The 54,872-nt window shown below is 70.9% G+C and carries 54 protein-coding genes, 1 pseudogene and 1 riboswitch (2 of these 56 running past the window's edge); of the genes and pseudogenes, 26 read left to right on the top strand and 29 right to left on the bottom strand.

What is annotated here, in order from left to right; genetic code table 11:
* Both GFH48_RS03410 and GFH48_RS03405 read left to right on the top strand, forming a co-directional pair.
* Nucleotides 1–1,118, top strand: partial view of a cytochrome ubiquinol oxidase subunit I gene (locus GFH48_RS03410; RefSeq protein ID WP_153286811.1) — the 3' portion only. Its footprint begins 310 nt before the window's first position; 1,118 of the gene's 1,428 nt are visible here — the last part of the coding sequence; the start codon falls outside the window, past its left edge; the stop codon is at nt 1,116–1,118.
* Nucleotides 1,115–2,119: a cytochrome d ubiquinol oxidase subunit II gene (locus GFH48_RS03405; protein WP_153286810.1), complete on the top strand. Its 1,005-nt coding sequence runs from the start codon at nt 1,115–1,117 to the stop codon at nt 2,117–2,119. The genes GFH48_RS03410 and GFH48_RS03405 overlap by 4 nt, the downstream gene beginning before the upstream one ends.
* 132 nt (nt 2,120–2,251) lie before the next feature.
* Here GFH48_RS03405 and GFH48_RS03400 read toward each other — a convergent pair whose 3' ends face one another.
* Nucleotides 2,252–2,722 carry a nuclear transport factor 2 family protein gene (locus tag GFH48_RS03400; protein WP_153286809.1) on the bottom strand — a complete coding sequence of 157 codons (471 nt, stop codon included), beginning with the start codon at nt 2,720–2,722 and terminating at the stop codon, nt 2,252–2,254.
* Nucleotides 2,723–2,906: 184 nt separating this feature from the next.
* Here GFH48_RS03400 and GFH48_RS03395 point away from each other — a divergent pair, with 184 nt between their 5' ends.
* Entirely contained in the window at nt 2,907–3,335 is a 429-nt protein-coding gene (locus GFH48_RS03395; protein ID WP_228120327.1) for a MerR family transcriptional regulator, read from the top strand.
* 13 nt (nt 3,336–3,348) lie between these two features.
* Nucleotides 3,349–4,419, top strand: coding sequence for an NAD-dependent epimerase/dehydratase family protein (locus tag GFH48_RS03390; RefSeq protein WP_153286808.1), 1,071 nt, complete (start codon nt 3,349–3,351; stop codon nt 4,417–4,419).
* 64 nt (nt 4,420–4,483) lie between these two features.
* Here the strand turns inward: GFH48_RS03390 and GFH48_RS03385 are convergent, their stop codons facing one another.
* Nucleotides 4,484–5,401, bottom strand: coding sequence for an AraC family transcriptional regulator (locus tag GFH48_RS03385; protein WP_153286807.1), 918 nt, complete (start codon nt 5,399–5,401; stop codon nt 4,484–4,486).
* A gap of 113 nt (nt 5,402–5,514) precedes the next feature.
* On the opposite strand from GFH48_RS03385, the gene GFH48_RS03380 reads away from it, so the two are divergent.
* Nucleotides 5,515–6,489 carry an SDR family NAD(P)-dependent oxidoreductase gene (locus GFH48_RS03380; protein WP_153286806.1) on the top strand — a complete coding sequence of 325 codons (975 nt, stop codon included), beginning with the start codon at nt 5,515–5,517 and terminating at the stop codon, nt 6,487–6,489.
* 45 nt (nt 6,490–6,534) lie between these two features.
* Here the strand turns inward: GFH48_RS03380 and GFH48_RS03375 are convergent, their stop codons facing one another.
* Genes GFH48_RS03375 through GFH48_RS03355 form a run of 5 tightly spaced genes read right to left on the bottom strand, consistent with a single transcriptional unit; the run spans nt 6,535 to nt 11,831 of the window.
* Nucleotides 6,535–7,437: an STM4011 family radical SAM protein gene (locus tag GFH48_RS03375; protein ID WP_153286805.1), complete on the bottom strand. Its 903-nt coding sequence runs from the start codon at nt 7,435–7,437 to the stop codon at nt 6,535–6,537.
* 8 nt (nt 7,438–7,445) lie between these two features.
* Nucleotides 7,446–8,801: an STM4012 family radical SAM protein gene (locus GFH48_RS03370; protein WP_153286804.1), complete on the bottom strand. Its 1,356-nt coding sequence runs from the start codon at nt 8,799–8,801 to the stop codon at nt 7,446–7,448.
* Complete coding sequence (locus GFH48_RS03365; protein ID WP_153292699.1) at nt 8,798–9,604, bottom strand: STM4013/SEN3800 family hydrolase; 807 nt, start codon at nt 9,602–9,604, stop codon at nt 8,798–8,800. The genes GFH48_RS03370 and GFH48_RS03365 overlap by 4 nt, the downstream gene beginning before the upstream one ends.
* Nucleotides 9,605–9,659: 55 nt before the next feature.
* Nucleotides 9,660–10,829, bottom strand: a complete 1,170-nt coding sequence (locus GFH48_RS03360) for an STM4014 family protein (protein ID WP_194280482.1) — start codon at nt 10,827–10,829, stop codon at nt 9,660–9,662.
* Nucleotides 10,830–10,862: 33 nt separating this feature from the next.
* Complete coding sequence (locus GFH48_RS03355) at nt 10,863–11,831, bottom strand: STM4015 family protein (RefSeq protein WP_153286803.1); 969 nt, start codon at nt 11,829–11,831, stop codon at nt 10,863–10,865.
* Nucleotides 11,832–12,022: 191 nt separating this feature from the next.
* Between GFH48_RS03355 and GFH48_RS03350 the strand changes: the two genes are divergently transcribed.
* A complete protein-coding gene (locus tag GFH48_RS03350; protein ID WP_153286802.1) occupies nt 12,023–12,349 on the top strand; it encodes a hypothetical protein in 327 nt (108 codons plus the stop codon).
* Between the two features lie 174 nt (nt 12,350–12,523).
* Nucleotides 12,524–13,558 (top strand): DUF6745 domain-containing protein, encoded by a 1,035-nt coding sequence (locus GFH48_RS03345; protein WP_153286801.1) that lies wholly within the window; start codon nt 12,524–12,526, stop codon nt 13,556–13,558.
* 80 nt (nt 13,559–13,638) lie between these two features.
* On the opposite strand, the gene GFH48_RS03340 is transcribed toward GFH48_RS03345, so the two are convergent.
* The 4 genes from GFH48_RS03340 to GFH48_RS03325 all read right to left on the bottom strand — a co-directional run bounded on the left by GFH48_RS03340 (nt 13,639) and on the right by GFH48_RS03325 (nt 16,178).
* Nucleotides 13,639–14,598, bottom strand: a complete 960-nt coding sequence (locus GFH48_RS03340) for a GlxA family transcriptional regulator (protein WP_153286800.1) — start codon at nt 14,596–14,598, stop codon at nt 13,639–13,641.
* Nucleotides 14,595–15,146, bottom strand: a complete 552-nt coding sequence (locus GFH48_RS03335; protein WP_153286799.1) for a cysteine hydrolase family protein — start codon at nt 15,144–15,146, stop codon at nt 14,595–14,597. The genes GFH48_RS03340 and GFH48_RS03335 overlap by 4 nt, the downstream gene beginning before the upstream one ends.
* Before the next feature lie 196 nt (nt 15,147–15,342).
* The gene (locus GFH48_RS03330; protein ID WP_153286798.1) at nt 15,343–15,567 is read right to left on the bottom strand and encodes a hypothetical protein; all 225 of its coding nucleotides are present in this window, start codon (nt 15,565–15,567) and stop codon (nt 15,343–15,345) included.
* Nucleotides 15,564–16,178, bottom strand: coding sequence for a ParA family protein (locus GFH48_RS03325; protein WP_153292698.1), 615 nt, complete (start codon nt 16,176–16,178; stop codon nt 15,564–15,566). Before GFH48_RS03325 ends, GFH48_RS03330 begins: the two co-directional genes overlap by 4 nt.
* Nucleotides 16,179–16,595: 417 nt before the next feature.
* Between GFH48_RS03325 and GFH48_RS03320 the strand changes: the two genes are divergently transcribed.
* On the top strand, nt 16,596–17,774 hold the full coding sequence (locus GFH48_RS03320; RefSeq protein ID WP_153286797.1) for an amidase domain-containing protein: 1,179 nt from the start codon (nt 16,596–16,598) through the stop codon (nt 17,772–17,774).
* Between the two features lie 99 nt (nt 17,775–17,873).
* Here GFH48_RS03320 and GFH48_RS03315 read toward each other — a convergent pair whose 3' ends face one another.
* Nucleotides 17,874–18,728 (bottom strand): virginiamycin B lyase family protein, encoded by an 855-nt coding sequence (locus GFH48_RS03315; protein WP_194280481.1) that lies wholly within the window; start codon nt 18,726–18,728, stop codon nt 17,874–17,876.
* A gap of 437 nt (nt 18,729–19,165) precedes the next feature.
* Between GFH48_RS03315 and GFH48_RS03310 the strand changes: the two genes are divergently transcribed.
* Complete coding sequence (locus GFH48_RS03310) at nt 19,166–19,624, top strand: MarR family winged helix-turn-helix transcriptional regulator (protein WP_153286795.1); 459 nt, start codon at nt 19,166–19,168, stop codon at nt 19,622–19,624.
* A gap of 82 nt (nt 19,625–19,706) precedes the next feature.
* Here the strand turns inward: GFH48_RS03310 and GFH48_RS03305 are convergent, their stop codons facing one another.
* The 4 genes from GFH48_RS03305 to GFH48_RS03290 form a co-directional block, all read right to left on the bottom strand.
* Nucleotides 19,707–20,324: an FMN reductase gene (locus GFH48_RS03305; RefSeq protein ID WP_153286794.1), complete on the bottom strand. Its 618-nt coding sequence runs from the start codon at nt 20,322–20,324 to the stop codon at nt 19,707–19,709.
* On the bottom strand, nt 20,321–21,403 hold the full coding sequence (locus tag GFH48_RS03300; protein WP_153286793.1) for a CE1758 family FMN-dependent luciferase-like monooxygenase: 1,083 nt from the start codon (nt 21,401–21,403) through the stop codon (nt 20,321–20,323). The genes GFH48_RS03305 and GFH48_RS03300 overlap by 4 nt, the downstream gene beginning before the upstream one ends.
* 195 nt (nt 21,404–21,598) lie before the next feature.
* On the bottom strand, nt 21,599–22,153 hold the full coding sequence (locus GFH48_RS03295; RefSeq protein ID WP_153286792.1) for an NADPH-dependent FMN reductase: 555 nt from the start codon (nt 22,151–22,153) through the stop codon (nt 21,599–21,601).
* A gap of 189 nt (nt 22,154–22,342) precedes the next feature.
* A complete protein-coding gene (locus tag GFH48_RS03290) occupies nt 22,343–24,142 on the bottom strand; it encodes an FUSC family protein (protein ID WP_153286791.1) in 1,800 nt (599 codons plus the stop codon).
* 185 nt (nt 24,143–24,327) lie between these two features.
* Here GFH48_RS03290 and GFH48_RS03285 point away from each other — a divergent pair, with 185 nt between their 5' ends.
* Both GFH48_RS03285 and GFH48_RS03280 read left to right on the top strand, forming a co-directional pair.
* Complete coding sequence (locus GFH48_RS03285; protein WP_153286790.1) at nt 24,328–25,317, top strand: Dyp-type peroxidase; 990 nt, start codon at nt 24,328–24,330, stop codon at nt 25,315–25,317.
* A complete protein-coding gene (locus GFH48_RS03280; RefSeq protein WP_153286789.1) occupies nt 25,314–26,156 on the top strand; it encodes a family 1 encapsulin nanocompartment shell protein in 843 nt (280 codons plus the stop codon). The genes GFH48_RS03285 and GFH48_RS03280 overlap by 4 nt, the downstream gene beginning before the upstream one ends.
* A 15-nt stretch (nt 26,157–26,171) precedes the next feature.
* Here the strand turns inward: GFH48_RS03280 and GFH48_RS03275 are convergent, their stop codons facing one another.
* A complete protein-coding gene (locus GFH48_RS03275) occupies nt 26,172–26,633 on the bottom strand; it encodes an Hsp20/alpha crystallin family protein (protein ID WP_153286788.1) in 462 nt (153 codons plus the stop codon).
* A gap of 597 nt (nt 26,634–27,230) precedes the next feature.
* On the opposite strand from GFH48_RS03275, the gene GFH48_RS03270 reads away from it, so the two are divergent.
* A complete protein-coding gene (locus tag GFH48_RS03270; RefSeq protein ID WP_153286787.1) occupies nt 27,231–27,512 on the top strand; it encodes a hypothetical protein in 282 nt (93 codons plus the stop codon).
* Nucleotides 27,513–27,545: 33 nt separating this feature from the next.
* Here GFH48_RS03270 and GFH48_RS03265 read toward each other — a convergent pair whose 3' ends face one another.
* Nucleotides 27,546–28,025, bottom strand: a complete 480-nt coding sequence (locus tag GFH48_RS03265) for a GreA/GreB family elongation factor (RefSeq protein WP_153286786.1) — start codon at nt 28,023–28,025, stop codon at nt 27,546–27,548.
* Nucleotides 28,026–28,202: 177 nt separating this feature from the next.
* Nucleotides 28,203–28,868: a hypothetical protein gene (locus GFH48_RS03260; RefSeq protein ID WP_153286785.1), complete on the bottom strand. Its 666-nt coding sequence runs from the start codon at nt 28,866–28,868 to the stop codon at nt 28,203–28,205.
* Between the two features lie 393 nt (nt 28,869–29,261).
* Between GFH48_RS03260 and GFH48_RS03255 the strand changes: the two genes are divergently transcribed.
* On the top strand, nt 29,262–29,888 hold the full coding sequence (locus tag GFH48_RS03255; protein WP_153286784.1) for a DUF1345 domain-containing protein: 627 nt from the start codon (nt 29,262–29,264) through the stop codon (nt 29,886–29,888).
* A gap of 252 nt (nt 29,889–30,140) precedes the next feature.
* Here the strand turns inward: GFH48_RS03255 and GFH48_RS03250 are convergent, their stop codons facing one another.
* The gene (locus GFH48_RS03250; protein ID WP_407698606.1) at nt 30,141–31,373 is read right to left on the bottom strand and encodes a PP2C family protein-serine/threonine phosphatase; all 1,233 of its coding nucleotides are present in this window, start codon (nt 31,371–31,373) and stop codon (nt 30,141–30,143) included.
* Between the two features lie 260 nt (nt 31,374–31,633).
* Between GFH48_RS03250 and GFH48_RS03245 the strand changes: the two genes are divergently transcribed.
* A complete protein-coding gene (locus GFH48_RS03245; protein WP_194280480.1) occupies nt 31,634–34,006 on the top strand; it encodes a galactose-binding domain-containing protein in 2,373 nt (790 codons plus the stop codon).
* 112 nt (nt 34,007–34,118) lie between these two features.
* Here GFH48_RS03245 and GFH48_RS03240 read toward each other — a convergent pair whose 3' ends face one another.
* Nucleotides 34,119–34,916 carry a polyamine aminopropyltransferase gene (locus tag GFH48_RS03240; protein ID WP_153286782.1) on the bottom strand — a complete coding sequence of 266 codons (798 nt, stop codon included), beginning with the start codon at nt 34,914–34,916 and terminating at the stop codon, nt 34,119–34,121.
* Between the two features lie 287 nt (nt 34,917–35,203).
* Between GFH48_RS03240 and GFH48_RS03235 the strand changes: the two genes are divergently transcribed.
* Nucleotides 35,204–35,671, top strand: coding sequence for a MarR family winged helix-turn-helix transcriptional regulator (locus tag GFH48_RS03235; RefSeq protein WP_153286781.1), 468 nt, complete (start codon nt 35,204–35,206; stop codon nt 35,669–35,671).
* A gap of 147 nt (nt 35,672–35,818) precedes the next feature.
* Here GFH48_RS03235 and GFH48_RS03230 read toward each other — a convergent pair whose 3' ends face one another.
* Together GFH48_RS03230 and GFH48_RS03225 are read right to left on the bottom strand one after the other, a co-directional pair.
* Nucleotides 35,819–36,979 (bottom strand): glycosyltransferase, encoded by a 1,161-nt coding sequence (locus GFH48_RS03230; RefSeq protein ID WP_153286780.1) that lies wholly within the window; start codon nt 36,977–36,979, stop codon nt 35,819–35,821.
* Between the two features lie 340 nt (nt 36,980–37,319).
* Complete coding sequence (locus tag GFH48_RS03225; RefSeq protein ID WP_153286779.1) at nt 37,320–37,661, bottom strand: hypothetical protein; 342 nt, start codon at nt 37,659–37,661, stop codon at nt 37,320–37,322.
* A 1,276-nt stretch (nt 37,662–38,937) separates the two neighbouring features.
* Here GFH48_RS03225 and GFH48_RS03220 point away from each other — a divergent pair.
* From GFH48_RS03220 to chvE, 9 genes and pseudogenes are all read left to right on the top strand, one after another.
* Entirely contained in the window at nt 38,938–40,908 is a 1,971-nt protein-coding gene (locus tag GFH48_RS03220; protein WP_228120325.1) for a multicopper oxidase family protein, read from the top strand.
* Between the two features lie 180 nt (nt 40,909–41,088).
* Nucleotides 41,089–41,229 (top strand): hypothetical protein, encoded by a 141-nt coding sequence (locus GFH48_RS38965; RefSeq protein ID WP_228121471.1) that lies wholly within the window; start codon nt 41,089–41,091, stop codon nt 41,227–41,229.
* Nucleotides 41,160–41,418 (top strand): annotated as a pseudogene (locus tag GFH48_RS38960) (acyl-CoA dehydrogenase family protein); the annotation flags it as partial. The gene GFH48_RS38965 and the pseudogene GFH48_RS38960, both read left to right, overlap by 70 nt.
* Nucleotides 41,415–42,518, top strand: coding sequence for an enoyl-CoA hydratase/isomerase family protein (locus GFH48_RS03210; protein ID WP_153286778.1), 1,104 nt, complete (start codon nt 41,415–41,417; stop codon nt 42,516–42,518). The pseudogene GFH48_RS38960 and the gene GFH48_RS03210, both read left to right, overlap by 4 nt.
* 29 nt (nt 42,519–42,547) lie before the next feature.
* Complete coding sequence (locus tag GFH48_RS03205; RefSeq protein WP_153286777.1) at nt 42,548–42,760, top strand: hypothetical protein; 213 nt, start codon at nt 42,548–42,550, stop codon at nt 42,758–42,760.
* A gap of 73 nt (nt 42,761–42,833) precedes the next feature.
* Nucleotides 42,834–42,978, top strand: a riboswitch (cobalamin riboswitch).
* Between the two features lie 35 nt (nt 42,979–43,013).
* On the top strand, nt 43,014–43,229 hold the full coding sequence (locus tag GFH48_RS03200) for a CbtB domain-containing protein (RefSeq protein WP_148014965.1): 216 nt from the start codon (nt 43,014–43,016) through the stop codon (nt 43,227–43,229).
* 19 nt (nt 43,230–43,248) lie between these two features.
* Nucleotides 43,249–44,007: a CbtA family protein gene (locus tag GFH48_RS03195; RefSeq protein ID WP_153286776.1), complete on the top strand. Its 759-nt coding sequence runs from the start codon at nt 43,249–43,251 to the stop codon at nt 44,005–44,007.
* 1,246 nt (nt 44,008–45,253) lie between these two features.
* Complete coding sequence (locus GFH48_RS03190) at nt 45,254–45,490, top strand: hypothetical protein (protein WP_153286775.1); 237 nt, start codon at nt 45,254–45,256, stop codon at nt 45,488–45,490.
* A 677-nt stretch (nt 45,491–46,167) separates the two neighbouring features.
* Nucleotides 46,168–47,253 (top strand): multiple monosaccharide ABC transporter substrate-binding protein, encoded by a 1,086-nt coding sequence (gene chvE, locus GFH48_RS03185; RefSeq protein WP_153286774.1) that lies wholly within the window; start codon nt 46,168–46,170, stop codon nt 47,251–47,253.
* Nucleotides 47,254–47,583: 330 nt separating this feature from the next.
* On the opposite strand, the gene GFH48_RS03180 is transcribed toward chvE, so the two are convergent.
* The 6 genes from GFH48_RS03180 to GFH48_RS03155 form a co-directional block, all read right to left on the bottom strand.
* On the bottom strand, nt 47,584–48,648 hold the full coding sequence (locus GFH48_RS03180; RefSeq protein ID WP_153292695.1) for an LLM class flavin-dependent oxidoreductase: 1,065 nt from the start codon (nt 48,646–48,648) through the stop codon (nt 47,584–47,586).
* On the bottom strand, nt 48,648–49,172 hold the full coding sequence (locus tag GFH48_RS03175) for an SRPBCC family protein (RefSeq protein ID WP_153286773.1): 525 nt from the start codon (nt 49,170–49,172) through the stop codon (nt 48,648–48,650). The genes GFH48_RS03180 and GFH48_RS03175 overlap by 1 nt, the downstream gene beginning before the upstream one ends.
* 165 nt (nt 49,173–49,337) lie before the next feature.
* Nucleotides 49,338–49,835, bottom strand: coding sequence for a winged helix-turn-helix transcriptional regulator (locus GFH48_RS03170; RefSeq protein ID WP_153286772.1), 498 nt, complete (start codon nt 49,833–49,835; stop codon nt 49,338–49,340).
* Nucleotides 49,836–50,062: 227 nt separating this feature from the next.
* The gene (locus tag GFH48_RS03165; protein WP_153286771.1) at nt 50,063–50,404 is read right to left on the bottom strand and encodes a zf-HC2 domain-containing protein; all 342 of its coding nucleotides are present in this window, start codon (nt 50,402–50,404) and stop codon (nt 50,063–50,065) included.
* Nucleotides 50,405–50,839: 435 nt separating this feature from the next.
* On the bottom strand, nt 50,840–51,520 hold the full coding sequence (locus GFH48_RS03160; RefSeq protein ID WP_153286770.1) for a response regulator transcription factor: 681 nt from the start codon (nt 51,518–51,520) through the stop codon (nt 50,840–50,842).
* Entirely contained in the window at nt 51,517–52,728 is a 1,212-nt protein-coding gene (locus GFH48_RS03155) for a sensor histidine kinase (RefSeq protein ID WP_153286769.1), read from the bottom strand. The genes GFH48_RS03160 and GFH48_RS03155 overlap by 4 nt, the downstream gene beginning before the upstream one ends.
* Before the next feature lie 431 nt (nt 52,729–53,159).
* On the opposite strand from GFH48_RS03155, the gene GFH48_RS03150 reads away from it, so the two are divergent.
* Nucleotides 53,160–53,531 (top strand): BlaI/MecI/CopY family transcriptional regulator, encoded by a 372-nt coding sequence (locus GFH48_RS03150; protein ID WP_153286768.1) that lies wholly within the window; start codon nt 53,160–53,162, stop codon nt 53,529–53,531.
* A gap of 687 nt (nt 53,532–54,218) precedes the next feature.
* Nucleotides 54,219–54,872: the 5' portion of an iron uptake system protein EfeO gene (gene efeO, locus GFH48_RS03145; protein WP_153286767.1), read on the top strand. The gene runs 495 nt beyond the window's last position; the window shows 654 of its 1,149 coding nt (coding positions 1–654); it begins with the start codon at nt 54,219–54,221; the stop codon falls past the right edge of the window.

Here is a 54,872-nt window from a genome sequence, read left to right as displayed (position 1 = left end):
ACGGAGCCGCCTTCGGGATGCCGTTCGCGGTGGAGGGCCTCTTCTTCTTCCTCGAGGCCATCTTCGTCTCGATCTACCTCTACGGCTGGAACCGGCTCCCGCCCTGGGCCCACTTCTGGACGGGAGTCCCGGTCGTGCTGGCCAGCCTCGGCGGCGCGGCGGCCGTCATCGCGGCCAACAGCTGGATGAACCAGCCCGGCGGGATCACCCTGCGCGACGGTCATGTCACCGCCGTACGGCCGCTGCGCGTCTTCTTCAACGGAGCGTTCTGGTACGAGACCGTGCACATGCTCCTGGCCGCCTACATCGTGGCCGGGTTCACGGTCGCGGGCGTGTACGCCGCCGGCATGCTCAAGGGACGCCGGGACCGCCACCACCGCCTCGGGTTCCTCATCGGGTTCCTCGTCGCGGCGGCGGCCATTCCCGTGCAGATCTTCGTCGGCGACACCGTGGCACGCCAGGTGTTCCAGGACGAGCCCGCCAAATTCGCGGCGATCGAACTCCTGCCCGCGACCGGTGACCATGTGCCGGAGAACCTCGGCGGGTTCCTGGTCGACGGCAAGGTCAGGTACGGCCTTCCCGTCCCGGACATGGCGTCGATCCTCGCCGGCTTCACCCCCTCGACCGAGATCAAGGGGCTGGAGGCCATTCCGGCCGAGGTGCGGCCCACCGACCGCAGCGTCACCATCGTGCACCTGGCCTTCGACGTGATGGTCGGCACCACCTTCCTCATGTTCGGCCTCGTCCTGTGGTTCGCCTGGCTGTGGTGGCGAGGACGGACGATGCCCACCAACCGCTGGTTCCTGCGAGGCGCCGCCGTCAGCGGGCTCGTCGCTGTCGTCTGCCTGGAGAGCGGCTGGGTCGTCACCGAGGTGGGCCGCCAGCCGTGGACCGTGGTCGGTCTGCTGCTCACGCGGCAGGCCGTGACGACGCGGGGCAACCTGTGGCCGCTGTTCGGGGCGACCGTCGCCCTGTACGCGGCGGTCGGCATCGGTGCCGTCCTGGTCCTGCGCGGAATGGCCCGGCACTGGCGGACCGCGGGCGACGAGACCGTCTACGTCCCCTACGGACCCGAGCAGCCCTTCGCCGCGTCCGGCACGGCAGGAGAAGAGCGATGAACCTCAGTGACGTGGTCGCCCTGGTCATGTTCGTCGGTGTCGTCGCGTACGCGCTGTTCGGCGGCGCGGACTTCGGCGCCGGCTTCTGGGACCTGACGGCCGGGGGAGCCGAACGGGGCAAGAACCCCCGCCATCTGGTCGACCTGTCGATCGGTCCGGTCTGGGAGGCCAACCACACCTGGCTCATCTACTGCCTGGTGATGCTGTGGAGCGGGTTCCCCACCGCGTTCGCCGCGATCACCACGACCCTGTATCTGCCACTCGTCCTCGCCGCCCTCGGGATCGTGCTGCGCGGAGCCGGCTTCGCCTTCCGCAAGGTCTCCGTGCGCACGCCCCAACAGCGCCTCAACGGCACCCTGTTCGCGGCCTCCTCCGTACTGACCCCCTACTGCTTCGGCAGCATCGCCGGTGGCATCGCCTCGGGCCGTGTGCCCTCCGGCGGCAACGGCGACGCCGTCACCAGCTGGCTCAACCCCACCTCCGTCCTCGGTGGCATCCTGGCCGTCGTCAGCTGCGCCTACCTCGCCGCCTTCTACCTCGCCACGGCGGCCCACCGACTCGACGACGCCGGCCTCGAACGGTACTTCCGCCACCGCGCCCTGCTGGCCGGCGCCGTGGCGGGGGTCGTCAGCATCGCCGGGATCTTCGTGCTCAGGACCGACGCGCCCCGGCTGTTCCACCAGCTCAGTCACCGAGGGCTGCCGCTCATGGCGCTCGCGGCGCTCTGCGGCATCGTGGGCATGGCGGGGGCACGCCTGGGCCGGCGCGCCGGCCGGCGCGAGATCGCCGCGCTGGCCATCGCCGCCGTGGTCGTCGGCTGGGGGGTGGCCCAGTACCCCTTCCTGCTCGGCACGCATCTGCGCATCCACGAGGCCGCGGCTCCGGACACCACACTGGCCGTTCTCCTCGGCGTCGCCTGTGTCGCCGCCCTGATCATCCTGCCGTCCCTGATCCTGCTCTTCCGCCTCTCCGGCCAGGGCAGACTCCGGGCCCGCACATGAGCACCGCTCACATGTCCGCGCCCGCCCCTGACCCCGCCCGCCCCTGACCGCTCCGGCGCCGCCGCCGATCCCGGTCCCCGGACGCCGGTCCGCCCGGGGACCGGGTCCCTTCGGGCCGGGGTCGTCCCGGGTTCAGAAACCGAAGTCGCTGAGGCTCGGGTAGTCGGGCGGGCGCGGGCCCGAACGGTCCCAGTCGAAGGCGCGTTCCGAGGCCGTGATCGGCACGTCGTTGATGCTCGCGTGGCGCACGCTCATGAGCCCGTCGTCGCCGAACTCCCAGTTCTCGTTTCCGTAGGCGCGGAACCAGTCGCCGGTGGCCGTGTGGTACTCGTAGGCGAAGCGGACGGCGATCCGGTTCCCGCCGAACGCCCACAACTCCTTGATCAGCCGGTATTCGCGTTCGTTCTCCCACTTGCGGGTGAGGAAGTCGACGATCTCCTCGCGTCCGTTGATGAAGAGCGAACGATTACGCCAGCGGCTGTCCTCGGTGTAGGCCAGCGAGACCTTCTCGGGGTCACGGGTGTTCCAGGCGTCCTCGCCTGCCCTGACCTTCAGCACGGCACTCTCGGCATCGAACGGCGGATAGGGCGGCTTCCCGGCCATCGTCAGCTCCTCGGACTCATGAGCGGAATGGGGTGGGGGTGCGGTAGGCCCAGTGTCCCCATGGGTGACGTGCCGCGCATCCGCGCGTCCCGTGGTTGCCCGGAGTCCGGGGTCCAGGACATTTGACTTGAAGCGCTTGAGGTGTCGCAGGCTCCTTCATGACGGACACGACGGAGGACGAACGGTGAGTCTGACCATTCAGGAGATGGCGCGGCGCTCGGGCTTCAGCGAGCCCACGCTCCGCTACTACGAGAAGGTCGGCCTGCTGGGAGTGGTGGGCCGTGACGAGTCCAGCGGGCACCGCCGGTACGAACCGGCGACGGCCGACCGGGTCGTGGCCCTGGCCTGTCTGCGCTCGGCCGGAATGACGGTCGCCGGCATGCGCCGCTACGTGGACCTGCTCCCTCTCGGCAACGCCGCGGCGGCGGAGCAGCGCGACCTGTTCGCCGGCCAGGCCGAGAGGCTGGCGGAGGACATCGAACGGCTGAAGTCACGTCTGGCCTACCTCCGGGGGAAGACCCGGATGTGGGATGCCCGTCTGCGGGGCGACGCCGTCGCCGAACACCGGGCGATCGAGGCGGTCACGCTGATCCTCGAACAATTCGAACCCTGAAGGACTGAGTGAAATGGCTGCAGAAACCCCTGTCCCCGGCGCCTCCGGTGCGGGAACCGTGCTGGTGACCGGCGCGACCGGATACGTCGGCGGTCACCTGGTCGCCCGGCTGCTGAGTGAGGGCCACCGGACCAGGGTGACGGTCCGGGAGCCCGGTCGTGACACCGAGGTCCTCGCACTCGTGCGGCAGGCCGGGGCGGACCGGGAGGATCTTCTCGAATTCGCCGTGGCGGATCTGTCCGCCGACACGGGCTGGGCGGCCGCGGTGGACGGCGTGAGTCATGTGCTGCACGTGGCGTCGCCCTTTCCCGTCACGCCGCCGGAGAACGAGGACGAACTCATCCTTCCGGCGCGCGACGGCGCGCTGCGCGTCATCTCCGCGGCCCGGACCGCGGGCGTACGACGCGTGGTGATGACGTCGTCCTTCGCGGCGGTCGGCTACACCGTGAAGCCCGACGCCCGGTACTCGGAGGAGGACTGGACCGACCCGGACACCGAGGGCCTCCCCGCGTACCACAAGTCCAAGGTCCTCGCGGAGCGCGCGGCGTGGGACTTCGTCGAGGCGAACGGGGGGATCGAGCTCGCGGTCGTCAACCCCGTGGGCATCTTCGGTCCCGTGCTGGGACCGCGCCTGGCCGCGTCGACCAACATCGTCAGGTCCATGTTGACCGGGCGGATGCCGGTGGTACCGCTCATGTACTTCGGTGTCGTCGACGTCCGCGACGTCGTGGACCTGCACCTGCGCGCCATGCTTCATCCCAAGGCGGCGGGAGAGCGCTTCCTCGCGGTGGGCGGACCGTCGATCAGCTTCCTCGGCATGGCCGAGGTCCTGCGGGCCCACCTGCCCGCCGCGGCCGACGCGCTGCCGTCCTCGGAGCTCACCGTCGAAGAAATGCGGGAAGCGGCGAAGACGGAGCCGGCACTACGGGACGCGGCGGGTCTGGGAGGCCGTGTTCCCGTCATCAGCAACGCCAAGGCGCGCTCCGTGCTCGACTGGGAACCCCGCGACGTCACCCGGACGGTCCTCGACACCGCTGACAGTCTCATCGGCCTGGGACTGGTGACCCCGGTCGGCAAGCCCTGAAGGCATCCGACGGGGACCGCGGGACAGCCCTCGGCGCCGGGCGCCGGCGCCCCTTCTCCGTGACTCAGGACGCCCGCGTCGTCCTGCGGTAGTCCCGGGGTGAGACGCCGGTGACCCGTTTGAACGCCGTACTGAGCGCGCTCTCGGAGCCGTAGCCGACCGTGCGGGCGATGACGGAAACGGTGTCGGTGCCGCGCCGCAGGTGGCGGGAGGCGAGTTCCACCCGCCACCGGGTGAGGTAGTCGAGCGGTCCACGGCCCACCGTGCTCTTGAAGCGCGCGGCGAGCGTCGACCGCGACACGGCACAGGCCACCGCGAGCTCGGCGACCGTCCACGGGTGCTCCGGACGGCCGTGCAAGGACGTCAGCGCCGCCGCCACCACGGGATCCCCGAGGCCCGCGAGCCAGCCGGAAACGGCCCCGGGCTCACGCGCGAGGTGCAGGCGCAGGACGTGGACGAGCATGACGACCGCCAGGTGCTCCGCGACCAGTGCCGAGCCCATGGGGCCGTCCCGCAGTTCCCGGTCGATCTGGGCGAGTGCCCATCGCAGGGTCTCGGCCTGCGCCGTTCCCGCGGGTACGTGGATCACCGGAGGCAGGTTTTCGAGCAGCAGTGCGCGCGCCCGGTCGCCGAACGAGAAACGGCCGCCGACGAGGGCGACGTCGTCCTCGCCGTCGCCCGCTCGCGCGACGCCGCCCTCGGGCGAGGCGAAGACGAGGGCGGCGTCCACGGCCTCCGTCTCAAGGTCGCCGCGGAGGGTGAAGGGCCTCGGCTGAGTCAGCAGATAGCAGTCCCCCTCCGCCAAGGCGAGCGGGTCCCCCGTGCCGTCCACTTCGAGGAGGCAGTGACCGCGCCGGACGGCGTTGAACTTCACGCCGGACGGGGCGTCGAACCGGACGGCCCACCGGCCCCCGGCGACCAGTCTCGTGGAGAGGTGCCCCCTGGTGTCGAGCAGGGTCAGCACATCCTCCAGGGGATCCACCACGGACTCCTTCTGGACGTTCGAGCAAGTTTCTCGGACTCTCTCTTATGGATCGTCCATGGTCATGGCCGTAGCGTCAAGAACGTCCACGGCACCCCATGAAGAGGCCCCCCATGTACGACGATCACGACCGACTGACCACCCCCTTCCACTCGCACGCCACCGCCGCGGAGGTCATCCACGGCGTGGACCTCACCGGACGCCGGGCCATCGTGACCGGCGGAGCCTCCGGGATCGGTGTCGAGACCGTCCGCGCCCTGGCCGCAGCCGGAGCGGAGGTCACCATCGCCACGCGCGCCCCCGCCTCCGCCGCGGGACTCGTCCACGAACTCACGGCCGCGCACGGCTCCGGATCGGTGCACGCGGCGCCGCTCGACCTCGCGGACCTTCTGTCCGTCGACGCCTTCGCGCGCACCTGGCGGGGCCCGCTCGACATCCTCGTCGCCAACGCGGGGATCATGGCCCTCCCGGAACGCACGGTCAGCGCCCAGGGCTGGGAGCTCCAGCTCGCGACCAACCACCTCGGGCACTTCGCCCTGGCCACCGCGCTGCACGGCAGTCTGCGAGCGGCCGGCTCGGCCCGCGTCGTCATCGTCAGCTCGGGGGCGCACCTGACCGCCGGGTTCGACTTCGACGACCCCCAGTTCGAGCGACGCCCCTACGACCGCTGGACGGCGTACGGCCAGTCCAAGACCGCGGACGTACTGCTGGCGGTGGGCGCCCGCCGCTGGGCCGCGGACGGGATCACCGCCAACGCGCTCAACCCGGGGTGGATCAGCACGAACCTCCAGCGGTACCTCGACGACGACACCATGCGGGCCCTGGGCGCCATCGACGAGAAGGGCGACATCATCCCGCAGCCCTACTACAAGGAGCCCGCCCAGGGAGCCTCGACGTCCGTGCTGCTGGCCGCGTCGCCTCTGGTGAGCGGTGTCACCGGACGCTACTTCGAGGACAACGAGGAGGCGCGCCTCGTCCGGGGCCCGGAGGAGCGGCCCGGCGGAGTCGCCACGCACGCGCTCGACCCCGAGGCCGCGGACCGCCTCTGGGACCACGCCACCGCCGTCGTCGGCGCGGCCCTGCGCTGACCCCGCCGGACGCACGTCCCGAAAGCCGGACCCCGGCGAGCGGACTCAGCCCGTGGCCGTCGGGAGGAGCGGGAGGAGCGGGCGGTGCGGGAGCGCCCCCGCGTGCGGGACGCGTTCGAGGACTCCGCCGGCGAAGACGTCGTACAACGGCAGGGTCTCCAGGTGGACGTACCCGATGTGGCAGTCGCACGCGGTGAGCGGGCACGGCCTCGGGGCGAGCGCGGAGCGGTAGGACCCGTCGTAGAGGTTGCCGAGTTCCGTCCGGACGAAGTGGCAGCGCCGGACGGTGCCCTCTCCGTCGACCGAGATGACGCTCCGGCCGGTCCGGCAGGGCAGCCCCGCCGAGCGGTGGGGATGGCGGCTGTAGGGGAAGAGCGGGTCCAGCGCGGTCCACTCGGCGGCCTGCTCGTCGGTGTAGGTGTGGCCTTCGGCGGCGTTGATCCACAGGTACACGTGCGAGGGGAGGTCCGCGCGCAGCCGCCGTGCGTGGTCCAGGTGACCGGGCAGACCGACCACGCCGACGCTGAACCGGATCCCCAGGTCGGACAGGCGGTGCGTCCTGCCGAGGAAACGCTCGTAGGGCGTCTGCCCCGGATGGTAGGTGCACCACAGGGCGACGGTGTCGGCCTCCGCCCGTGCGAGCCAGTCGGTGCGGCAGCTGAGGTTGGTCTGGACGGCGACGCGCCCGATGTGCGGCTCGTGGGAGAGTTCCACCAGAGCCCGGCGGTACCACGAGCGGGTCAGTCCCTCGCCCCACGGCGTGAACAGCACGGACAACCGGTGCCCGTGCGGACCGCGTGCCCAGGCCACGAACCGTTCGAGCGCGGCACGGTCGGCGCGCAGTTGCGCGGTGCTGTCGCGGCGCTTGGCGAACGGGCAGTACGGGCAGTCGTAGTCGCAGGAGGCGAGAGGCCCCCGGTACAGGACGGTGAGGTCCGTCAGGTCCATGGGGCCCGTCACTTCGACTCGTACGCGGTCATGGCGTCCCTGACGGCCGGGGAGAAGAACTCGGGCCCGATGGCGTCCGAGTGGGCGAGTCCCTCGGGAGAGAGCCTGAAACGCTCCGTCCCCGCGTCCTGGAGCCAGCCGCGCCGGGCGAGGACGTCCAGTTCGGCGGCGAAGTCGTCGGCGGGAGTGGTGCCGAAGCGCCGCAGGTAGTCACCGGATTCCAGGCCCTCGGCCTGGAGCAGCGACTGCAACAGGTGCCGCCGCCGCGCCTCGTCCTCGTCCACCCAACGCCCGTGCAGAGCACGCGAGAAGTCCTCGGTCGCGCTGTAGTCGTCGATGATGGCCCGCACCTCGCGCATCGACACGGCGTAGTCGAAGGAGTAGTGCAGAGCGGAGGTGTACGACCGTGCCCCGCAGCCCAGTCCGATCATGCCGTCGGTCTGGCACGCGTAGTCGTCCGGCCCCTGCGAAGGAGCGTCGGCGCGGCGGAACATGCGCATCGACACCTGCTCGTAGCCCTCGGACAGCAGATGGTCGCGGCCCTCGCGGTAGAGGCGCAGTCGCTGCTCGTCCCAGTCGCGGTCGGCGATCCGCGCGTCGGCGTGGCGGCCCAGACCGGTGAGCGGACGGATGTAGAGCGGGTACAGGTAGATCTCCTCCGGCCGCCAGGCGAGGGCGGCGTCGAGTGAGTACCGCCAACTGGCCGTGGTCTGCCCGTCGATGCCGTAGATCAGGTCGATGTTGAGGACCGGGACGGCCGACTCCCGAATGCGGGTGAGCGCGGCCTCGACGTCGGCACGCCGCTGTGGGCGCACGGCGGCACGGGCCTCCTCCTCGACGAAGCTCTGCACCCCGAGACTCAGTCGTGTCGCGCCGCGGCGGACCAGGACGGCCAGCCGGTCGGCGCTCGCCGTCGCGGGCGACGCCTCCACGGACAGGGGGACGGACCTCAGGTCCGCGCCCATGTCGCGCTCGGCGATGTCGCAGAGGCGCTCCAGCTCCGCTGCCTCCAGGAACGTGGGCGTGCCGCCGCCGAAGGCCGCGTTGGCGAACCGCGGCGGCGGCTCGTCACCGAGCGCCTCGCGTACGGCGACGGCCTGCCGGCTCAGGGCGTCGAGATAACGGCCGGTCAGCCCGTCCGGGGCACCGACGCGCGTGAACAGGTTGCAGAAGCCGCACCGCACCTCGCAGAACGGTATGTGCAGGTACAGCGACAGCGCCTGCCGTGATTCGCCCGCCCACAACTGCTCCAGCGCGGGGCGCGGTTCGAGCGGCCGATAGGCGGTCTTGTGCGGATAGGCGTACAGGTAGCTCTGATACGGGCGGGGCACGGTGTGCGCCGCGGCCACGGGGGCGACGGTCATGCGGAGGGCTCCAGGAAGAAGTGGCTGTAGGGGACGGTCCACACGGCCTCGTGGCCCAGACGGTGGCCGGTGTAGCCGTCGTCCCCGTACGCCGTGCCGTGGTCGGAGCAGACGATGGCGAAGCAGCGACGGCGTGCGGACATCGCGGAGAACAGGCGTCCCACATGGCGGTCGACGTACTCCAGCGCCGCGGCGTGGGTGAGGCGGCTGTCACCGGTGTCCCGGCCGGCGCCCTCCAGGTGGAACCAGTTCGGCTGGTGCAGCGCGGACGCGTTGAGGAAGAGGAACAGCCGCTGCCGCGCGGGCAGTTCGGACACGACCTGCTCGGCCCGCGCGACCTGGGACTCGAAGGACGTCGGCGAGGCCACGGAGAACTCCGGTTCCCAGTGGCTCTCCTGGAAGAGCCCGGGCAGGACGTCGCCCAGGGCTCCCCGCTTGTTGAAGAAGCCGACGCCGCCGATGCACACGGTGTGATAGCCGCGGGCGGCCAACGCCGACACGACGTCCGGGGTGTCGAAGACGAACGTACGGTCCTCGGTCGTCTCGCTGCCGGCGAACCGGGCCGCGAACAGCCTTGGATGGGGTCCCGGGGAGGCCGGGGTGGGCAGGAACCCCGCGAACATCGCCTGGTGCGACGCGTAGGTGAAACTGCCCGGAGCGTGCCGCTTCTCCCAGACGCCGCCCGGTAGATGCGCCGCCAGGTTCGGCAGACGGCCCGCCGCCGCGAGTTCGACGGCGACATCGTGGCGCAGGGTGTCGAGGGTGAGCAGCAGCAGGTCGTCCCGGCCCACCACCTCGTTCATGTCGGGCGTCGGGAGCGCGTCGGCCGGCGCCGCCGGACGGGTGCCGGTGGGAGAGTCAGAGTGGGGCATGGAGTGTCCTTGAACGGTGGTGCGGTGAGGGAGCGGCCCGTGGGGCGAACCGGGCGGGCCATCGCGGGCCGAGGGCCGCGATCTGGGCGGCGTAGGTGTCCAGCCCCGCCGCGGGGCCGCCCGGCAGGCCGGTGAGCCGGGGCAGCAGGTCACCGAACGCGTTGACCTCCCCGACGGCGAACCGGCGCCAGCCGACGGCGGGCAGCAGGTCGACGCCCACGCACAGGGTCGCCGGGAAGCAGGCGGCGGCCTGTTCGCAGATGCCGAGCGCCTCGGCCCACCGGTCACCGGCGAGGGCCCGGACGGCGGACAGATCACCGCGGGTGCCGCCGAGATGGAGATTGGTGAGCGGGAAGCGGCTGGTACGGACGACGGCGTGGGTGGCCCGGCCCGCCACGACGAGGACGCGCAGGTCCGCCGACCGGTTGCCCAGGGACGCCTTCGGCAGCCAGCGTTCGATGTGCAGTCCGTCCGGCGCGAGCCTGTCCACGATCGCGGCGACCTCGGACTCCTCGGTGTAGTGGCGCACCCGGAGCGAGTTGTGCAGCCTGCCGTCCGCGACCTCCACGGAGGTCGTCGCCCGGACGCGTCCCGCCGTCGTCGTCTCGACCGCCAGCACGCCGGAAGCCGACGAGCCGTGAGCGAGCTTCACGAACGCCCGCCGCAGACCCGCCTCCGCCATCCGGGCCCGCACCGCCGGCCAGTCCCCGGCCGGAGCCGTGTCGCCCGAGGTCGGGGAGACCGGCACCGGTACGCCCGCGCCCCGCAGGAGGGCGTGGCAGAGCCGCTTGTCGAACAGGACGGCCAGATCCCCGGGCGCGTCGAGCCGCCGTCCGCCGCGCAGGGAGGCCACGCCGTCGAGGAAGCGCGCGTACCAGCGCGCGGAACCCTCCACCCGGGTCGGATCGTCGACGCCGCGCAGCAGCCGGTCCACCTCCGCGTTCTCCCCCGGGGAGTCCAGGCGGACGATCTCGTCGTCGGCGAACTCGTGCCCGCCCTCGCGCAGCACGTCACGCCACTCGACCACGCGGGGTGTGCCGTGGCCGGCGGCCTCGGCCGCCGCGGTGAACAGGGCGACCCTCCGGTTCTCCCCGTTGGCGACGACCGCCCACCGATTCGGGTCGCCGTACGCGTCCCCGCCGTCCGCTCCGGACATTCTTCCGTCCTCCGTCCGCCCGGTACCGTCGTGCTACTCGCCCACCGCCACGAAGCGCCAGACGGTTCCGTCCTCCTCCTCGTCGGACTCGGCGTCGTCCTGATCGGCGCGGACCTCCACACCGTGCGGTTCCAGCGTCTCCAGGAGCCGCGAACGGACCTTCGCGCTCAGGTAGTTGTGATGCAGGTCGAGTGACCTCAGATGGGTCAGCGGCTGGCCCGACAGCAGTGCCGCGGCACCGTCGTCGGTGAGGACGCCCATGGAGACGTCGAGGGTGTCGAGGCGCGCCACCACGGGCGCCGAGGCCAGCGAGGAACAGATGGCGTCCTGGATCTCGCTGTTGCGCAGGGCCAGGTGCTTCAGGGCGGGCAGGCGGTTCCCGGCGAAGAACGGCTCCAGGTCGCCCGCCTCGTAGTCACCGCCGTACTCGGACGTGCCCAGCCACAGGTCGAGATGGACCAGCGCGGGCAGGTCGCTGCCGGCGACCCCCCTGACCGCCTCGGCGGGCATCCCGCCGGTCTCCACCGTCAGCCTGCGCAGCCGCTCGTGGCGGACGGCGGGGAAGACCAGCTGGTTGCCACCGCGGACACCGAACTCCTCCAGCAGCGGAAAGGCCTCCAGCACGGGAGAGACGTCGCCCTGGACGATCCAGGAGATCTCGCACTCCTCCATCACGACGTCCGCGAGGAAGACCGCGCGCAGTTCGGGCAGCCGGTCGCGGGCCGCCACGAGCGCCTCGATCACCTCCGTCGGAGCGCTGTCGTAGACATCGCTCCAGGCGCCCACGACCAGGGCCCGGACCCGCGTGGTGTCGACGGCTTCGAGGAACCGGGCGAAAGCGTCGGGCCACGACTCCTGGCTGTCGTAGGAGTCGACGGCCACCCGCCAGGCGACGGATTCCGGCGACGGGAGAGCGGAGACCCGCAGGGGTTTGTCGGCCGCCTCCGGGAAGGTGAACGCGGGCAGTCCGTGAAACTCCTGCAGGTGGCTTCCGATGGTCATGCGCGCCCGCTCCTTCGTGCATCTGGTCGGTGGTTCGACGGTCGTGATCGTGCCTGGTGCGCGCTGACCGCGTTCCCAGGTACCGGAGTTCTACCAAGACCCACTGACAGCCCCGCGCGGCGGGGGAGTGTCAGTGGCCGCCCCTACGGTTTCTCGCACGGCACGCACGGTGCCTCGACGGAGGGAGACGCATGTACCGGCAAGGAGATGTCCTCATGGTGTCGTTGGCGCCGGACGCGGTACCCGCCGCGGCGGTCGACGCGCCGTCCGAGCCGCGTGACGGCCGGGGCCGGCTCGTCCTCGCGCTGGGCGAGGTCACCGGCCACGCGCACGCGGTGGTGGGCCCCGGGCGGCTGATCAGAGAGGCCGGGGTGTTCGGGCCCATGCTGCTGCACGTCCCGGACGGAGCGCGGGTCGTCCACGAGGAACATGCGGCGATATCCCTCCCGAAGGGCTGGTACCGGGTCGTCAGGCAGCGGGAGTACGTGCCGGGTTCGGTGCGGATCGTCGCCGACTGAACCCATGGGGGCGCGAAGGCGCCCGCGGGGCGGTGACGCACATCCGCCGGTGCTCGCGGTGGTGCCGCCTCTCGGCGGCACGACGGGCACGACGGGCACGGCGACAGGGACGGGCCGGGCGGCCGGAGAGCGGCGCCTCCACGGCCGTACCGAAGGACTGGGGAGAGAACGGACATGGCGGAGATGGATAGTTGGCGTACGGTGGCGGCGGCCACGGGGGCCGCGGATCGTGCCGCGGCCGAGGAGGGGATCCGGCTCGCCTACCGGAGCGCGGGACTGACGGGGCCCGAACGCGTGGTCTGGGCGCGCTCCCCGCGTGAGGCGGTTCAGGTGCTCATGGGCACGCCGGGCCCGGACGGGGCGGCGCTGACAGGGGACGAGACCGGCGCGAGCGTGCGCCCCGCCGTACTGAGCGCGCCGTGGGCAGCGGAACGCGACCGAGCCCACCGGCGGTTGGGGCCGCAGGGGTGGAGCGGCCACTGGCATGCCACGGGGGCCGGCCTGTGGGAGTCGACCCGCGTCCTGGTCGACCGGATCCGCGCGGGAGTCGTCGAGCAGCTGGCCGACGGCAGGGAGACGGAGACCCGGGTCCGGCTCCTGCTGCTCGACGCCGCGCTCGGGCAGCACGACGCGGCCTGGCTGTCCGCGTTCGACACGGATCGCCCGGGTCCGCTGGGCGGGGCGGCCATGGTCGCCCGCGCGGCCGGCTGGTGGTGGCCCTACGAGCGGGTGGCGGTCGTCTGTGAGCGGCCCACGGAGCTCCACCGCGACGAGGCGGGCCGCCTCGACCGAGCTGACGGACCCGCGCTCGGGTACGAGGACGGATTCGAGCTGTACGCCTGGCGTGGCATGCCCGTCCCGGGCGAGTTCCTCGGCGAGCTCGCCTCGCTCGACCCGAAGCGCATCCGTGACGAGGAGAACGCCGAACTCCGCCGTGTGATGCTGGAGTTCTACGGTTACGACCGGTATCTCGCCGAGTCGGGAGCGGTTCCCGTGCACCGGGACGAGACCGGGATCCTGTGGCGGCTCGAACTCCTCGGGGACGAGGACGTGGTGATGGTGGAGGTCGTCAACTCCACTCCGGAGCCCGACGGTACGAGTCGCACGTACTGGCTGCGCGTCCCACCGACGACGCGCACGGCCCGTGAGGGAGTGGCGTGGACGTTCGGCATCGCGGCCGAGGTCTACCAGCCGCTCCGGCAGACGTGAGCGCACTCGGCCGCCCGTCTTCCCGAGCGTGCCGCGGACCGTCCGTGACCGGTGGGCCGGACCTCGCCGGTCCTCGCCGGTCAGCCGTCGGCGGGCGTGGGACGCCGGGACGGTTCGCCGGCTTTCTCGCGGGGCGTCCGGGTGCGGAGGCGACGCAGCATCCGGGCGTCCTCGAAACCCACCTGCCGGGCCGCCGACTCCACCGTGGCGCCGTGGCCGATCAGATGCTCGGCGCGTTCGACGCGAAGCGTCTGCTGGTAGCGCAGTGGCGTCAGTCCGCCGGTGGCGCGGTGGAAGAGCCGGGTCAGGGTGCGCTCGCTGACGCCCGCCCCCGCGGCCAGGCGCGCGAGCGGCAGCGGTTCGGTGAATCGTCCGTCGATCAGGTCCTGGACGCGGTGGACGGCGTCGTCGAGGTGGGACCGGTGCCGAAGCATGGCGCTGGACTGGGGTTCGTGGCCGTTGCGACGGGCGTACACGACCATGTCCCGGGCCACCTGGGCGGCGAGTGCCGGGCCGTGACGGACGGCCAATAGGTGCAGCGCGAGGTCGATGCCGCTGGCGATGCCCGCCGAGGTCACCACCCGGTCGTCGGCCGTGAAGAGCACGTCCCGGACCACGAGGGCTCGGGGATGGCGGGCGGCCAGTTCGTCCTGGTGGTCGTGGTGCGTGGTGCACCTGCGCCCGTCGAGCAGTCCGGCGCGGCCCAGCGCCTCCGCCCCGGCGCACACGCTGGCGACGGTGCCCCCGGTGGCATGGTGGCCGCGCAGCCACTCCGACCCGGCGTGGCCCAGCGCGGGCCCGCCGCCCAGTGTCCGGGTCCGCCAGCCCGGCACCACGATCAGGTCGTCGCCGCTCAGCTCCGGCCACCCGGTCCGCGCGATCAGGGGCAGACCCTGGGCGCTGGGCACCCGCTCACGCTCGGCGACGTACTCGATGCGGTACGGCTGCCCGAAGTCCGCCGCGGTGCTGAAGACCTGCGCCGGTCCGGCCACGTCGAGGAGGTGGACGCCGGGCAGCAGAACGAAGACGACGAGACTCACGTCTGCGAGGGTGCCGCATCCGACTCCAGTTCGGCCACTGTGGTGATCCGGGCGAACCGGTCGCGCAGGACCGCCTCGGTGCGTTCGATGATCGCCTCGGCGCTCAGGGTGCCGATCGGGTTGGTGGTGGTGGCGTCGGTGACGAAGACCATCCGGTACCCGAGGTCGCTGCCGACCCGGGTCGTGGTCTCGACGCACTGCTCGGTCCGGATTCCGCAGACCACCAGCTCGCGCACCCCCGCCTCGGTCAGCAGCTGCTGCAGGTTGGTGGTGGTGAAGGCGTTGTGGGAGGTCTTGTACAGGACCGGCTCGCCCGGCTCCGGACGATGCAGCTCCGCCAGCAGACGGACATGTCCCTGGGCGGGATCGAACACGTCGCCGCTGCCGGGCTCCGAGTGCAGGACCCAGACGACGAGGTCGCCGGCCGCGCGGGCGAGACGTACCAGCCGGTTGACCGGTTCGGCGATCTGCGGATGGGCGATCTGCTTCCACAGCGGGCGAGCCCGGAAGGACTCCTGGACATCGACGACGATCAGCGCTCTGCTCATGCCACCCATGGTGACCTGGGCCGATGCCTGAACCGTAGACCCGATCCGGGCCGGTACCGGACCGATCCGGTCAGGTGAGCCGCCCGGACCGCCTGCCCCGTGCTCCCTACCTCACGGCGGGCGGCGGGCGTCAGGCGGCAAGGCGGCACTGGGGAAGGCGGCAGGCGGCAGCGGTGCGCAGTGTGCGGCGTGCGGCTTACGGCGTGTTCCTCAGAGGGCGCAGTACGGCGGCGCCGACGCGCATGAGCGCGGTCACGGGCGGGCCCACCCAGCGGTTGATCTCGCGTGGCACGGCGGGGTCGACCTCGATGGTCAACCGGATGTAACGGGCGTCCAGCCGGGTGACCTTGAGCGGACGGGGGGAGGAGGCGCCGGGTTCGCGCTGGAGCGCCGCCCGGTAGGTGTCTTTGCGCTGGTTCACACCTTGTCCTGACGTTTGATGAGTTCGTCCGCGAGGTCCATGTAGGCCGAACCCTTGACGTCGACCGCGCTGCCGAAGGACTGGGAGTACAGGTCGAGCCGTGGAATGTGGGTGGCCAGCACGTCGAAGCCCCGTTCGGTGAGCGCCTCGCGGGCGTCGGCGTCCGGGCCGGTGCGGGTGGCGTCGGGGCGGTTGGTGCGGTTCAGCAGGACGGCGGCGCGGGCCGGCTGGGCGCGCAGCGACTGCACGTCCTTCATCTCGCCGCCGATGGGCGCCATCCGGTCCAGCTCGATGGGCGCCGGGGTCAGGGGCACGATCCAGTCGCTCGCGTACCTCATGATGCTGCGCGCGATGTGCGCGTGGTCCTCCAGCTGGGGGGCGTCGAACACCACGGCCTGCCGGTTGCCGAGGAAGTCGTTCACGCGCCGGTGGACGTCACCCACCGGGAAGGCGATCACGGGGAACGGGAAGCCCCCCGCGAGTTCGCTCCAGCGCAGCGCCGAGGAGGCGGGGTCGCTGTCCACCAGCAGCGGGGAGACGCCCAGCTCGTGCAGTGCGTGGGCCAGCCAGACCGCGCTGGTCGTCTTTCCCACTCCGGGTTTGAGATTCACAAAGGCATAGCTCAGCGTCACAGGGCGCAACGCTAGTGGCCGCGAGCGGCGGGCCGCCGTCGGCGCGGCACCATAGCGCCTTCTTTCACCCTGCGGTGGCGTGAATCATTCGTAGGGCCTAACGCGGAGGCCCTCGGCGGCGACGGGACCGGCGGCGCGGGGTGTGGTGCCGAAGAGCTTGGCGGGGACGTTCTTCGCCCCGTCTTGTGCGCGTTCCGCCGCTCCGCACCAGGCCGCTGAGGATCGACGGCGAGGGGAGTTCCGGCGACCGGAGACGGATGTCCGTGAGGACGCGGGGTCCGCGCGAAGCGACCGTCACGGCCCGGTGTCCCTTCGGTAACCCCCGTCACATGACGCACATATGGCGTGCGAGGATGCGGATTCCGGTAGAGAGTACCGGCGTAGAGGGGAACATCATTGAAAACAAGGAAACTGAGCCGTAAGCGGCGACGGGCGACCATAGTCACGGCGGCGGCCGCTTCGGTCGTCGCCGGCGCGGCCCTGCTGCCCAACTGGAGTGCGGGCGCGGCGAGTGTCGCCGACCCCGCGGTCGACGCGTCGACCAAGGCCACCTTCCAGCGGCTGGCGGACGCGGTCTTCACCGACCGTACGGACGCCCTGGTCGACAACGGGAAGAGCGAGCAGGGCAAGTCGAAGGCGTCCCGGTTCTCCGGCGACGTACGGCTGTCCTCCACGCAGACGCGTGACGAGAACTCCGCGCTGTCGCAGCTGCGGGGCCGGAAGTCCCGTCTGGCGTCGCTCGGCGAGAAGTACAGCTCGGCCGACACGACTGTCTCGCTGGACCGTACGCGGGTGAAGGGCCGCCACGCCACGGTCGCCGTCACCGAGACCACGACCCTGACGTACAAGAAGGTCCGGGGCAACGAGCCGAAGACCACCGGCTTCCAGGCTCATCACGAGCTGACGTTCAAGGCCGACCGAGAGGGTGACTGGCAGCTGACCGACGTCCGTGACACCGATGACGGTGTCGCGGTCAACCAGGTCGCCAGCCCGCAGGTCGCCAAGCCGGCCGCCAAGGCCGACGACGGTCCGCCGGAGGCGGTCCGCTCGGCCATCACGACGCCGGCACCGGCCAAGGCGAAGAACCTCACGGCCACCGGTTACGACTACAAGGCCATGGTCGCGTACGCCGCGAAGTACTGGAACAAGTACAACTCGGCCTACCCGGACTTCAACGGTCACGGTGCCGGCGGCGACTGCACCAACTTCGTCAGCCAGTCCCTGAAGGCCGGCGGCTGGAAGCACGTTCCCGGCTACACGAACGACTTCCACAAGTGGTTCGGCAACGCCGACATCCAGTCGGACTCGTTCGTCGGCGTCAACGAGTTCTCGTGGTTCGCCCTGTCGTCCAAGCGCGTCACCAGCCTCGCCAACGTCTACCAGATGGACGTGGGCGACGTGCTGCAGATGGACTTCAACAAGGACGGCGAGAAGGACCACAGCATGATCGTCACCTACCGCAGCCCGCAGGGCGTGCCGTACGTGACGTACCACTCCACCAACACCTACAACAGGTCGGTGGCGAGCATCATCGCGTCGTACCCGACCGCGGCGTACTACGCGTACCGCACCTGAGCGGACTGATGCCGGAGCGGGAGCCGGGCCCGGGGGTCCGGCTCCTCGCTCTTCCGGCGGCCGACCGAGGCGGTCCGGCTCCTCGCCCCGCCGCCCGTTCTAAGGGTGATCCCGGCCGGCCCGCTCGTCCGTCGGCGGGAACGCGAGGCCGGTCGGTGTGTTGAGGCCCGTGGACGGCAGCGTGACCTGCCCGCCGCCGGTCTCCCGGACCCGTACCACCCGGTTGTCGAAACCGTCGGCCACGTAGAGGCCGCCGCGGCAGTCGAGCGCGAGCCCCAGCGGATCGTTCAGACCGGTGACCGGAACCGTGCTCTGCCCGCCACCGCGCGCGGACACCCTGACCACGCGGTTGTTGCCGCTGTCGGAGATGAAGAGGTCTCCCGCGGCGTTCAGCGCCAGCCCGGTCGGCTGGGAGAGGCCCCTGGTGGGCACGGTGGTCTGGCCGCTGCCGTCCGCCGGCACCCGGACGACCCGGTCGTTGACGAAGTCGGAGACGTACAGGTCTCCGCCGGGGGTCAGCGCCAGCCCCCAGGGGTGCAGCAGTCCGGTGGTGGGGACGGTCGTCTGGCCGCTGCCGTCGGCGGCCACCTTCACCACCCGGTCGTTGAAGCTGTCCGCGATGTAGAGGTCGCCGGCCGCGTCCGCGGCGAGCCCCAGCGGGCGCGACAGGTCGGTGGTGGGCACGGTGGACTGTCCGCCGCCTCTCGGAGACAGCTTCACCACCCGGTTGTTGCCCGTGTCGGAGGCATAGAGGGTGCCGGCGTGGTCCCAGGTCAGACCGGTCGGACGCACCAGGCCCTCCAGCGGGACGGTCGTCCGGCCGCCGCTGCCCGCGGGCAGTCTCACCACCCGGTTGTTGCCGTAGTCGGACACGTACAGCGGCGGACGGCTCTGTACGCGCACGTCACCGGCCGACGCCGCGTCCGCCGGTCCGATCGGCAGCGCACAGAGCATCAGAAGGCCTGTGGCGAGGGCCAGTCGGCGGGTCTGTCTCCGTCTCGCGCGGCCGGCGGAGGCCGAGGCTTCGCGCGTTCGTGATCCTGGCGTGGTGCGTTCCACGACTCACCCACCTGTTCTGGACGGTCGGCCCGTTGCCGTACCGGTCCGCGGAGACGGTCGGTGCCGGGCCAGGTCGTGGAGCGGCGCCGCTGGTAGGACGGGCGGACCCCCACGGGCGGCACAGCCGTCCGCCGCCCGCTCCGTCCGTCAACCGCCGACCCTAGGAAGAGCGGAGCCGGGGTGTCCGGGAGCCACGCCACCGCCCTGCGCGGCGGCCACTCCAATGCCCGTGAAGGCGGGTGGCGCGATGTCCCGGGCGGGTGTCGGCCACGGTCCGGGACCTGGTGGTTCGCCCCGGCCGGCGTCCGATTCGGTGCAATTACACTGTGTCCATGACTGACGCGACGACGCCCGAGCCCCTCGACCCCGACGAGGAGGCGTTCATCCGGGCTCTGGGGCGGGTGATGGCCTTCCTGCCTCGTGTCGTCGACGCGGACATGCTCGCGGAACAGCAGATCACCACGTCCGAGTACATGGTGATGGTGCACCTCTCCGAGGCGCCGGACAGCCAGTTGCGGATGAGTGAGCTGGCCAACGAGTGCGGGCTGTCCCTGAGCGGCATGACCCGCATCGTGAACCGTCTGGAGGCCCAGTCGCTCGTCCTGCGTGTGAAGTCCCCCGAGGACGGCCGGGCCTGGCTCGCGGTTCTCACCAGTTCCGGATGGACGCGGCTGAAGCAGACGTGGCCCACGAACCTCGCCAGTGTGCGGCGACACGTCTTCTCCCGGCTGGAGGGGTGCGACGTGGTCGCGGCCACCCGGGTGCTGGACCGCATCACGTCGGACCTCTGAGGATCCGCCGCCCGACACGCGCCCGACACGGTGTGCCGCGGGCGCGGACCCACGCCTGTCGGGGGCCCTGCCGGTCCCGGGATCAGCCGCCGGCGAGCAGGTCCTCGAACGGGGTCGGCGACATGTACGGATCCTCGACGACCGGGGTGTCCCGCCGGTTCACCTCACGGGCCAGCTCACCGGCGGCCCGTTCCGTCCGCCGCGCGAGCGACACCGCCGACGCCTGGCCGCTGCCCCAGTCCTCCGGCGCGGCGAAGACCCCGGTGGTGAGCACGGCCGCGCGCAGGTACGAGAACAGCGGCCGCATCTCGTGGTCGAGGACCAGTGAATGCCGCGCCGTGCCCCCGGTGGCCGCCATCAGGACGGGCTTGTCCTCCAGCACACCTTCGTCCAGCACGTCGAAGAACATCTTGAACAGGCCGCTGTACGAGGCACTGAAGGTCGGGGTCACCGCGATCAGTCCGTCCGCCCGTGCGACGGTGTCCAGCACCCGGCGCAGTTTCTCGGAGGGGTACCCGGTGATCATGTTGTTCAGCAGGTGGTGCCCGTGGTCGCGCAGTTCGACGCTCTCGACGTCGACCTCGGCACCGAGCCGCTCCAGCGCGGCGCGGGTCGCGGCGGTGAGGCGTTCGGCCAGCAGGAGGGTGGAGGACGGCTGCCGCAGCCCCGCCGAGACGACCGCGATGAGACGCCGCGTCACGGCCGGGACTCCCGGGCCGCCTTCAGCGAGGCGTGCGTCGGAGCCTCCGGTACCCGCGCGGGACGTCCCACCTCGAATTCCTTCCGCAGCACCTGTACGACCTCGCCCAGCATCTCGATCTGCTGGAGCACGGTGCCGCGGGGCAGACCCAGGGCGTCGACGGCGAACAGCTGGCGCTGGTAGTCACCTTCGGCGTGCTCGCGGAACTCCAGGACGCGCTCGACGACCTGCTGCGGGCTGCCCACCAGCAGGGCGGTGCGGGCGGTGGTCTCCTCCAGCGAGGGACCGTTTCCCCACGCGGGCGAGTGGTCGAAGTACGGGCGGAACTCACGGATCGCGTCCTGCGAGTTCGCGCGCATGAACAGTTGCGCTCCGAGCCCGACGATCGCCTGATCCGCCGGCCCGTGTCCGTGGTGTTCGTACCGGCTGCGGTAGAGACCGACCATGCGCTGCACGTGCTCCTTCGGCCACAGCACGTTGTTCTGGAAGAAGCCGTCCCCGTAGTACGCGGCCTGCTCGGCGATCTCCGGGCTGCGGATGGAGCCGTGCCACACGAAGGGCGGTATGCCGTCCAGGGGCCGCGGAGTCGAGGTGAAGGACCGCAGCGGTGTACGGAACCGGCCCTCCCAGTCGACGGCGTCCTCGCGCCAGAGCCGCCGCAGCAGCGCGTAGTTCTCGACGGCCAGGGCGATTCCGTCGCGGATGTCCTTGCCGAACCAGGGATAGACCGGTCCGGTGTTCCCGCGGCCCATCATCAGGTCGACCCGGCCGTCCGCGACGTGCTGCAGCATCGCGTAGTCCTCGGCGATCTTCACCGGGTCGTTGGTGGTGATCAGGGTCGTCGAGGTGGACAGCACGATTCTGTTCGTGCGGGCCGCGACGTGTCCGAGCAGGGTCGTCGGGGACGACGGCATGAAAGGCGGGTTGTGGTGCTCGCCTATGGCGAAGACGTCCAGCCCCACCTGCTCGGCCGATTCGGCGTACTCCAGGACCGCTTTGATGCGGTCGTACTCGGTGTCCTGCCGACCGGTCGTGGGGTCGACCGCGACGTCTCCCACTCCGAAGATTCCGAACTGCATTTCGGTCCCGCTTCCGCCTCGGAAATGCTCATGTGCATCAGGAAATTCGTCAGAGGCGATGGACCGCGCGGAGAACGAAACCGTCCGCCGCACCGCACCGCGCTGCGGCCGTTGCCTCTGATACGTCCGCCGAAAACGGTGGACGGCCGCGGTCAGGGCCGTCCACCGTCTTCGTCATCGCCGCTCCACGGGTGACTAGCGCAGGGACGCGAGAGCGTTCGACCAGCTCACGACCTGGTCGAGCATCGTGTTGAGCCCGTCGAGGTGCATGTCGGCGGGCCGGAAGACGCTGAAGTTCTCGAAGTCCGTGAACAGGGACAACGCCACCTGCGAGCGGACGTCGGCCATCTGCAGTTCACCGGCGACGAGGCGCAGGTGCTCGACCGCGCGGGTGCCGCCCACGGAGCCGTAGCTGACGAAACCGATCGCCTTGTTGTTCCACTCGGCGTACAGGTAGTCGATGGCGTTCTTGAGCACACCGGACGTGGAGTGGTTGTACTCCGGCGTGACCATGACGAAGCCGTCGAACGAGGAGATCTTGGCGGCCCACTCGCGGGTGTGCGGCTGGCTGTACTGGCCCAGCGACGGCGGCATCGCCTCGTCCAGGTGCGGCAGCTTGTAGTCGAGCAGGTCGACCAGTTCGAATTCGACGTCGGTGCGCTGCGACGCGATCTCGTGGACCCACTTCGCCACGGCCTCGCCGTTGCGGCCCGGGCGGGTGCTGCCGATGATGATCCCGATTCTCGTCATGTCGTCGATCCTTAATCGTGGACAGGGACGCGCGATTGCGCCGGATTTATTTGACGAGTCAAGCATAGGATGCTTGATGCGACAAGTAAATCGAGATGCTCGCGGATGCGAAGAGGTGTGAGCCGCCGCACCCCTGGCCGAGGTGACGACCTGCTCCCGAGTCCCTTCGCGCGGCCGTTCCGGGACCCCTCAGGGGCGGGAGTCGTGCAGCCGGCGGAGCAGGAGAAAGGCCCGTTGTTCGGCTGCGGCGAGCTCGGTGGGGTCGATCTCGGCCGGCCACAGCTCACCGGCCGCGGTGTCGTCGGCCTCGCGGAGTTCCACGACCGACACGGCCAGGCTCACCTGGACGAGGGGGAGCGCCGGTCCGGCCGGGTCGCCCGGTGGCTCGCCCAGGACTCGTTCGGCCTGCTCCGCGGCCCCCTTGCACGCCGCCAGCGCACGTTCCACGCGTCCCGCGGCCCGGTCGTGGACGATCAGCAGCGCGCATCCCAGCCCCACGGCGATCCCCACGGCGCTGCCCAGCACCCGGTCCAGGACCAGCTCTCCGGCCGGGGAGGGGGAGGCCAGATCGCTCAGCAGCAGTGCGAGCGGGGTGAGGAAGACGACGGCGAGGGCGTAGTTGCGTGCCGCGACGTACTCCAGCAGGAACTCCAGGACCACGATCACCAGCGCGAGCTCCACCGGCTCCGGATGGGCGGCCAGCACCCCCAGGGCGAGCAGCAGCCCGAGGGCCGTGCCCAGGGTCCGCTGGACGGCGCGCTGGGCCGTGGTGCGGAGGTTGACCGAGTGCAGAACGGCGGCCGCGGAGATCGCCGCCCAGTAGCCGTGCTCCAGGTTCAGGACGGCCGCGACGCCGCCCGCCACTCCGGTTCCCAGCGCCATGCGCACGGCGGGTACGGCAAGGGCCGCCGAGCGGTCGGGGCCGCCGGGGCGCCCGATCAGGAGTTCTGTCGCGCGCAGGACAGCGGGATCGCCGGGGGCGGACGTTCCCGGCGGAGCGGAGGTGGCGTCGTCGCGTACCTCCGCGGACGGTGTCTCGTACAGGCGGCGCAGTTCGTGAAGCACCGGGGGTCTGCGGCGGTGCCGGTCGGTGAGGAGGCGAGCCTGCAGGCGCAGGTACCGGGCGGTGGCGGCCGGGCCTCCGGGCGGACGCCGTGCCGAACCGATCAGAAGGGTCCAGGACAGGTCGGTGAGCCGCACGAAGGCCTCGTCGCGGCCGGACGCGGGCCTTCGCGCGCGCGTCGGTGGCGGCAGCCCCAGACAGTGGTACGCGTGGAGAACGGCCACCGTCGCCGCGTGCCGGGCGCGGCCCGGCACGCCACCGGCGCCGGACACCTCCAGGAGTCCGGCGACCTCGCGCAGGGCTGTGGCCACCGCCAGGCGCTGCGGCCGGTCCGGATGCACCAGCCGGCCGGACACGGCCAGCAGCCAGGCGAACGCCGCCCCCGCCGCCGCGAGAGCGGTGTGCGGGAGTACCTCGGCTCCGGTGGGCGCGCCGTTGGCCGCCACCGCGAACGCGAACAGCAGCAGCACCGCGCCCAGACCGACCAGCCGCGTGGCGTCACAGACGAACTTCGCGAGACCCGCTACGACGGCCGTCGCCGCGACGACCACCGCGGCCCCGGCTCCTCCCGCCCCGCCCGAACGCGCCCATGCCGCGAGGGCCGAACCGCAGCCCACGCACGCCGTCATGGCCAACGCCACCAGGGCGAGCACGCGGGCACGGCGGTCGTAGGGCAGATTGCGGCCGAACGTGGTGGTGAAGGAACCCAGCATCGCGTAGACCGCGAGGTCGGGCCGCCCCGCCCACACGACCGGGACCCCGACCAGGCCCATGGCCAGAGCGGCCCGCACGGCGAAGAGGAGCGCCCCGTCCACGTCGTGCAGGGCCAGCGCACCGCGTGGGGAGAGCGCGCGCACCGCCCCCACGGCAGCGTGCCGCCAGCCGCGCCAGGCCACACGGGGGAGGAATCGGCGCGAAAGCGGCATGTGGCGTGTATACCCGTTCAGCCATCCTCGTGCGGACATCCGCGTTCGAACCGCGCCGTCGGCGGGGCGGCCGGCGGCGGGCGGACGGTCCTCGCGCTCTTTTGCCCGGGACACAGCAGGATGGGAAGGGGGATCGATCGTTCCGCAGGTGCCAGACCTTTCCGCATCGCGTCAGGAGGCCGCTCGTGGTTGAGTCGCAAGCCGTGATCGTCCCACCGGCCAGGGCCGCCGTGTTCCTCGTGGTCATGATCGCGCCGGGTCACGAGGACACCGTCCGTGACCTGCTGGAGGACGTCTCGGGCCTGCGCCGCTCGGTCGCGTTCCGCGCACCCCACGACGAGCTCAGCTGCGTCGTCGGTATCGGATCGGCGGCCTGGGACCGGCTCTTCGGCGGACCCCGTCCGCAGGGGCTCCACCCGTTCGTGGAGTTGGTGGGTGAACACCACCGGGCGCCGTCCACCGCCGGGGACCTCCTGTTCCACCTGCGAGCCCGACGCATGGACCTGTGTTTCGAACTGGCCCGGCTGATCACGGAACGCCTGCGCGGCGCGGTCATGGTGGTCGACGAGGTCCACGCCTTCAAGTACTTCGACGAGCGGGACCTGCTCGGTTTCGTCGACGGCAGCGAGAACCCCGAGGGGCGGCTCGCGGTCGACGCGGTGTTCGTCGGCGACGAGGACCCCGATTTCACCGGGGGCAGTTATGTGATCGTGCAGAAATACCTGCACGACCTCACGGAGTGGAACGCCCTTCCGGCGGGGGAACAGGAGCTGGTCATCGGGCGGACGAAGCTGGCCAACGTGGAACTCTCCGACGAGGCCAAGCCCGCCGACTCCCACGTGGCGCTCAACACCATCACCGACGAGGACGGCAACGAGCGCAAGATCGTGCGGGAGAACATGCCGTTCGGCAACTTCGCGGACGCCGAGTTCGGCACGTACTTCATCGGCTACGCACGTACACCGGACGTGACCGAACAGATGCTGAGGAACATGTTCCTCGGCGACGGCCCGGACATGCACGACCGCATCCTCGACTTCTCGACCGCGATCACCGGGTGCCTGTTCCACGTGCCGACCGCCACCTTCCTCGACGACCTTCCCGACGCTCCCGGCGGCACGGCGCCGTCGGACGGGTCGCTGGGGATCGGCAGTCTCAAAGGAGTCCGAACATGACCACGCCCGACGACGTCACCAACCTGCATCGCGAACTCGCCCCGATCACGCCCGGCGCCTGGGCCGAGATCGAGGACGAGGCACGCCGCACCTTCCGCCGCAACCTCGCCGGCCGGCGGGTCGTGGACGTCTCCGGCCCCGAAGGCCCCGAGCTCGCGGCGGTGGGCACGGGTCACCTGTCCGGCATCGAGGGACCGGCGGCCGGTGTCACCGCACGGTTGCGTGAGGCGCGGCCCCTGGTCGAACTGCGGGTGCCGTTCACGGTGAGCCGCTCGGCCGTCGACGACATCGACCGCGGGTCCAAGGACTCCGACTGGCAGCCGGTCAAGGACGCCGCCCGCACCATGGCGTTCGCCGAGGACGCGGCCGTCTTCAACGGTTACGGGGCCGCGCGCATCGACGGGCTGCGCGGGCGCACCTCCCATCCCGTACTGCCGCTGCCCGCGGAACCACGTGACTTCCCGGACGCGGTCAGCGGCGCCCTCACGGCACTGCGCCTGGCCGGTGTGCAGGGCCCGTACTCCCTGCTGCTGGGCGCCGAGGCGTACACGGCGGTCACCGAGACCTCCGACCACGGCTATCCCGTCGCCAGCCATCTCGGGCGCATGCTCGACGGTGAGGTGATCTGGGCGCCCGCCATCGAAGGGGGCTTCCTGCTGAGCACCCGGGGCGGGGACTACGAACTGCGGCTCGGTGAGGATCTCGCCGTCGGTTACACGGCGCACGACGCCACCGACATCGAGCTGTACTTCCGCCAGACCCTGACCTTCCTGGTCTACACGGACGAAGCCGTGGTGGCGCTCGACCCGTCCGCGGCCGCGGGCACCGGGACGGCCTGACCCGCGGCGTACCGGTCAGTCCGCACCGAGGGCGATCGTCCGCCGTGTGGACACTCCGGTCTTCGGCAGCCGCACGGTCAGGACCCCGTCACACAGATCGGCCCGTACGGCTTCGACGTCGACGTCACCGGGAATCCGGATTCCGTAGGAGAACGAACCCGTCCGGCGACGCAGCGCGGGGCCGCGGTCCGTGTCGCCGAGCGTTCCCTGGATGTGCAGTTCCCGTCCGTCGATCTCCACGCTCACGCAGGCCCGGGGGACGCCGGGGAGTTCGGCGCGGACCTGGTAGGCGTCGCCCGAGTCCTCCTCCTCGGTCAGTGGCATCCAGTGCCGCGAGGATTCCGTCGACGCCGACGACCGTTCGAGCAGGCGGCTGACCTCGCCCCACAGATGTTCCAGTTCGGCCGCCGGGTCGTGGCCGGCCGACCAGGCCGCCCGTACCGGACTCGATCGGGTGGTGTCCGTTCGTTCACTCATCGCCATGTCTCCGGTCTTCGAGGGGCCCGGACCCCGGATTCGCCGGCGGCGCTCACGCGCGCACGATTTCCGGTCCGCGGATCGATCCTCTCCGCGGTGCCGGTGGCGGGCAACTCGTCGCGGCCACCCGTATCGCGGTATCCGCCGTACCCGGCCTCCGCTGTCCGCACCCCGCTGTCCGCACCCCCGCTGTCCGGATTCCGCGCCGGCCCTCCGGTTGCGGTGCGGTGGGCATCGCGCTTGGGTGAGAAGGACCTGTATCAGCACCAGGACCTGTCATGCCGATGCCGTCGACGACTTTCGACTCGTCCGATCCATTCAGCGGATCCCTGGACCGGTCCCTCGGCATGCCGTCCGCGTCATCGCCACCCGCGGTACGGAGCGTCCTGATCACACCGCTCAGCGAGACCGCGCGCACACTGCTCGACCCCGCGGCCCGGCCGCGCGGGCGACCGCGGGACACCGCTGCGCCCGAGCTCGACCCGCCGGCACACACGGCGCGCGACACCCCGGCACACACGGCACACACGGCACACACGGCACACACGGCGCATACGGGCGTACGGACTCGGGTGCGCACTGGAGGAGGACCGACGCATGGCACACCACCACAAGTCCAACCGAGCGGTCGAGGGCAACCCGGAGGACGGCCACAGCAGAGGGCTGCCCCGGCGCCCCGACCAGGAAGACCTCGCCCAGCGGACGCAACGGGACCGCGAGGACGTGGACCTGCGTACCCGTAAGTCACCGAGCCCGGACGCCGAGTACCGGGCCGAGCGGGACGAGATCGACCGTGAGGCGGGCACGGGTGAGATCCAGACGGGTACGGGCCCGCGCAAGACACGTGCCCCCTTCCCGCCGACCCGTTACCAGGGCTGAACCAGGCTGAACCCGAGCCCGGCCACGGAGCAGTCAAGCCTGTCCCTCGGGAGCAGTCCCGAGGGACACCACCACCGCCGTGACCTTCCTCTCGGGCGTGTTGTACCGCACCGGATCTCCGGCACGGCGGCCGAGAAGGGCACGTCCGAGCGGACTGTCGGCCGTGACCAGCGTCTGGTCCAACTCCTCGGCCACGTCGCCGATCTGGAAGGTCTCCACCGTGCCGTCCGCGAACCGCACGGTGACCGTGCTGCCCACACCGACGACATCGGTGGAGGGGCGGCTCGCGTCGGCCGCCTGACCGAGTCGTGTGGTGATCTCCGAGATGCGGGCGTCGAGGTGTTCCAGGTCATTGGCGCGCTGCAACTCGTCGGCCTGGTCCGCGTGGTCACCGATCGTGTCGGTGTTCCGCAGGGTCGCCGCGACCGTCCGGCGTTCCGCGCGGATGTCGGCGAGTTCCTGTTCCAGGGCGCGACGGGCGGCTTCGCTGATCGGCGCGGGTTCGCTGGTCATACCTGCTCCTGAGGGGGTGGGGCACGGGGGATCGACAACCGTCCGACCCGTCAAGGTCGGCCTCGCGGCCACCGGTTGGGCCCGCGCGGGGACGAGGGCGGGGACCTCCGCACCCATCGCCCGGCGGGCGGCCGGCCTGCTCGGTCCGACAGGGCAAGGCCCGGGACGGCGGGTGCGTCAGGTCCGGGGTTCGGCGGCCGCGTCCTGGATGTCCTGCCGACTGTGGTCCATCAGCTCGGCCAGATCGCCGAGTTCGGGGTCCATCTCCGCGGCACGCGGCGCGATCTGCCGCAGACACTCCGTCGTGGCCAGCGCGAGGTCGACGGCCCTGCCCTTTTCCTTGTCACCGAGAAGTTCCTCGATCCTGAAGGCGATGCCGGCGAGTGTGTCGTCATCGGTCTCCGGCACCAGATAGCCCTTGAGGCCCGCCGGATAGGGTGTCCGCTCGCGGAGTTCGCGCAACGCGGTGACCACGGCGGCGTTCTCGCTGTACTGGTCGAGAAGCCCCATGAGGACGTAGAGACGAGCCACCAGGCGCGGCAGACCGGGAAAGCCGTCCAGCCAGGTCACCAGGTCCCGCTGACCACCGAGGTGGTCCGTGACCTGCGACATGATCGAGGCGTAGCTGTTGGGCTGTGACCAGTGGAAGGGCATCAACCCCGCCATCTGCCGGGCGAGTTCCGCCTCGTCCTGCTGGGACAGCTCACCCTCGACGAAGCCGCTGACCAGCGATCGATCGATGCCGAACCCGGCGGGCGGCGTCCGGTCCTCCGAGGTGCGTGACAAGCCGTGGCGCAGGCGCACCAGTTCGTCGCCGATCTTGCTCAGCGGCTTCTCCCGCATGGATCCTCCCGGCCGTAGATGCTCGTCGTCCCGTGCGGGCGCTCCGGAGCCCGCACCAACACCCTGCCGCCCGGGGCCGTGACACGCGCGTCTGTTGGCCCATGCGGGCTACGGGCCGTCCGGTGGTCGCCGGCGGGCGCGCGACGACGGCCACGGCACCCCGCCGCGTCGTCGGACCGCCCGGACACGCCCCGTAGGAGGACGGCCCCGTCGTGCCACGCACCGGGTCCGACACCGCGCCGATCCACCGCGGATCAGCGGACAGCCCTGGGGTGATGCTCGGGCGGGCCGGTGGCGGGCGCCCCGGGCCGGCGTCCCATGGGCGGGCCGGAGAATTTGACGGCTCCGGTGTCCAGACGCTGACCTGGGACGAAACGGTTAGAGTGGTGACGTATGAGCACCTGGTTGCCGGTCTCCGCGATTCCGAGGCTCGCGTGCGCGGTGGTCGTCGGGGCGGCGACCGGCGTCGCGGTCGGCGTCACCGTCGACACCTCGCTGGGCATCCTGGCCGGCATCGCCGCGACCGAGGCCTTCTTCGTCGTGGCGGGCTGGATCGTGCTGTGGCCGATGAACGCGACGGCGACGCAACGTCATGCTCGACGCGAGGACCTGCGGCCCGTCGCCGAGGAACTGGTGGTGATCGCGGCCGCCGTCTGCGGCCTGGTCGGCATCGTCGTGCTCCTGGTCGGCGACTCCGACCCCACCCATGCGGCGACGGCCCTGGCCGGCGCGTTCACCGCCTGGGCGGCCCTGCACCTGATGTACGCCACCCGCTACGCCTACCTCTACTACCCGCGGTCCGCGGGCGGGATCGACTTCAACTCCGAACAGCCGCCCGCGTACAGGGACTTCCTCTATTTCAGTTACAACCTGGGGATGACCTACCAGGTCTCGGACACCAGCGTGTCGAGTTCGACGATCCGCGCCATGGTGCTGCGGCACTGTCTCCTGTCGTACGTCTTCGGCACCAGCATCCTCGCCACCGCCATCAACCTCGTCGTGGGCATCGTCACCCACTGACGGGTGACGGGGGGAGACGCGGGTGCCGCGGCGCGAATCGCCGGGTCGGGCCCCCTGTGACATGATGGTTGGCCGAAATGCCCCGAGCGTGTGATCAGGAGGCTTTCCATGTCCTCGAAGCGACGCCGGAAGAAGAAGGCCCGCCGCAAGCACGCCGCCAACCATGGGCGACGACCTCAGTCCTGATGTCCGAGGAGTGGGACCGACGCGTGGCGGCACGTCCCGGGTCCGTCGTCGACGGACCCGGGACGCTCACAGCCGGACGACGACCAGGGCGATGTCGTCATGGGCGCCGCGTACGAGACCGAGATCGGCCAGCAGGGCGTCCGCCAGGCGCTCCGGACTCAGGAACCTGTGGTGCCCGAGGGCCTCGGTCAGCCGGGCCAGCCCCGCGTCGATGTCCTCGTCGCGGCGCTCGATGAGCCCGTCGGTGTAGAGGACGAGGGTGTCCCCGGGGCTGTAGGGCTGCCCCGCCTGGGGGCGGGGAACGTGCTGGGGCCGGGCCCCCAGGGGTGGGTCGACGGCGTCGTCCAGCAGCATGCACGCGCCGTCCGGGTGCACCAGTACGGGGGGTGGGTGACCCGCGTTGCTGTAGATGATCAAGTGGCTCCGAGGGTCCACCATCGCCTTGACGACGGTGGTGTTGAGAGCGCCTTCCAGCGAACGGGCGTACAGGCCCAGCACCTCAAGTGCCTGGGCGGGCCGCTCCAGCGCCCGGATCGCCGCGCTCAGGGCACTTCGCAGCATCCCCATGACGGCGGCCGCCTCCAGTCCGTGGCCTACGACATCGCCGACCGCCACCGCGAAACGGCCGTCCGCCAGATCGACCACGTCGTACCAGTCACCGCACACGTTGAGCGAACCGGCCGCGGGCAGATAGCGCACCGCCACGTCCTGATGCCGGGCGAGGTCGGGTGACTGGAGCATGGCCTCCTGAAGGGTGACGGCGACCTGCCGCTCGCGGGTGTGGGCGTTGCGCAGTTCCTCGTTCAGCCGTTGGAGTTCCCGCGCCCGGCCGTACAGTTCGGCTTCCAGGGCGTCACGCTCCGTCACGTGCCCCCCGGACTGTTTCGCGGTGGCGCGCGCCCGGATGAACGCGGTGACGTCCTCCACCCGGTGGATGATCCATGCCACCCGGCCGTCCTGCCCGACGATCGGTGTGTTGATCGGGGACCACCAGCGCTCCTCGAAGTGGCCGGGGTGGCCCATGACCGGGATGTCGTACCGCTGGAGCGCCATCGTGTCCGGCTGACGTGAGGCCAGCACCCGGTTCAGTGAGGCGCTCAGATTCCGCACACCGTCCGCCTCGGGTTCGTTCGGGTTGTCCGGGAAGGCGTCGAAGATGTACCGCCCGAGCAGGTCCTGTCTGCTCCGGCCCGTCGCCTCCAGATAGGCCTGGTTGACCTCCACGATCAGCAGGTCCCGGCCCAGCACCAGATAGGGACTCGGTGTGGCGGCGAACAGGGCCTCGTAATCCATCCCCATGCTCACCGTCTCCCTGTCCGTGCTCCTGCCGTTCGACCTGCTCCTTCACGCTACGGTCCACCCGGCCGGGGCGCTCCCCCAGCCCTCCACGGATCGTGGTGGCGTCCTGCCGGTGCGGGGGTGGTGGGCGGGGCCGGGTCGGCTCTCATGGCGTTCAATATTTGCGTCGATCCATTCGAATTTTGCGCACACTCATGGACTTCCTGCGTCGGCGCTTCTAGCCTTTTCGCGTCCGCGCACCCACGAACCCCGAAGGACGCATGACTGTGACTCCTTCCTCCCGACGCAGAACGCTGCGACGCGGCATGTCCGCCTCCGTGTCGCTCGTCCTGGCCGCGGCCGGCGCGATCGCCGCCGTGGCACTCTCCGCTCCCGCCGCCTCCGCGGCCGGGGTCCCCGCCCCCTCGCCCGTAGGCATCTCCGGCCGCGGTGCCACCGTGCCGTTCAAGGAACAGGAGGCCGAGTACGCCGCGACGAACGGCACACTGATCGGTCCGGACCGCCTCTACGGCCATCTGCCCTCCGAAGCGTCCGGCCGTCAGGCGGTGACACTCGACGCGACCGGCGAGTACGTCGAGTTCACGCTGACGGCTCCCGCGAACGCCATGTCGTTCCGCTACTCGCTGCCCGACAACTCCGCGGGCACCGGCCGGGACGCGAGCCTCGACCTGAAGATCAACGGCACCCAGCTCAAGTCCGTGCCGGTGACCTCCAAGTACGGCTGGTACTACGGCGGTTATCCCTTCAACAACAACCCGGGCGACACCAACCCCCACCACTTCTACGACGAGACCCGCACCATGCTCGGCTCCACGCTGCCGGCCGGGACCAAGGTGCGCCTCCAGGTGTCGTCCACGAGCGCGTCGCCCACGTTCACCATCGACCTCGCCGACTTCGAGCAGGTGGGCACGCCCATCGGCAAGCCGTCCGGAGCCCTGGACGTCGTCGGTGACTTCGGCGCCGACCCCACCGGCGCGGCCGACTCGACCGCCCAGATCCAGGCGGCGGTCGACGCGGGCAAGGCACAGGGCCGGACGGTCTACATTCCCCAGGGCACCTTCCAGGTGCGCGACCACATCGTCGTCGACCAGGTGACGCTGGCCGGGGCGGGCCCCTGGTACAGCGTGCTCACCGGCCGCGACCCGGTGAACCGGTCCAAGGCCGTCGGCGTCTACGGCAAGTACGCCAACCAGGGCGGCAGCAAGAACGTCACCCTCAAGGACTTCGCCATCATCGGCGACATCCGCGAACGTGTGGACGACGACCAGGTCAACGCCATCGGTGGCGCGTTGTCGAACTCGACGGTCGACGACGTGTGGATGCAGCACACCAAGTGCGGGGCCTGGATGGACGGCCCGATGGACAACTTCACCATCAAGAACAGCCGCATCCTCGACCAGACCGCGGACGGCGTGAACTTCCACATGGGCGTCACCAACTCCACGGTCACCAACACCTTCGTACGGAACACGGGTGACGACGGCCTGGCGATGTGGGCGGAGAGCGTGCCCAACGTCAAGAACAAGTTCACCTTCAACACGGTGATCCTGCCGATCCTCGCCAACAACATCGTCACGTACGGCGGCAAGGACATCACCATCTCCGACAACGTCATGGCGGACACCATCACCAACGGTGGCGGCCTGCACGTGGCGAACCGCTATCCCGGCGTCAACTCCGGTCAGGGCACCGCCGTTTCCGGCACCACCACGGCCGCCCGCAACACCCTGATCCGGACCGGCAACAACGACTACAACTGGCAGTTCGGGGTCGGCGCGGTCTGGTTCAGCGGTCTCAACGAAGCGCTGGACGCGACCATCAACGTCACCGACAGTGAGATCCTCGACAGCTCCTACGCCGCCATCATGAACATCGAGGGCGCGACGAAGGGGCTGCACTTCGAGAACGTCCGGATCGACGGGGCCGGCACCTACGCCCTGCAGATCCAGGCGACAGGTACGGCCTCCTTCACCAATGTCACGGCCACCCACATCGGCCAGTCCAATCCGATCCACAACTGCGTGGGTTCCGGCTTCGTGATCACCCGCGGCGCGGGCAACAGCGGCTGGTACGCGGACCCGCCGGCCTGCACCGGCACCTGGCCGGACCCGAAGTGGACCAACGGGGGAGTACCGGGCGGAGGCACCACGCCGCCGACCGACCCGCCCACCGATCCTCCGACGGACCCGCCGACCGACCCGCCCACGGACCCGACCGTGAACCTCGCCAAGAACCGGCCGGTCACCGAGACGAGTCACACCGACGTCTACCCCGCCTCCAAGGCCGTGGACGGCAACGCCGACAGCTACTGGGAGAGCGCGAACAACGCCTTCCCCCAGTCGGTCACCGTCGACCTCGGTGCCGCCAAGGCGGTGAAGCGGGTCGTCCTCAAACTGCCCCCGGCGACCGCCTGGGCCACCCGCACCCAGACCCTGAGCATCCTGGGCAGCACCGACAACAACACCTACACCACGCTGAAATCCTCGGCGGGTTACACCTTCGACCCGGCGAGCGGGAACACCACGACCGTCACCCTGCCCGGCTCCTCCACCCGCTATCTGAGGGTCACCATCACCGGTAACACCGGTTGGCCGGCCGCGCAGCTGTCGGAACTGGAGGCATACACAGGCTAGTTGAGGACTTCCCGGAACCCAGGTCCGTCGGTGCGACCCGACGGCCTCCAGGTGGGGACCGCCGCTTCCCGACAGGAAGCGGCGGTCTCGTCACCGGCCGGGCGGGATCACCTCACCCGGCGCTCCTGCGGGCCACGTAGACGGTGTTGGCGGCGGTCCCGCCCTGGAGCGGGTTGGCGAAATCGACCACGTGCGCGGAGGTCTCCGCGAAGACCTCCGCGAGTACCGAGCCGAACTCCTGGTCCGGCGGGTCGTTCGACCACAGCGCGAACACGCCCCCGGGGTACAGGAGTTCAGCCAGAGCGGTCAGACCCTCCCGGCCGTAGAGCGCGGCATGGCCGGGGTGCAGCACATGACGAGGTGAGTGGTCGACGTCCAGCAGGATCGCGTGGAACCGGCGCCCGGGAGTCTCCGGGTCGAGCCCGGGCGCGGCCTCGCCGATCGCGGCCCGCGCACCGTCCACGCGCGGACCGTCCGCCGGTACCGGGCCGCCCGCCGTCGCACTCCCCGCGGCCATCGCGAAGAAGTCGCCGCGCACCAGACGGCACCGCGGGTCCGACGCCAGGCCCGCGCCCAGCGGTACGAGGCCGCGCCGGTGCCAGTCGATCACCTCCGCCAGTGCGTCGACCACGATCAGTGAACCCACCCGCGGGTCGTCCAGTGCCGCCCTGGCCGTGTACCCGAGACCGAGACCTCCCACGACGACGTCGAGCGGACCCTCGCGCAGTTCCGCCAGACCGAGTCGCGCCAGCTCGACCTCACCGGCGGTGAAGAGGCTGGACATCAGGTACTCGTCGTCGAGCTTGACCTCGTACACGTCCTCCCCGGACTCCGGGTGCCTGCGACGGCGCAGACTGATCTCGCCCATGGGCGTAGCCCGCCAGTCGATCTCCTCGAAACGTGCGCTCATCCGGTGTTCTTCTCCGCTTCCTGGTCCGCTGCCGCGGGCGGATCGGGCCGCGCCGCAGGTAGGTACCGTACTGGTCGGAGCCGGGTGGCCGCGTACGGCGAGCACCTGCCGGGAGCGTGCCTTCGGAGGTGCCGGCGGACGCCGTCGCGCGGACGCCGCGCAGCGCCCGGACGGTCCGTCCCGCCCTTCCGCGTCCGGCACGTCCCGCCCTCTCCGCGTCCGGCGCAGCCCGTCGAGCCACGCTTTCGGCACGGACGCCTCCGCATCCGGGCAACTACACTGTGTTCATGGCGGACACGGTCAAGCCCGAGCAGACGATCAAGCCCCTCACCCCCGACGAGGAGGCGTTCCTGCGGGCGCTCGGCAGGGCGACGGCAAGCCTGTCACGAGCCGTCGACGCCGACATGCTCCTGGAACAACCGATCAGCGGCACGGAGTACACGGTCCTGATGCACCTCTCCGAGGCACCTGACGGCCAGCTGCGCATGAGTGACCTGGCCAACACGTGCGGAATGTCGGTCAGTGGCATGACCAGAGTGGTGAACCGCCTGGAGGCGCAGTCGCTCGTGCTGCGGAAGAGGTGCCCGGACGACGGACGAGGGTGGCTCGCTTCGCTGACCTCTTCGGGGTGGACGTGTCTGGAGCAGGCATGGCCCACGAATCTCGCGAGCCTGCGGCGCCATGTCTTCTCCCGCATGGAGGGATGCGACGTCGCCGCGGCCGCCCGGGTGCTGGAGCGCATAGCCCCGCAATAGCGCACGGCCTCGCGACGACCATACGGTCCAGGTCCACCTCGACCAGGGTGTCCCCCGCCCGGCCGCCGCGTACGCGGACGCCTCCCAACACCGCGTTCGCGGCGCGGAATTCGAGCAGTACCACGTTCGCCGCGTGGAGAACGGGCACTACCGCGTTCGCCGCGCGGAGACCGAGGCGACGAGCCACTCGGCCACCCGCGAAGCCGACGGCATGGCGGCTATCTCGTCCCGCAGGCGGTGCGCGGCGAGCGTGAAGCCGGGGTCGGCGAGCAGCCGGTCGAGCGCGGCGGTGACCTGCGCGGGGTGCCGGTCCCGGAGGGGCAGCGCCAGTCCCGCTCCGGTCGAGGCGAGGCGCTCGGCCTGACGCTCCTGCCCCACCGATCCCGGTACGACGACAGCGGGGATGCCTCTCGCCGCCGCACCGAACGTGATGCCCGGCCCTCCGTGATGCACCACGGCCGAGACGTTCTCCAGCAACTCCGCCGCCGGGGTGAAGGGGAGCAGTTCGATCCGGTCCGCTTGCGGACCGGGATCGACGACCGGGTCACCGCCCGTCGTGGCCACCAGATCGATGTCGAGCGCGCTCAGCGACCGGAGCACCGGACCCAGTCCCGTGGATGCCCCGGAAGCGGTGTCGAAACTGACGAGCACCCGCGGCCGGTTGCCGCCCGGTACCCGGCGGGTACGCGTCGCGCCGTCCGGGCCTTGGTGTGGTTCCGGCCGTACCGCGACCCGCTCACGCGGCGGCATCGGCAGCGCACCGCGACGCTGCAGGCTCGGCGGACAGAGGTCGAGCAGCCACTGGCCGGGCGGCACCTGCGACGGGATCTGGAGGCCGCGTTCGAGATAGCGGGCCCGCACCGTCGCGGCCAGCGCCCGCGCGGTTTCCGGTTCGAGCGCGGGAGCGACGGCCAGCGCCGCGGACGGCACCTTGAGCACGGCCGCGACGAGCGGGCCCACGAAGTCGAGGTGCTCGTGGACGATCAGATCCGGTTCCCAGTACCGAGCGCCGGCCAGCGCGTCGTCGAGGGAGAGGTCGACACGGGCCCCGGCGAAATACTCGCCGACCAGCTGCGACGTCGCGCTGAACAGGATGTCGGCACCGGTCCTGCGGGCGACTTCCCCGGTCACCTCCTGCGACGAGGGGCCGGAGAGCAGCAGCTCGAAGTCCTCCGGCGCGAGATGGGGGGCCATCACCTCGGGGGTCGAGAAGGCGACGGCGTGACCCTGTCCGCGCAGGGCTCGCGCCAGCGGGAACTGGGGGAGGAGATGTCCGATCAGCGGATTGCTGAAGAAGAGAATGCGCACGGTGGAAAACCCTCCTACGTGACTGTGTTCCGGGCCTGATCCGCGGCGGACGGCCCGCTGTTCCCCTGTCGCAGCGGGCCGTCCCGTCCCGCGGGGCCGGCCCCGGGCGGCACCGGCGGGCTGTACGGGCGGGCCCCGTACGGGCGCGTGACCGCCGGTCACCACGTGCCGACCGGGCTCGTACGAGAGGGGCCGACCGGGCGGGGCCGCCGAGAAGAGGTCGCGGCCCTCGCGTGCCGCCACGGAGTCAGCGACGGGTAGGGGCTGTCGTGCCGCTTCAGTGACCGGCGGTCAGGCCGCTCGCACACACCGGGGCGACCCGGTGGTCGTACTGGATCGTCTACATGGTCCTGGCGCCCACACCCGCGGAGGCCGGATTCCGGTCGACAACGTTGTCATGACCGTTGATGTGCTGTCGGTCCAGCGGCATGCGGAAGCGGTCGGCGAGGTACTTCACCAGTTCGGCGGTCCCCTCGTACGGCGCCTTGGTGTACGAACCGTCGGACGTGGTCGGGTGGGCACCGTGCTCGACGGCCGAGTCGGGTGAGGTGCTGCCACCGGTGGCCTGTGCCGTCAGCGGGGCGGCGACCGAGCCCGCGACAGCCAGTACGCCGACCGCCGTCATCAGGGCCCGGCGACGCCGCCGTGGCACAAGACGGCGTGCGGATTGGCTTCTTGCCATGTAAAGAACACCACATTCGATATGAGGGCGACTTCCGGCCGCCGTGCGGCGGCCGGCACCTTCGGAAGGCCCGCACTGTGCGACGCCCGACCGCCGGTCGCCTTGTCATCGAGTTCACCCGATCCGACGGGAACCCCCGGCCTCTCGGCCGCCGCCATACCCGATCAAGGTGACAAGCACGGCGTAAAGAGAGTCGGGGCACGGCCGGAATCCGGGAACTCACTCACCCCGCGAGCGGAATTGCCGGAAGCGTCTCGATTCCGGCTCCCCTCGCGCCCGCGCGGGCCGAATCGCGGATCACGGTCCCGTAGACACGAGTACCGGCACGGAGCAACCTCTCGACGCCGGGATTCCGGGCCCCGGGTGGACAGCGAACTCGAAAAGAAGGTCACGTCCCTGCCCGGGATCCTGTGGGTGGGGACCGTACCGAGTGGACCGGGGCGTGACGTGTCGCATGTACTTGCTGACGCAAGTAAGTAGATCAGAAGACCGGTGCATGATGCAAACAGGTCGCTCGGGCGTCTGCCGTGGCCGCAGCCGTACGCGGACATGGGGTTCACTCGCGTGAGGTGGAGGCCCGAAAGCCTGATGTGGGCCTCGAAGGTCCGATGCGACACGGTGACCCCGCGATGAAGGGATCACCGGCGCCCGATCACACAACTTGCACGGTCAAGCTTTGGGTGATCTAGTTGTTCGCCGAAGCAAGCATCTTGAATGCGGTGCGGAAACCGGAATCGAATCCGGTTCGTGGACGTACCTTCGTCCGCGCTCTGCCTTTCCGGGTCGTACGCTCCCGGATACGAAGGGGACACCGATGACCAGCTTTCCGGCGGCCCAGAGCATCAGGAGCTCGGGGTGCCGCCTCAGCTCGTGCGGGTTAGCCGGTCGGGCTGTCTGAGCCTCTTCGCCCTCGGCTCGGAGATCGGGTTCCGGACGCGCCGACATCGCCGTTCGTGACCTCTCAGCCGTCTGTACGACCCCTCGCGGAACCCGGTCCGGCACACGAACCGGTTCCGCGGACCCGACGCCATGAGCGCGGGGCAGACCCACCACCCGTCTGCCCGTCGTCCACCTGCCTCCCGATCGATCATCGGTACGAGCGGGGACGACCGCGGGGAACAGCACGAAGCGGCCGGTGATCCCTCGCCGCTCTCCATCCTTCGCAGTCCAGGCCGTGCCGCGCCCGCGCGGTCCGACAGCCTCCACACCCGGGAGCCGAGACGGCTCCGGCGGGCGCCTTCACATGCCCTCACATCGAACTAGGACGAACATTCTCATGGCAGACACGACCAGGCGGTCACTCCTCGGCATGGCCGGATTCACCACGGCCGCCGTCGCCGTGGCCGGTGCCGGCCTCCTCAACGGCAACCACTCGGTGAACGAGAAGCCCGTGGCGGCCGACATCCTGGAGGGGGTCGGAGAGCCGACATCCACCGGCCTGACACCGTTCAAGGACCCGCTGCGGATACCTCCCACGCTGCGGCCGCGCGGCAACGGCATCACCGAGATCGATCTCGTCAGCGGACGCGTGCGCCTGCACTCGCAGATGCCGGCCACCCGCCTGTGGACCTACGCGGGCCACTTCCCCGGCCCCACCATCGAGGTGCGCAGCGGGGACAAGGTGCGCGTCGCCTGGAACAACAAGCTGGCGGGCACCACACCCGTGAAGGCCGTTTGGGTGCACCCCGAAGGTCCCGGACCGGGGCTGCTTCCCTACAACCGCCCGGGTTCCGAGGGCGGTTTCTCCCGGCCGGAGGTCGAGGGCCTGACCGCGTGGACGACGGTCCACCTGCACGGCGGTCACCAGAACGCGCTGAGCGACGGGGCGGCCGAGTACGGAGTGACCGCCGGCAACGGGCAGTTGGCCGAGTACGCCAACGACCAGGCGGCGGCGCACCTCTTCTACCACGACCACGCGATGTCCGTGACCTCGTTGAATGTGGCCGCGGGCCTCATCGGCAACTACCTGGTGCGTGACAAGGAAGAGGCCGGACTCGGTCTGCCGCGGGGCGACTACGAGATCCCCCTCGCGATCCAGGACGTCAACTTCGACACGGACGCCAAGGGCCGTCTCACCGGACAGATCCTTGTCAAGCGGATCATCGGCGGGCCGGACGCACCGATGCCGGGCGCGATCCCGCCGGCGCTCGCGTCGCTCGGTCCGTTCACGATGGTCAACGGGGTGGTGTGGCCGCACCTCGACGTGGAGGCCCGCGCGTACCGGCTGCGCCTGGTGAACGTCTCGGGCGCCCGGGTCTACCGCCTGGCCGTCATCGACGAGGAGACCGGCGAGGTCGTACGGGGCGCCATGAAACTGGTCGGCACGGACCTGGGCCTGCTGGGCAGACCGCAGACGATCGACGAGGCGCTGTCGCTGTCGCCCGCGGAACGCGCCGACGTCGTCGTCGACTTCGCCTCCTTCCCCGGAAAGCGGCTCAAGCTCGTCAACACGATCGCCGGGCAGCGTCCCGGTGCGGCGCTGCCCGACTTCATGGTGCCGTTCCCGGAGGTCATGCAGTTCCGCGTCGAGAAGCGGCGGCACGCCGGCTACTCGCTTCCGACAACGTTGTCACCGTCTTTCCGCAAGCTCACGCCGGCCGGCGTACCCGCTGACGCCACCGAGCGCTTCGTCATGCTCGCGTTCGACAAGACCGGTGCCATGCCCCAACTGTGGGAGATGCGCGAGGCGGCGGCCGGCACGGCGCCCGGCGACGGGGTCGTGACGATCGCAATGCCGGGCGGGACAAGGACGTTGCGACGCACAGGCGTCATGTTCGAGGACACCACGACGTTCTTCGCGGCGTCCGGCACCTGGGAGAAGTGGCACTTCGTCAGCGTCGCGCCCGCGGGGGTGCCCATCTATCACCCGATGCACATCCACCTCATGAACTTCCAGGTCATCGACCGCCGTACGGTGGACGGTTCGGGCATGGACTTCGCCACCGGACGGACGACGAAGCCGATCACCCTCGGCGCGCCCGTGCCCGTCGCGCCGGAGGAGTCCGGCTGGAAGGACACCATCACCGTCAACGCCAACACCCTCGTCACCGTGGCCGGACGTCTGGCGGAGCAGACCGGCAAGGTGATGTACCACTGCCACATCCTGGACCACGAGGACGAGGGCATGATGCGGCCCTTCGTGATCATGCCGTCGGCCGTTCATGGAATCCATGACATGTTGATGGGGATGAACGGCGCCATGGGGATGAACCAGAAGGCGGGCGGGCACGCCGGGATGAAGATGTAGACCGGGTTCACACGCCCGCGCCGGATGGGCGGCTCGTCCCGGCCGAAGGGCCGGGGCCGGGCTGCCCGTACGGTGAGCTGACCTCGCCGGTGTCCGGATGCCGGGTGTCAGACGTCGTGTATTCCGTGACCCGGGGTGCCGCGTGGAGCCGGCCCCCGTCCGGGGGGCGGTGCGGTGGCCATGGCCGGAGGGGACATCGTCGCCGACGGTCCCACCCACGTCGTCGTGGCCTCACCGGCCTTCGCCGTCCGGCGGTCCCGGCCCTGGACCGCGGCGACCCGCGCGCACCTCACCTCCGTGGCGTGGCCGAGCGGTTCGTGACCGGCACCGGCTGCTCGGTGGCGGGCCGGGCGTGGCAACCGCACGGGGGTGCGGCTACCTGGAGGAGTGGTGAGCGAACATGGTGTCGAGAAGATCGTCCGGGACCTCCGTGTCCACCAGATCCTGGAAGGAACCAACGAGATCATGCGTGTTGTCGTCGCCCACGGCCTGACGGAGGCGTTCGGATGACCGGCGCCCATGACGCCGGGGCGGTCACCGGCGCCGACGACTCCGTGCTCCTGCGCACCGAGGGGCGTGCCGCGTACCTCACCCTCAACCGCCCCCGGGCGCTCAACGCGCTCACCCATGCCATGGTCCGCCGTATCGACGCCGCGCTGACGGTGTGGGAACACGACCCGGCCGTGGAGACCGTCGTCGTGACCGGCGCGGGGGAGCGGGGCCTGTGCGCGGGCGGCGACATCCGCGCGATCCATGACGACGCCAAGAACGGGGACGGCACGGCGTCGGCGGCCTTCTGGCGCGACGAGTACCGGCTCAACGCCCGTATCGCCCGCTACCCGAAGCCGTATGTCGCCGTGATGGACGGCATCGTGATGGGCGGCGGCGTCGGCGTCTCGGCCCACGGCAGCGTACGGATCGCCGGTGAGCGTTCCCGCATCGCGATGCCCGAGACGGGTATCGGCTTCGTCCCGGACGTGGGCGGCACCTACCTCCTCGCCCTCGCGCCCGGCCAACTCGGCACGCACCTCGCGCTGACGGGAACCGCGGTGGGCGCGGGCGACGCCCAGCTGTGCGGGCTGTCCGACCACTACGTGCCGTCCGGGTCCCTGCCACGCCTGGTCCAGGACCTCGCTCACGCACCGGTACGGGAGGTGCTGGGCCGACATGTCAGGCCCGCGCCGCCCGGAGAGCTCGCGGAAGCACGGGGATGGATCGACGCCTGTTACTCCGCCGCCACCGTCGAGGAGATCATCGGCCGCCTGCTGGACCACGGGGACAGTGGTGCCAAGCAGGCCGCGGAGACCCTGCTCGCCAAGTCGCCCACCGCGCTCAAGGTCACCCTCGCCGCGATGCGTGCGGCCCGCGGGCTCGGCTCACTGGAGAAGGTCCTGGACCAGGAGTACCGCGTCTCCTGCGCGGCGCTCACCGAACCGGACCTCGTGGAGGGCATCCGGGCCCAGGTCATCGACAAGGACCGCGACCCGCGCTGGTCACCACCGACGCTCGCCGAGGTCACCGACGCGGACGTCGCACGCTTCTTCACCCCGCTCGGCGAGCGCGAACTCGGCCTCGCCGCATCCGACATCACCCCCGAGGCTCCCTGGTGAGCGCCGTCGCGGTCGGTGGGATCGGGCACATGGGCGCAGCCACGGCCGCCAACCCGGTCATGACGGCCGATCGGATACGCGGCCGCGTCCAAGTCGTCCTCTCCCCGCGGGTGCCGGCCGCCCTCCACGTCCTCGACGCCCTGGAACTCGGCGACTTGAACGAGGTCGTCGCGGCCATCGACGAGAAGGAGCGCACGAGCGCCCCCGGCGACGAGGCGCGGGCCCGCTTCATCCACCGCTGACCCACAGGTCACGGCCGCCCGCCCTGCCCGGCGAGATGAAGATCACGACGGCTGGGACGGTCTTGGCCATGAACCCGACACGCGGTACGGTCAGTGCGATATCGACGACGGCATGGCGGAAGCCGGTGGAAATCCGGCACGGTCGCGCCACTGTGAACGAGACCCCCTCCTCGGGGGGTCTCTCAAGTCAGACCCGCAGCTGTCGTCCTGTGCACCACCGAGATGGGACGCGAACTCCCGAGGAGGTCCTGCCATGGCGCAGACCGTCGCTCCGCCGACAGCCACCCCGATCCCCGCCAAGCTGCCGATCGGCACGATCGTCCCCTGGGCGGTCTTCTTCGGCATCCTGATGCTGGTCCTGCTCTATTTCGTCGGTGCCGAGCAGGGCGCCACCGCCGTCGTCTCCGGCGAGGACGTCCACGAGTGGGTGCACGATGCCCGCCACCTCCTCGGCTTCCCCTGCCACTGACGAGGGGCACCGCGCACCCATGAACTCCGCAACTGTCAGAAATCTTCTCGTGCGGGGCATGCTCGCCGGTCTCGCCGCCGGTGTGCTGGCCCTCGTCGTCGCCTACTTCCTGGGCGAGCCCAGTGTCGACGACGCCATCGGATTCGAAGAGGCCCACGCCCCGGCACACGGGCACGAGGTCGAGATCGTCAGCCGTAGCCTTCAGTCCACCGGCGGCCTCGCCACCGGCGTGCTGATCTACGGCGTGGCCTTCGGCGGAATCGCCGCCCTCGCGTACTGCTTCGCGCTCGGCCGGGTCGGCCGCTTCAGCCCGCGCGCGACCGCGCTGCTGCTGTCCGGCTGCGCCCTGCTCGCGGTCTACGTCGTGCCGTTCCTGAAGTACCCGGCCAACCCGCCGTCCGTCGGCGATCCCGACACCATCGGCAAGCGCACGACGCTGTACTTCCTGATGATGGTGCTCAGTGTGCTTCTCGCGATCGCCGCCGTGATCATCGGCAAGCGGCTCGCACCCCGTTGGGGCACCTGGTACGGGACCGTCGCCGCGGTCGTCTTCTTCGCTCTCGTGATCGGAATCGCCTACGAGTTCCTTCCGGTCATCAACGAGGTCCCCAAGGACTTCCCGGCCACGTTGCTGTGGCGATTCCGTACCTCGGCCCTCGCCATCCAGCTCACCCTGTGGACCGGATTCGGTCTGGTCTTCGGTGAGTTGGCGCAGCGACTGCTGGCGCCGCGACCGGCGGCGGCCGTGGCGGCGGGAGCGACTCCCGTAACGAACTGACGCGTTCCCGCAGAGGTGACGCACCGAGAAGACGGCTGAGACACCGGTCGTCGATCACACGCAGAGGGCCCACCGGAACCGTCCGGGGGCCCTCTGCGTGTTCTCCCGGAATCCACGGCTCGGGAGACTGGCGGACGGCTCGGACGCCTTCCCGGTGGCGTGCGGGCGACGACGGCGACAGCGAGGGAGGAGGGGCGGCGATCCCGGGCGACCGGACGGCCACAACGGCGGTCGGCGCACTCGGTGGGCGCGAGATGGCGGCGCCTGCTCCTGAGGGCCGACGAGCGGCCCGTGTCGGCATCAGGCGGCCGGCGACCTGACGGGCGACGTCCGTCCCGCCTTCACGCCGGGCCCGTTCCCCGCTGTCTCAACGGCGCGGCAGCCGGGTCCACTTGAGATGCCGGCCGAAGGGTCGAGTACGTCCGGCAGGAGGTCTTCCGGCCGGTACGGCGGGACCACGCATCGGACGGCGTTCCTTGACGCGAACGCTGCCTGTCGCGGGGCCCCTGCCCCACTACGCCACGGTGTCCCGCACACTGCACCGCTCGCACCGACCGCGCCCCGGCCGGCTGCCCTTCCGCGGGGCGGCCCACCTCGCGCCGCTGGACCACGGCGACGGACTCGACCGTCGGTCGGCGGCAACCTGTCCGAACGGTCCACCGCGACCGGCTTCCCCGTCTCCCGGGCAGGTCGCGTCCGTTCTCCGTGGAGCGTCCGGGGCAGCCTCGGCCGCGGACGGAACGGCTGTCCGCAGCGGGGAGCGCCCCCGCTCCACCGTCGACCGAGGACCGACGAGAGCGACGGTACGTTCATTCCGCACCCGGGGGTCGGCCGTGCGCCGTGAGGACACGCCACAGAGGCCGCCGGCGTCCAAGTGGCCGCAATCACCGAACAGTTCAGGGGCCGCCGAGCACCACGGTCCGAGTGGAGTGGCGACGGAACGGGGCGGGCCCGTTGGTGCTGCCGGCCGGGCCGAGGAGAGTGGCGGGCGTGTGGGTCGGGGGCCGAGGCCCGTCGGCCGTACAGATGTCCACGCCGCGGGTGCGGTCGCCGGTCATCCCCTGTCCCATGGTCTCTCCCCAGGATCATGTGGCAACGAGGTGTGGAACGTGCAGGCCGAGGCTTCACGACGTACTGGTGTCCGACGCGGATCGTGGTCGCGTGATCACGGATCATAGCGTCCGCGCCGGGTCCGCCGGACACCGAAAGAGGGATCGCCCGGAACGGATCCGAAGGTGACTGCCAAGTGCGCGGCATCGCGAAGACGTCGGCCGACACCGTCCATGACCACCACACGGACCACCACCTGGGTCAGCGGCTCGTCCTGGACCGGCGCGACACCGTGACCGGCCTGATCGGCAGGGGCACGCGCACCGAGCGGGGCGCCCGGCACGTCCACGGCTCGCTCGTCACGGACGGGGAGGTACCGCCGGCCGATCCGGACCACGCGGGCGCGCGCCGAGTTCCGTTAACGCTGGTGTGAGGGAGCCCGGCGGAGGCCACCGCAAAGGTTCCTCCCGAGGTCAAAGGTGATGTCCGGGGCGTTTCCGGGACCGTTACCTGTTTGCCCCGTTGACACTCCGCATCTTCGCTACCTAGTGTCACGCCAACGTTCCGAATGCGTGGCGAGATTTCGAACGGTGAAAGGCAACCGTCGTGCGCATCAACGGAGTTGGCGCACGCCCGGTGGGTATGCCGTGGCGTGGGCCGACACGCGTCGAGGTGTACACCAACACAGGGATCGCCGAGGTCGGCAGGCCTTTGGCGGTGCTGGGTGACGCCGACGCACCGAGCGGCAATCTGCGAGACACGGAGGCTCCTGAGCACCAATCCCGGTACATGTGCCGAGCGACCTGGCCGGCGGCCGTCTCGTCGAGAGACGTCGGGTCCACTCCCGTGGTGATGCGCGCCAGGGCCTTCGAGGACCTCGGCTGCCACGGGCGGATCCACGAGGTCGCCGGGCCGGTCCGCCGCAGTGTGCCGCTCCGACCGAGGACCGGGCTGACCCGGTAGCCACGGATCTCGCCCTGTGGCCCAACTGTGAGATCTGGGCCGGGACACGGCGCGGTCGGCCGTATCCGCCCGGCCCCCAGTACCTTCCCGTAGTCATCTGATACCCCGTCATCTCCTCAACGACGAGAAGAACAAGGATCGATCATCATGCGCAACCGAAGAGCCGCCCTCGCCGCCCTCGCCGGTGCTGTTTCCGTCGCTCTCACCCTGTCGGCCTGTGGCAAGGACAGCAAGGACACCCCCGAGGGCGGCACGATCGGCATCGCGATGCCGACGCAGGCCTCCGAGCGCTGGATCGCCGACGGCAAGAACGTCGTCACGGACCTGAAGGCCAAGGGGTACAAGACGAAGCTGGTCTACGGCAACGACGACCCGAAGACCCAGGTCTCGCAGATCCAGGAGCTGATCACGCAGGGCGTCAGCGCACTGATCATCGCGGCCATCGACAACAAGTCGCTGAACAACGTGCTCCAGCAGGCGGCCGCCGCCAAGATCCCGGTGATCTCCTACGACCGGCTCATTCTCGGCACCAAGAACGTCGACTACTACGCCTCCTTCGACAACGAGCAGGTCGGCCGGCTCCAGGCCCGCTACATAGTCGACAAGCTCGGCCTGGAGGACGGCAAGGGGCCGTTCAACATCGAGCTCTTCGCCGGTTCCCCCGACGACAACAACACCAAGTACTTCTTCGACGGCGCGATGCACCTCCTGAAGCCGTACCTGGACAACAAGCAACTCGTCGTCCGGTCCGGTCAGACCGACCTGGCCGACGTGACGACCCTGCGCTGGGACGGGGCCACCGCGAAGAAGCGCATGGACAGCGTCCTCGCCCAGTGGTACGGGGCCAAGACGGTCGACGCGGTCCTGTCGCCGTACGACGGCATCTCCATCGGCATCCTGGGCGCGCTGAAGGCGGCCGGCTACGGGTCCGCGGCCAAGCCCCTGCCGGTCATCACCGGCCAGGACGCCGAACTCGCCTCGGTGAAGTCGATCATCGCGGGCGGCCAGTCGCAGACCGTCTACAAGGACACGCGTGAACTGGCGGACGTCACGTCGACCATGGTCGACGCCGTACTCACCCACCAGCAGGTGAGGGTCAACGACACCCGGACGTACGACAACGGCGCCAAGGCCGTGCCGGCCTATCTGCTGCAGCCGACGAGCGTCGACAAGTCCAACTACGAGGTCGCCCTGGTCGCGACCGGCTACTACACCGACGCCGACCTCAAGTAGCCGCGGCGCCGAGGCGCCGACCCTCGCGGACCGGTGCACCGAACCGGCGGAACGCGGACGGGTGTTGAGACGACGACTCCGGGATCCCGCGCGCCGGTGGCATGGTTCTCCGGCGTGTTGACGCCCGCGGCCGGGCCCCGTGCGTCCAGAGGCGCTTCGGTGGCGCCGCCGAACGCGACGGGTCCGGCCGCCCCGCGGTGGGACGGCCGGACCTGTCGCGCGTGACGGGGAGTTCTGCGGCGCGGACACCTCGGCGGTGAGCCGACCCGGTCCAGGGGCACCAGTGGAGACCGGGGGGGGGCATTCGCCGGCCGTTCAGCCGGACATCCGTCACCCGTTCACGCGGTCGGCCTCCACGTGGCGTACGAGGTCGAGTGCCCTGCCCAGCGTGGTGAGCCGGGCGTCGAGCGTGTCCCCGGCGGGGTAGAAGCGGACGGTGTCGACACCGGCGGCGCGCCAGACGCGGAGCCGCTCACGCACCATGTCCTCGGTGCCGATCAGCGTCGTACCGAGCACCATCTCGTCCGTGACGAGGCCCGCCGCGCCGTCCCGGTCACCGGCTTGCCAGCGCCCGTGGACCTCCGCGGCGATCTCCGCCCAACCCTGCCTGCTGTAGGCATCGTTGTAGAAGTTCGTGGTCGCGGAACCCATCCCGCCCAGGCTGAAGGCGAGTTCCTTCTTCCGGCCGGCCACCATCGCGCGCAGCGCGTCCTCGTCCTCGGCGAAGGCCACCTCGGCGCCCTGGCAGACATCGAGGCTCGACCGCGTACGTCCACCGGCGGCGAGTCCCGCGTCCAGGTGGTCGAAGTAGGCCTCCTTGGCGCCCTCCGGGACGAAACTCGTTCCGAGCCAGCCGTCCGCCACTTCCCCGGTGAGTTTCAGCATCTTCGGCGACAGGGTGGCCAGATAGACGGGCAGGTCGTATTCGGCGCGCATCGACATCCGCATGGGCCGCGCCCCGCCGCCCGGGAGCGGAATGGTGAACTCCCGTCCCTCGTAGGCGATTTTCTCGCCCGCCACCGCCTGCCGGACGATGTCCACCGTCTCCCGCATCCGCGACAGGGGACGCGCGAACGGAACACCGTGCAGGCCCTCGATCACCTGGGGGCCGGAGGAGCCGAGGCCGAGGAGGAAGCGCCCCTCGGAGATGGCGGAGAGCGTGATGGCCGCACGGGCGATGGCGGTCGGGGTCCGGGTCGCGAGCTGGATGATCCCGGAGCCGAGCAGCATCCGCTCGGTACGCGCGGCCAGGTAGCCCAGTGGGGAGGGGGCCTCGGAACCCCAGGCCTCCGCCACCCAGCAGATGTCCATGCCGAGCTTCTCGGCCTCCACCACGAAGTCGACGGTCTCGCTCCAGCGGCCGGTCGATGCCTCGATCGTCGTAGCCGTACGCATCACGCACCGGCCCCTTCCGTGTCCTCGGCCAGCTTCTTGATGGCGTCGACCGTGCCGGCCATGCTCCGCTCGAACTCCCGCAGCCGTACGAACACGATCTTCTGTTCCTTGTCCGGCATCCGGTCGATCGCGAAGGACAGCCCCGAACGGCCGGGGCCCATCTGCATCCACTGGGTCAGTTCGGTACCGGTGTTCGCGGCCTCAAGAGTGAACCGCCAGACGGAGCTGGGGAGTTGCGGATTCGCGACCGCCCAGGCGAACACGTGGTCCTCCTCGTACTCCACGACGTACGAAGTGGTCTCCCACTCGCCGAGCGACTCGTGCCTGCTGCGGCCGGTGAACCGGGCGCCCAGGGCGGGGGCCGTGACCTCGCCCAGCCAGTGGACCGACTGCAGTTCGGCGCTGAGCCTCGGCATGAGATGGATGTCGGAGACCAGCTCCCACACCCGCCGGGGCGGGGCCTCGATCCGGGTCCGGGCCTCGACCGTCGGCCTGTCCGCGTAGCGCGCGCCCGTCCACTCCATGGCTCGCTCGGCCTTCCTCTCGGTTTCCGCCGAAATTCTCCCCCGAAGGGGCCCTGAGCTTGAGAGTTGCGTAGATAGACTCACCTGTCAAGGAAGAGCGGACCCGCTTTGCGGGGTGGGAGACGGAGACTTCGGGTGGTCGGACGCGGGTGTCCGGGGAGCCGGTCAGGCCGTGAAGCGTCGCCGGATGTCGGGGCGTTCGGCGAGGTGCGGGGGGTAGCCGGGGCCGAGGCGGGGGTGGGTGTCGTCCGCCGTCATGGGTTCCCCGCAGTCGGCGCAGACCACCTCGGCGGCGCTCTCGTGCCCACAGACGTCGTGGTGGAAGACCACCGGTGGTCCCTGCTCACCGCTGAGCCAGCGGTCGCCCCAGCTGTTCATGGCCGCCAGCACACCGAAGAAGTCGCGACCCATGTCGGTGAGGACGTAGTCGTAGCGCACCGGTTCGTGCTGGTAGGCCCGCTTCTCCATGAGGCCCTCGTCCACCAGCCGCCGCAACCGGGCGGTCAGGGTGTTGCGGGCGATACCCAGCTCCTGCTGGAAATCGTCGAACCGCTTGATCCCGTAGAACGCCTCCCGCAGGACCAAGGGCGTCCACCAGTCGCCGAGCAGATCCATCGTGCGCGCGATGGAGCACGGCCAGTTCGCAAAGGATGTCCGCCTCATGGGCCCAGCATACGAGGGTCTCACCATAGGACCCAGCAGTTCGAAGGGTGATGGCCGGGCTGCGACCGTACCCGGTCACCGCACCGGTCCGAGCTTGCCCGCGGCCGGCACACCCAGCCGTCCGGCCCGCGCGACAGGCGATGCCACTGACGCCGCCGCGCGCGGGTGCGGACGCGCTGCCGCCGACCGGCGGTGGGTGGCGAGGTCACCGCCGTCGCCAGGCGTGGTCACCGGACGCAGGCGGTGCGGCTGACCCACTGGGCCAGCGTGAGCCGCCTGGTCACGGCCGCGCGCGCCGGGTTGCGCCGGCGGATCGGCACGTGGGCGCATTCGCGACGGTCGGCGACGCGCGTCCGCCTGTTCGCGTCTCGTTCGCAGACCAGGGCTTCGAGGAGGAGGGACAGGTGGGCGGGCACGGCCGCGAGACGGTCGTACTCGTCCCGGCAGGGGCCGCCACAGGTCGTCACGTGCGCGGCGACCGCGCTCGCGTCGTCCGGGCCGAGGGCCTGGAGAGCGTGTCCGGCGAGGAGGTCACGGATCGTGCCGCATTCCTTGATCGAGGTGAGCATGATCGGGTGTCCTTTCTGTGCTGGGTGGTGTGCCGCCCTGTGCGGGAGCCTCGCCACCTGGAGGTTCACGCTTTCACTTTCGCCCACGGACCCCTCCCGGCACATCGTCCCCACGCAGCGAATCCCGGCTACCACGAGCGTGGTAGCCGGGATGCCGGGCTACGGCCTGCGCAGAACGCGGCGACCTGCACGTGTTCCCGCCGAAAGGGCTCGGTCCGACGCCGAGCGGCGGGCGGGCACGCGCCACACAGCGGGCATCGAACCCGGAGCTGCTGTCACGCGGACCTGTGTCCGGAGGCCGGTCGCGTCGCCGGAGCGGCGGTCACACGGCCGGCACGCGTCCCGGGGCCGGTGGCGTCGCCGGACCGGCCGTCACACGGGCCGGACGCCGCGAGGCCGGTCGTGCCGTCCCCCCGGCCGCCGCGCTCAGGCCCGTCAAGAGGCCGGTTGCGGCGCGGGGCCGACGAGACCGCACTGGTAGGCGATGACCACGAGCTGTGCCCGGTCACGGGCGGACAGCTTGGTCATGGCCCGGTTGACGTGCGTCTTGGCCGTCAGCGGGCTGACGAACAGGCGGCCCGCGATCTCGTCGTTGGACAGGCCGAGCGCGACCAGCCCGACGACATCGCGTTCCCGCGGTGTCAGGTCCTCCAGCCGTTCGTGGACGGCTGTCGGGCACGGGTCGGGCTGGGCCAGGAACCGTCCGATCAACGCCCGGGTCGCCGAGGGGGACAGCAGCGCCTCGCCGTCCGCGACCGTACGGACGGCTTCGATGAGCTCCTCCGGCCGGGCACCCTTGCCCAGGAAGCCGCTCGCACCCGCGCGCAGCGCGTCGGTGACGTGCTCGTCGTCCTCGAAGGTGGTCAGGATGAGCACCTTGACCCCTGCCAGGTCCTCCGACTCACAGATGATCCGCGTCGCGTCGATACCGTCCATGACCGGCATGCGGATGTCCATCAGAACGACGTCGGGGTGCTGCGCACGTGCCAGGTCCACGGCCTCGCGGCCGTTGGCCGCCTCACCCACCGTCTCCATGTCGTCGGTCGAGTCGAACAGCATCCGGAAGGTGCCGCGCAGCAGGGCCTGGTCATCGGCGAGCAGTACACGGATCGTCATCGCCAGTCCTCCGACGGCTTGTCCACGGCCGCGCCGGTCCGCAGCGGCAGTTCGGCGGTCACGCAGAAACCGCCCTCGGGCCGCGCTCCCGCGCGCAGCCTGCCCCCGACGGTGGCGGCACGCTCGTGCATACCGATCAGCCCGTGACCGGCCCCCGGCTGGGGATCGTGAGGTCCGGCGCTGCCGTCGTCCTCGACCGTGATCGTCAGCCAGGCCGGGTCGTAGTGCAGGAACACCCGGGCGTGATCCGCGCCGGAGTGCTTGCGCACGTTGGTGAGGGACTCCTGCACGATGCGGTAGGCGGCCAGGTCGACCGACGGTTCCAGCGGTTCGGCGTCGCCCTGCCGGGTGTGCTTCACCACGAGACCGGCCCGTTCGAACGACGACAGGAGAGCCGGCACCTGCGCCAGGCCCGGCAGGGGATCGCGTGGTGCCACCGGGTCGTCGGACTGCCGTAACAGGCCCACGGTGACGCGCAGTTCGTCCAGCGCCGAACGGCTGGCGTCCCGGATCTCCTCCAGGGCCGTGAGGATCCGTTCCGGCCGCCGCTCCAGCAGATGGGCGGCGACGCCTGCCTGAGCGTTGATCAGGGCGATGTGGTGCGCGACGATGTCGTGCAGCTCGCGGGCGATCCTGACGCGTTCGGCCGCCACGCGGTGCTGAGCCTCCTGTTCACGGGTGCGCTCGGCGTGCTCCGCCCGTTCCTCCACCGCCGCCACGTAGGCACGGCGTGAGCGGACCCCGTCCCCGACGGCCGCCGGCAATGCCATCCAGGCCAGCGTCGCCGCCTTGTCGGGGTCCAGCCACGACCTCGACCCCCAGACCACGGCCGCGCCCACGAGGACGGCCGCGGAGGTGGAGGCCGCGATGCACGCGGTCCGCCGGTCGGTCATCAGGGCCATGGTGTAGACGGACACCAGCACCGGACTCATGACCACGGGACTTTCCCGGAGTCCGAGAATCTGGAAGACGACTCCGCAGCAGACCGTGAGAGCCAGTACGCCGAAGGGGTGGCGACGCCGGCACAGCAGGGCGGAACAACCGATCGCGGCCAGCAGCACCGCGGGCCAGCGCACCAGAAACGTGTGCTTGTGGGGTTCGATGGAAGCGGCGACGACCGACAGGGCGAACAGGGCCACCGAACCCAGAATGTCGCCCGCGGTCACCAGGGCGCCCCCTGTCCGCCTCCAGCCGAAGATCGCCGCCATGCCACCACCGTAGGGTTCGTGGCCGGATCGGGCACTGTCTCGCTGGGCCAACGGAGCCAGGACGAGGCCGGACGACGGTGCGGCGGGTGGTTCGACGGGCGGTCGTCCGCGGCCTGGGGAACGTTCCGTCCGGTACGGCACCCGGCACGAAGAACACGCCGGTTCAGGCTCCGGCGTGAGGAATCTGCCCCCTACGGGCCTCGGTGCGGGGGCACTCGCCCGTACCGGCCCCCGTGGGGGACGTACGGTCGTCCGCTCCCGCGGTCGGAGAGCGCGGCGGCGTCGATGGCCGATGGCCGGCCGGCGGGTGACGGGTGGCGGGCGTGGCGGACATCGGGGCCGCCCGGCCGGATGCCGTGGTCGCCTTGTTTGTGCCTCGGGGTGGAATCTGATCTGCTGCGCTCTGGACCGCGTCGGGGAGAGGGGGAGCCATGACGGCCACCGATGGTGAGCGCCGGCCTGCGGGCGAGCTGGAGGCGAGCGTGCTGGCGGCGTTGTGGGCGGCGGGCAGGCCGCAGTCGGCGGCGCAGGTGAGGTCGGCGATGCCGCAGCCGCTGGCCCGTACGACCGTGGCGACCCTGCTGGCCCGGCTCCACGAGAAGGGGGTCGTCGGCCGCAGTCCGGGCACGCGCGGCTTCGTCTACTTCCCCGTGGAGGACTCGCACGGGCTGACGGCTCGCCGTATGCACCGCGAACTCGACCAGGACGGGGACCGGAGCACGGTACTGGCGCGGTTCGTCGAGGGACTCAGCCCCGAGGACGAGACGGAGCTGAGGCGGCTTCTGGGGGAGAGCGGGCAGTGATCGTCGTTTCCGGTCTCCCTGTCCCTCCCGTACGTCTGCTCCCTCCTGCTGTTCCGGCTGCCGTTGGTGCCCCCGCCCCGCTTGATCCGGTCGTCCGACAGAGGTCCCCGCGGCCGTGACCGCCCTGGTCGAGCCGCGACGCCCGGCCGATGTGCTGCACGATCGCCACCTGCGAGGACCGGTCCGAGGCAATCCGTCGCGCCCTCGCCCGCCGGGGAGGGTCGCACCGATCCGCACCGAACCGGGCCGGGCCGCACCGATCCGCACCGAACCGAACCGAACCGGGCCGCGCCGCACCGAACCGCGTCGGGCCGCGTCGCACCGTGTCGCGCCGCACCGCGTCGGGCCGCGCCGGGCCGCGCCGCGCCGGACTGCTCCGTCGCGGTCGCGCGAGGCGTGGACCCCGGCGACCGAACTGCCCGGAACGCCACCCCGGTTGGTGGTGAGCGAAGCGGTGGGAGTGGCCGCAGAACCGCTTTCCCCGTGCGGCTCGGCGCCACTCCGCCGGCGGACGCGCGCGGGGTGCGAGGGCTGACGCGGGCGCGTGTGCCACGGTCGGGGCCGCGCCTCCGTGCCGCCCCGACCGAGTTGTCTTAGGTAAACCTTCCCTTAGTGTCTACAAGTCTGTAGACTCCGGCGCCGGGCCTTCCGCCCCGTCCGTCCCCCTGCGCGAAACGAGGCACAGCCATGCCCACGAGACCCCACCAGATGCCGGCCGCGGCCGCCGCGTTGGCGGCCGTCACCTCTCTCGCGGGCTGCGCGCAGAAGGCCGCGGGGGGCGACGGCGCGATCCGGGTGACGGCCTCGGACTCCTCCTGCGCGGTCTCCAGGACCGAGTTCCCGGCGGGGCGTCTCACCCTGGACGTCGCGAACAAGGGCACCACGGTCACCGAGGTGTACGTGTTGTTCCCGGACGACCGGATCGCCGCGGAACGCGAGAACATCGGACCCGGCACCACGACCTCGATCACCGCCGAGATCAAGGCCGGCGACTACGCGATCGCGTGCAAGCCGGGGATGAAGGGCGACGGCATCCGGCAGAAGGTGACGGCCACCGGCGCGCACGCGGCCGCGAAGCGCAGTCCCGCGGCCGACGCGGCGGTCGCCGCCTATCGCGGCTACGTCCTGGCCCAGGCGCGGGAGACCCTCCCGAAGGCGCGGGCGTTCGCCGACGCCGTCAAGGCGGGGGACATGGCGAGCGCCAAGAAGCTTTACGCACCCTCGCGTGTCGGCTGGGAACGCACCGAACCCGTGGCGGAGTCCTTCGGCGACATCGACCCCAAGGTCGATGTCCGTGAGGACGGTCTGGAGGCCGGACAGGACCCGGCCGAGGACTGGACC

Source organism: Streptomyces fagopyri (assembly GCF_009498275.1).
Classification (GTDB): Bacteria; Actinomycetota; Actinomycetes; order Streptomycetales; family Streptomycetaceae; genus Streptomyces; species Streptomyces fagopyri.
The sequence above is the reverse complement of the archived record's forward strand: the minus strand, read 5'-3'. Positions and strand labels throughout refer to the sequence as shown.

What these genes read in the sequence shown, in the direction of transcription:
- GFH48_RS03405 (WP_153286810.1), top strand. Translation starts at nt 1,115, where the DNA reads ATGAACCTCAGTGACGTGGTCGCCCTGGTCATGTTCGTCGGTGTCGTC.
- GFH48_RS03400 (WP_153286809.1), bottom strand. Translation starts at nt 2,722, where the DNA reads ATGGCCGGGAAGCCGCCCTATCCGCCGTTCGATGCCGAGAGTGCCGTG.
- GFH48_RS03390 (WP_153286808.1), top strand. Translation starts at nt 3,349, where the DNA reads ATGGCTGCAGAAACCCCTGTCCCCGGCGCCTCCGGTGCGGGAACCGTG.
- GFH48_RS03380 (WP_153286806.1), top strand. Translation starts at nt 5,515, where the DNA reads ATGTACGACGATCACGACCGACTGACCACCCCCTTCCACTCGCACGCC.
- GFH48_RS03375 (WP_153286805.1), bottom strand. Translation starts at nt 7,437, where the DNA reads ATGGACCTGACGGACCTCACCGTCCTGTACCGGGGGCCTCTCGCCTCC.
- GFH48_RS03370 (WP_153286804.1), bottom strand. Translation starts at nt 8,801, where the DNA reads ATGACCGTCGCCCCCGTGGCCGCGGCGCACACCGTGCCCCGCCCGTAT.
- GFH48_RS03365 (WP_153292699.1), bottom strand. Translation starts at nt 9,604, where the DNA reads ATGAACGAGGTGGTGGGCCGGGACGACCTGCTGCTGCTCACCCTCGAC.
- GFH48_RS03360 (WP_194280482.1), bottom strand. Translation starts at nt 10,829, where the DNA reads ATGTCCGGAGCGGACGGCGGGGACGCGTACGGCGACCCGAATCGGTGG.
- GFH48_RS03355 (WP_153286803.1), bottom strand. Translation starts at nt 11,831, where the DNA reads ATGACCATCGGAAGCCACCTGCAGGAGTTTCACGGACTGCCCGCGTTC.
- GFH48_RS03350 (WP_153286802.1), top strand. Translation starts at nt 12,023, where the DNA reads ATGTACCGGCAAGGAGATGTCCTCATGGTGTCGTTGGCGCCGGACGCG.
- GFH48_RS03345 (WP_153286801.1), top strand. Translation starts at nt 12,524, where the DNA reads ATGGCGGAGATGGATAGTTGGCGTACGGTGGCGGCGGCCACGGGGGCC.
- GFH48_RS03335 (WP_153286799.1), bottom strand. Translation starts at nt 15,146, where the DNA reads ATGAGCAGAGCGCTGATCGTCGTCGATGTCCAGGAGTCCTTCCGGGCT.
- GFH48_RS03315 (WP_194280481.1), bottom strand. Translation starts at nt 18,728, where the DNA reads ATGCTCTGTGCGCTGCCGATCGGACCGGCGGACGCGGCGTCGGCCGGT.
- GFH48_RS03310 (WP_153286795.1), top strand. Translation starts at nt 19,166, where the DNA reads ATGACTGACGCGACGACGCCCGAGCCCCTCGACCCCGACGAGGAGGCG.
- GFH48_RS03300 (WP_153286793.1), bottom strand. Translation starts at nt 21,403, where the DNA reads ATGCAGTTCGGAATCTTCGGAGTGGGAGACGTCGCGGTCGACCCCACG.
- GFH48_RS03295 (WP_153286792.1), bottom strand. Translation starts at nt 22,153, where the DNA reads ATGACGAGAATCGGGATCATCATCGGCAGCACCCGCCCGGGCCGCAAC.
- GFH48_RS03290 (WP_153286791.1), bottom strand. Translation starts at nt 24,142, where the DNA reads ATGCCGCTTTCGCGCCGATTCCTCCCCCGTGTGGCCTGGCGCGGCTGG.
- GFH48_RS03280 (WP_153286789.1), top strand. Translation starts at nt 25,314, where the DNA reads ATGACCACGCCCGACGACGTCACCAACCTGCATCGCGAACTCGCCCCG.
- GFH48_RS03275 (WP_153286788.1), bottom strand. Translation starts at nt 26,633, where the DNA reads ATGAGTGAACGAACGGACACCACCCGATCGAGTCCGGTACGGGCGGCC.
- GFH48_RS03270 (WP_153286787.1), top strand. Translation starts at nt 27,231, where the DNA reads ATGGCACACCACCACAAGTCCAACCGAGCGGTCGAGGGCAACCCGGAG.
- GFH48_RS03265 (WP_153286786.1), bottom strand. Translation starts at nt 28,025, where the DNA reads ATGACCAGCGAACCCGCGCCGATCAGCGAAGCCGCCCGTCGCGCCCTG.
- GFH48_RS03260 (WP_153286785.1), bottom strand. Translation starts at nt 28,868, where the DNA reads ATGCGGGAGAAGCCGCTGAGCAAGATCGGCGACGAACTGGTGCGCCTG.
- GFH48_RS03255 (WP_153286784.1), top strand. Translation starts at nt 29,262, where the DNA reads ATGAGCACCTGGTTGCCGGTCTCCGCGATTCCGAGGCTCGCGTGCGCG.
- GFH48_RS03250 (WP_407698606.1), bottom strand. Translation starts at nt 31,373, where the DNA reads ATGGGGATGGATTACGAGGCCCTGTTCGCCGCCACACCGAGTCCCTAT.
- GFH48_RS03245 (WP_194280480.1), top strand. Translation starts at nt 31,634, where the DNA reads ATGACTGTGACTCCTTCCTCCCGACGCAGAACGCTGCGACGCGGCATG.
- GFH48_RS03240 (WP_153286782.1), bottom strand. Translation starts at nt 34,916, where the DNA reads ATGAGCGCACGTTTCGAGGAGATCGACTGGCGGGCTACGCCCATGGGC.
- GFH48_RS03235 (WP_153286781.1), top strand. Translation starts at nt 35,204, where the DNA reads ATGGCGGACACGGTCAAGCCCGAGCAGACGATCAAGCCCCTCACCCCC.
- GFH48_RS03225 (WP_153286779.1), bottom strand. Translation starts at nt 37,661, where the DNA reads ATGGCAAGAAGCCAATCCGCACGCCGTCTTGTGCCACGGCGGCGTCGC.
- GFH48_RS03220 (WP_228120325.1), top strand. Translation starts at nt 38,938, where the DNA reads ATGGCAGACACGACCAGGCGGTCACTCCTCGGCATGGCCGGATTCACC.
- GFH48_RS38965 (WP_228121471.1), top strand. Translation starts at nt 41,089, where the DNA reads ATGGCCGGAGGGGACATCGTCGCCGACGGTCCCACCCACGTCGTCGTG.
- GFH48_RS03210 (WP_153286778.1), top strand. Translation starts at nt 41,415, where the DNA reads ATGACCGGCGCCCATGACGCCGGGGCGGTCACCGGCGCCGACGACTCC.
- GFH48_RS03205 (WP_153286777.1), top strand. Translation starts at nt 42,548, where the DNA reads ATGGGCGCAGCCACGGCCGCCAACCCGGTCATGACGGCCGATCGGATA.
- GFH48_RS03200 (WP_148014965.1), top strand. Translation starts at nt 43,014, where the DNA reads ATGGCGCAGACCGTCGCTCCGCCGACAGCCACCCCGATCCCCGCCAAG.
- GFH48_RS03195 (WP_153286776.1), top strand. Translation starts at nt 43,249, where the DNA reads ATGAACTCCGCAACTGTCAGAAATCTTCTCGTGCGGGGCATGCTCGCC.
- chvE (WP_153286774.1), top strand. Translation starts at nt 46,168, where the DNA reads ATGCGCAACCGAAGAGCCGCCCTCGCCGCCCTCGCCGGTGCTGTTTCC.
- GFH48_RS03180 (WP_153292695.1), bottom strand. Translation starts at nt 48,648, where the DNA reads ATGCGTACGGCTACGACGATCGAGGCATCGACCGGCCGCTGGAGCGAG.
- GFH48_RS03175 (WP_153286773.1), bottom strand. Translation starts at nt 49,172, where the DNA reads ATGGAGTGGACGGGCGCGCGCTACGCGGACAGGCCGACGGTCGAGGCC.
- GFH48_RS03170 (WP_153286772.1), bottom strand. Translation starts at nt 49,835, where the DNA reads ATGAGGCGGACATCCTTTGCGAACTGGCCGTGCTCCATCGCGCGCACG.
- GFH48_RS03165 (WP_153286771.1), bottom strand. Translation starts at nt 50,404, where the DNA reads ATGCTCACCTCGATCAAGGAATGCGGCACGATCCGTGACCTCCTCGCC.
- GFH48_RS03160 (WP_153286770.1), bottom strand. Translation starts at nt 51,520, where the DNA reads ATGACGATCCGTGTACTGCTCGCCGATGACCAGGCCCTGCTGCGCGGC.
- GFH48_RS03155 (WP_153286769.1), bottom strand. Translation starts at nt 52,728, where the DNA reads ATGGCGGCGATCTTCGGCTGGAGGCGGACAGGGGGCGCCCTGGTGACC.
- GFH48_RS03150 (WP_153286768.1), top strand. Translation starts at nt 53,160, where the DNA reads ATGACGGCCACCGATGGTGAGCGCCGGCCTGCGGGCGAGCTGGAGGCG.